This window comes from Rhizobium sp. CF080, from assembly GCF_000282095.2.
GTDB lineage: Bacteria > Pseudomonadota > Alphaproteobacteria > Rhizobiales > Rhizobiaceae > Neorhizobium.
This window is the reverse complement of record NZ_AKKC02000015.1, coordinates 503,026-559,986: the sequence shown is the minus strand read 5'-3', so window position 1 is coordinate 559,986 and position 56,961 is coordinate 503,026. Positions and strand designations below refer to the sequence as shown.

Annotated in this window: 52 protein-coding genes and 3 tRNA genes (2 of these 55 cut by a window edge); 41 read left to right on the top strand and 14 right to left on the bottom strand. The window is 62.0% G+C overall.

Annotated elements, in window-relative coordinates; all coding sequences use genetic code 11:
* Positions 1-133 carry the final stretch of a DUF983 domain-containing protein gene (locus PMI07_RS29800; protein WP_245277250.1) on the top strand. The gene continues 254 nt to the left of window position 1, outside the view, so 133 of the gene's 387 nt are visible here — the last part of the coding sequence; its start codon lies beyond the left edge, outside the window; it ends in the stop codon at positions 131-133.
* Positions 134-139: 6 nt separating this feature from the next.
* Here the strand turns inward: PMI07_RS29800 and PMI07_RS29795 are convergent, their stop codons facing one another.
* Entirely contained in the window at positions 140-1,285 is a 1,146-nt protein-coding gene (locus PMI07_RS29795) for an NAD(P)-binding domain-containing protein (RefSeq protein WP_007759094.1), read from the bottom strand.
* A 219-nt stretch (positions 1,286-1,504) separates the two neighbouring features.
* Between PMI07_RS29795 and recQ the strand changes: the two genes are divergently transcribed.
* From recQ to PMI07_RS29765, 6 genes are all read left to right on the top strand, one after another.
* Positions 1,505-3,364, top strand: a complete 1,860-nt coding sequence (recQ, locus tag PMI07_RS29790) for a DNA helicase RecQ (protein ID WP_007759093.1) — start codon at positions 1,505-1,507, stop codon at positions 3,362-3,364.
* Positions 3,365-3,806: 442 nt separating this feature from the next.
* A complete protein-coding gene (locus PMI07_RS29785) occupies positions 3,807-4,838 on the top strand; it encodes an ABC transporter ATP-binding protein (RefSeq protein ID WP_007759092.1) in 1,032 nt (343 codons plus the stop codon).
* Positions 4,835-5,902 carry an oligopeptide/dipeptide ABC transporter ATP-binding protein gene (locus tag PMI07_RS29780; RefSeq protein WP_007759091.1) on the top strand — a complete coding sequence of 356 codons (1,068 nt, stop codon included), beginning with the start codon at positions 4,835-4,837 and terminating at the stop codon, positions 5,900-5,902. The genes PMI07_RS29785 and PMI07_RS29780 overlap by 4 nt, the downstream gene beginning before the upstream one ends.
* A 39-nt stretch (positions 5,903-5,941) precedes the next feature.
* Positions 5,942-7,507 carry an ABC transporter substrate-binding protein gene (locus PMI07_RS29775; RefSeq protein ID WP_007759090.1) on the top strand — a complete coding sequence of 522 codons (1,566 nt, stop codon included), beginning with the start codon at positions 5,942-5,944 and terminating at the stop codon, positions 7,505-7,507.
* Positions 7,508-7,681: 174 nt separating this feature from the next.
* The gene (locus tag PMI07_RS29770) at positions 7,682-8,641 is read left to right on the top strand and encodes an ABC transporter permease (RefSeq protein ID WP_007759089.1); all 960 of its coding nucleotides are present in this window, start codon (positions 7,682-7,684) and stop codon (positions 8,639-8,641) included.
* Positions 8,638-9,549: an ABC transporter permease gene (locus PMI07_RS29765; RefSeq protein WP_007759088.1), complete on the top strand. Its 912-nt coding sequence runs from the start codon at positions 8,638-8,640 to the stop codon at positions 9,547-9,549. Before PMI07_RS29770 ends, PMI07_RS29765 begins: the two co-directional genes overlap by 4 nt.
* 75 nt (positions 9,550-9,624) lie before the next feature.
* On the opposite strand, the gene PMI07_RS29760 is transcribed toward PMI07_RS29765, so the two are convergent.
* Positions 9,625-11,214 (bottom strand): ABC transporter substrate-binding protein, encoded by a 1,590-nt coding sequence (locus tag PMI07_RS29760; RefSeq protein ID WP_007759084.1) that lies wholly within the window; start codon positions 11,212-11,214, stop codon positions 9,625-9,627.
* A gap of 328 nt (positions 11,215-11,542) precedes the next feature.
* Here PMI07_RS29760 and PMI07_RS29755 point away from each other — a divergent pair, with 328 nt between their 5' ends.
* From PMI07_RS29755 to PMI07_RS29740, 4 genes are read left to right on the top strand one after another with little or no spacing between them, the layout of a single operon-like run.
* Positions 11,543-13,171 carry a GMC family oxidoreductase N-terminal domain-containing protein gene (locus PMI07_RS29755; RefSeq protein WP_007759080.1) on the top strand — a complete coding sequence of 543 codons (1,629 nt, stop codon included), beginning with the start codon at positions 11,543-11,545 and terminating at the stop codon, positions 13,169-13,171.
* Between the two features lie 54 nt (positions 13,172-13,225).
* Positions 13,226-14,278, top strand: a complete 1,053-nt coding sequence (locus tag PMI07_RS29750) for an amidohydrolase family protein (protein ID WP_024164277.1) — start codon at positions 13,226-13,228, stop codon at positions 14,276-14,278.
* Between the two features lie 3 nt (positions 14,279-14,281).
* Positions 14,282-15,385 (top strand): amidohydrolase family protein, encoded by a 1,104-nt coding sequence (locus tag PMI07_RS29745; protein WP_007759077.1) that lies wholly within the window; start codon positions 14,282-14,284, stop codon positions 15,383-15,385.
* Positions 15,382-15,834 carry a Rieske (2Fe-2S) protein gene (locus PMI07_RS29740; protein ID WP_007759074.1) on the top strand — a complete coding sequence of 151 codons (453 nt, stop codon included), beginning with the start codon at positions 15,382-15,384 and terminating at the stop codon, positions 15,832-15,834. The genes PMI07_RS29745 and PMI07_RS29740 overlap by 4 nt, the downstream gene beginning before the upstream one ends.
* 199 nt (positions 15,835-16,033) lie before the next feature.
* On the opposite strand, the gene PMI07_RS29735 is transcribed toward PMI07_RS29740, so the two are convergent.
* Positions 16,034-16,108: transfer RNA gene (locus PMI07_RS29735), tRNA-Asn, on the bottom strand.
* A gap of 192 nt (positions 16,109-16,300) precedes the next feature.
* Here PMI07_RS29735 and PMI07_RS29730 point away from each other — a divergent pair.
* Positions 16,301-16,555, top strand: a complete 255-nt coding sequence (locus PMI07_RS29730) for a hypothetical protein (RefSeq protein ID WP_244448022.1) — start codon at positions 16,301-16,303, stop codon at positions 16,553-16,555.
* Between the two features lie 12 nt (positions 16,556-16,567).
* On the opposite strand, the gene PMI07_RS29725 is transcribed toward PMI07_RS29730, so the two are convergent.
* Positions 16,568-17,209, bottom strand: coding sequence for an exopolysaccharide biosynthesis protein (locus PMI07_RS29725; protein ID WP_007759070.1), 642 nt, complete (start codon positions 17,207-17,209; stop codon positions 16,568-16,570).
* Between the two features lie 411 nt (positions 17,210-17,620).
* Here PMI07_RS29725 and PMI07_RS29720 point away from each other — a divergent pair, with 411 nt between their 5' ends.
* Positions 17,621-17,905: a hypothetical protein gene (locus PMI07_RS29720; RefSeq protein WP_007759068.1), complete on the top strand. Its 285-nt coding sequence runs from the start codon at positions 17,621-17,623 to the stop codon at positions 17,903-17,905.
* 320 nt (positions 17,906-18,225) lie between these two features.
* Here the strand turns inward: PMI07_RS29720 and PMI07_RS29710 are convergent, their stop codons facing one another.
* Positions 18,226-18,612 (bottom strand): DUF982 domain-containing protein, encoded by a 387-nt coding sequence (locus PMI07_RS29710; RefSeq protein ID WP_081761002.1) that lies wholly within the window; start codon positions 18,610-18,612, stop codon positions 18,226-18,228.
* A gap of 172 nt (positions 18,613-18,784) precedes the next feature.
* Here PMI07_RS29710 and PMI07_RS29705 point away from each other — a divergent pair.
* From PMI07_RS29705 to exoR, 7 genes are all read left to right on the top strand, one after another.
* Positions 18,785-18,858: transfer RNA gene (locus PMI07_RS29705), tRNA-Cys, on the top strand.
* Positions 18,859-19,031: 173 nt separating this feature from the next.
* Complete coding sequence (locus PMI07_RS29700; RefSeq protein WP_007759066.1) at positions 19,032-19,229, top strand: hypothetical protein; 198 nt, start codon at positions 19,032-19,034, stop codon at positions 19,227-19,229.
* A 165-nt stretch (positions 19,230-19,394) separates the two neighbouring features.
* Positions 19,395-20,048 carry a protein-L-isoaspartate O-methyltransferase gene (locus PMI07_RS29695; protein WP_007759063.1) on the top strand — a complete coding sequence of 218 codons (654 nt, stop codon included), beginning with the start codon at positions 19,395-19,397 and terminating at the stop codon, positions 20,046-20,048.
* 313 nt (positions 20,049-20,361) lie between these two features.
* Positions 20,362-21,225, top strand: a complete 864-nt coding sequence (locus PMI07_RS29690; RefSeq protein WP_280949782.1) for a DUF2497 domain-containing protein — start codon at positions 20,362-20,364, stop codon at positions 21,223-21,225.
* Positions 21,226-21,345: 120 nt separating this feature from the next.
* Positions 21,346-24,177: a valine--tRNA ligase gene (locus tag PMI07_RS29685; RefSeq protein WP_007759059.1), complete on the top strand. Its 2,832-nt coding sequence runs from the start codon at positions 21,346-21,348 to the stop codon at positions 24,175-24,177.
* A gap of 364 nt (positions 24,178-24,541) precedes the next feature.
* Positions 24,542-25,783, top strand: coding sequence for an OmpP1/FadL family transporter (locus PMI07_RS29680; RefSeq protein ID WP_007759058.1), 1,242 nt, complete (start codon positions 24,542-24,544; stop codon positions 25,781-25,783).
* Positions 25,784-26,260: 477 nt separating this feature from the next.
* On the top strand, positions 26,261-27,055 hold the full coding sequence (gene exoR, locus PMI07_RS29675) for an exopolysaccharide production regulator ExoR (RefSeq protein ID WP_037088706.1): 795 nt from the start codon (positions 26,261-26,263) through the stop codon (positions 27,053-27,055).
* Positions 27,056-27,082: 27 nt separating this feature from the next.
* Here exoR and xth read toward each other — a convergent pair whose 3' ends face one another.
* Positions 27,083-27,871, bottom strand: a complete 789-nt coding sequence (xth, locus tag PMI07_RS29670; RefSeq protein WP_007757431.1) for an exodeoxyribonuclease III — start codon at positions 27,869-27,871, stop codon at positions 27,083-27,085.
* Positions 27,872-27,954: 83 nt separating this feature from the next.
* Positions 27,955-28,287: an iron-sulfur cluster insertion protein ErpA gene (gene erpA, locus PMI07_RS29665; protein WP_037088615.1), complete on the bottom strand. Its 333-nt coding sequence runs from the start codon at positions 28,285-28,287 to the stop codon at positions 27,955-27,957.
* Positions 28,288-28,420: 133 nt separating this feature from the next.
* On the opposite strand from erpA, the gene PMI07_RS29660 reads away from it, so the two are divergent.
* The 13 genes from PMI07_RS29660 (at position 28,421) to PMI07_RS29600 (ending at position 44,166) form a co-directional block, all read left to right on the top strand.
* On the top strand, positions 28,421-29,638 hold the full coding sequence (locus PMI07_RS29660; protein ID WP_007757433.1) for a deoxyguanosinetriphosphate triphosphohydrolase: 1,218 nt from the start codon (positions 28,421-28,423) through the stop codon (positions 29,636-29,638).
* 62 nt (positions 29,639-29,700) lie between these two features.
* A complete protein-coding gene (gene argS / locus PMI07_RS29655) occupies positions 29,701-31,458 on the top strand; it encodes an arginine--tRNA ligase (RefSeq protein WP_007757442.1) in 1,758 nt (585 codons plus the stop codon).
* 66 nt (positions 31,459-31,524) lie between these two features.
* A complete protein-coding gene (locus PMI07_RS29650; RefSeq protein WP_024164276.1) occupies positions 31,525-34,794 on the top strand; it encodes an SPOR domain-containing protein in 3,270 nt (1,089 codons plus the stop codon).
* 79 nt (positions 34,795-34,873) lie between these two features.
* Positions 34,874-35,890, top strand: a complete 1,017-nt coding sequence (gene nagZ / locus PMI07_RS29645; protein WP_007760443.1) for a beta-N-acetylhexosaminidase — start codon at positions 34,874-34,876, stop codon at positions 35,888-35,890.
* 27 nt (positions 35,891-35,917) lie between these two features.
* A complete protein-coding gene (locus PMI07_RS29640) occupies positions 35,918-36,769 on the top strand; it encodes a ScpA family protein (RefSeq protein WP_007760441.1) in 852 nt (283 codons plus the stop codon).
* Between the two features lie 20 nt (positions 36,770-36,789).
* Positions 36,790-37,482, top strand: coding sequence for an SMC-Scp complex subunit ScpB (scpB, locus tag PMI07_RS29635; protein ID WP_245277256.1), 693 nt, complete (start codon positions 36,790-36,792; stop codon positions 37,480-37,482).
* A 336-nt stretch (positions 37,483-37,818) separates the two neighbouring features.
* Entirely contained in the window at positions 37,819-38,043 is a 225-nt protein-coding gene (locus PMI07_RS29630) for a twin-arginine translocase TatA/TatE family subunit (protein ID WP_007760436.1), read from the top strand.
* Between the two features lie 33 nt (positions 38,044-38,076).
* Positions 38,077-38,817 (top strand): Sec-independent protein translocase protein TatB, encoded by a 741-nt coding sequence (gene tatB, locus PMI07_RS29625; RefSeq protein ID WP_024164275.1) that lies wholly within the window; start codon positions 38,077-38,079, stop codon positions 38,815-38,817.
* Complete coding sequence (tatC, locus tag PMI07_RS29620) at positions 38,814-39,638, top strand: twin-arginine translocase subunit TatC (RefSeq protein WP_007763493.1); 825 nt, start codon at positions 38,814-38,816, stop codon at positions 39,636-39,638. Before tatB ends, tatC begins: the two co-directional genes overlap by 4 nt.
* 55 nt (positions 39,639-39,693) lie before the next feature.
* On the top strand, positions 39,694-40,977 hold the full coding sequence (gene serS / locus PMI07_RS29615; protein WP_007763490.1) for a serine--tRNA ligase: 1,284 nt from the start codon (positions 39,694-39,696) through the stop codon (positions 40,975-40,977).
* Positions 40,977-41,747 carry a 5'/3'-nucleotidase SurE gene (gene surE / locus PMI07_RS29610; protein ID WP_007763487.1) on the top strand — a complete coding sequence of 257 codons (771 nt, stop codon included), beginning with the start codon at positions 40,977-40,979 and terminating at the stop codon, positions 41,745-41,747. The genes serS and surE overlap by 1 nt, the downstream gene beginning before the upstream one ends.
* Positions 41,744-42,394 (top strand): protein-L-isoaspartate(D-aspartate) O-methyltransferase, encoded by a 651-nt coding sequence (locus PMI07_RS29605; protein ID WP_024164274.1) that lies wholly within the window; start codon positions 41,744-41,746, stop codon positions 42,392-42,394. The genes surE and PMI07_RS29605 overlap by 4 nt, the downstream gene beginning before the upstream one ends.
* Before the next feature lie 149 nt (positions 42,395-42,543).
* A complete protein-coding gene (locus PMI07_RS29600; protein WP_007754672.1) occupies positions 42,544-44,166 on the top strand; it encodes a peptidoglycan DD-metalloendopeptidase family protein in 1,623 nt (540 codons plus the stop codon).
* Positions 44,167-44,221: 55 nt separating this feature from the next.
* Here the strand turns inward: PMI07_RS29600 and PMI07_RS29595 are convergent, their stop codons facing one another.
* Positions 44,222-45,094 carry an ATP-binding protein gene (locus PMI07_RS29595; protein WP_007754669.1) on the bottom strand — a complete coding sequence of 291 codons (873 nt, stop codon included), beginning with the start codon at positions 45,092-45,094 and terminating at the stop codon, positions 44,222-44,224.
* Positions 45,095-45,291: 197 nt separating this feature from the next.
* Between PMI07_RS29595 and yajC the strand changes: the two genes are divergently transcribed.
* The 4 genes from yajC to PMI07_RS29575 all read left to right on the top strand — a co-directional run bounded on the left by yajC (position 45,292) and on the right by PMI07_RS29575 (position 47,577).
* Positions 45,292-45,660 (top strand): preprotein translocase subunit YajC, encoded by a 369-nt coding sequence (gene yajC, locus PMI07_RS29590; protein ID WP_007754668.1) that lies wholly within the window; start codon positions 45,292-45,294, stop codon positions 45,658-45,660.
* 100 nt (positions 45,661-45,760) lie between these two features.
* Positions 45,761-46,147, top strand: a complete 387-nt coding sequence (locus PMI07_RS29585) for an Mth938-like domain-containing protein (RefSeq protein ID WP_037088613.1) — start codon at positions 45,761-45,763, stop codon at positions 46,145-46,147.
* A 3-nt stretch (positions 46,148-46,150) separates the two neighbouring features.
* Positions 46,151-47,005 (top strand): phytoene/squalene synthase family protein, encoded by an 855-nt coding sequence (locus PMI07_RS29580; RefSeq protein WP_037088612.1) that lies wholly within the window; start codon positions 46,151-46,153, stop codon positions 47,003-47,005.
* A gap of 119 nt (positions 47,006-47,124) precedes the next feature.
* Entirely contained in the window at positions 47,125-47,577 is a 453-nt protein-coding gene (locus tag PMI07_RS29575) for a hypothetical protein (protein ID WP_051484293.1), read from the top strand.
* Here the strand turns inward: PMI07_RS29575 and trmFO are convergent.
* The 3 genes from trmFO to PMI07_RS34595 all read right to left on the bottom strand — a co-directional run bounded on the left by trmFO (position 47,555) and on the right by PMI07_RS34595 (position 49,667).
* Entirely contained in the window at positions 47,555-48,979 is a 1,425-nt protein-coding gene (gene trmFO / locus PMI07_RS29570) for a methylenetetrahydrofolate--tRNA-(uracil(54)-C(5))-methyltransferase (FADH(2)-oxidizing) TrmFO (protein WP_007762198.1), read from the bottom strand. The two genes, PMI07_RS29575 and trmFO, sit on opposite strands and share 23 nt — an antisense overlap.
* 146 nt (positions 48,980-49,125) lie before the next feature.
* Entirely contained in the window at positions 49,126-49,269 is a 144-nt protein-coding gene (locus tag PMI07_RS34600) for a DUF1127 domain-containing protein (RefSeq protein WP_007762204.1), read from the bottom strand.
* A gap of 251 nt (positions 49,270-49,520) precedes the next feature.
* The gene (locus PMI07_RS34595; RefSeq protein WP_081761000.1) at positions 49,521-49,667 is read right to left on the bottom strand and encodes a DUF1127 domain-containing protein; all 147 of its coding nucleotides are present in this window, start codon (positions 49,665-49,667) and stop codon (positions 49,521-49,523) included.
* Between the two features lie 729 nt (positions 49,668-50,396).
* On the opposite strand from PMI07_RS34595, the gene PMI07_RS29565 reads away from it, so the two are divergent.
* From PMI07_RS29565 to PMI07_RS33855, 4 genes are all read left to right on the top strand, one after another.
* Positions 50,397-50,481 (top strand) — tRNA-Leu (locus PMI07_RS29565).
* A gap of 162 nt (positions 50,482-50,643) precedes the next feature.
* Positions 50,644-52,140, top strand: a complete 1,497-nt coding sequence (tig, locus tag PMI07_RS29560; protein WP_007762213.1) for a trigger factor — start codon at positions 50,644-50,646, stop codon at positions 52,138-52,140.
* 82 nt (positions 52,141-52,222) lie between these two features.
* The gene (locus tag PMI07_RS29555) at positions 52,223-53,845 is read left to right on the top strand and encodes an ABC-F family ATP-binding cassette domain-containing protein (RefSeq protein WP_024164272.1); all 1,623 of its coding nucleotides are present in this window, start codon (positions 52,223-52,225) and stop codon (positions 53,843-53,845) included.
* Positions 53,846-54,107: 262 nt separating this feature from the next.
* Positions 54,108-55,013 carry a cell wall hydrolase gene (locus tag PMI07_RS33855; protein WP_007773371.1) on the top strand — a complete coding sequence of 302 codons (906 nt, stop codon included), beginning with the start codon at positions 54,108-54,110 and terminating at the stop codon, positions 55,011-55,013.
* Positions 55,014-55,016: 3 nt separating this feature from the next.
* Here the strand turns inward: PMI07_RS33855 and PMI07_RS29545 are convergent, their stop codons facing one another.
* The 3 genes from PMI07_RS29545 to PMI07_RS29535 all read right to left on the bottom strand — a co-directional run.
* Positions 55,017-55,646 carry a glutathione S-transferase N-terminal domain-containing protein gene (locus tag PMI07_RS29545; RefSeq protein WP_007773369.1) on the bottom strand — a complete coding sequence of 210 codons (630 nt, stop codon included), beginning with the start codon at positions 55,644-55,646 and terminating at the stop codon, positions 55,017-55,019.
* A gap of 69 nt (positions 55,647-55,715) precedes the next feature.
* Positions 55,716-56,177 carry a GNAT family N-acetyltransferase gene (locus tag PMI07_RS29540; protein WP_024164271.1) on the bottom strand — a complete coding sequence of 154 codons (462 nt, stop codon included), beginning with the start codon at positions 56,175-56,177 and terminating at the stop codon, positions 55,716-55,718.
* Between the two features lie 73 nt (positions 56,178-56,250).
* A protein-coding gene (locus tag PMI07_RS29535; RefSeq protein ID WP_007769812.1) for an NADP-dependent isocitrate dehydrogenase crosses the window boundary here: on the bottom strand, positions 56,251-56,961 show its 3' portion. Its footprint extends 504 nt past the window's final position; the window shows 711 of its 1,215 coding nt (coding positions 505-1,215); the start codon falls outside the window, past its right edge; its stop codon occupies positions 56,251-56,253.

Genomic DNA, 56,961 nt, shown 5'->3' with positions numbered 1-56,961 from the left:
CCACCTGCTGGTGACGCTGCCGTTCATGTTCCTGACCTGTATCCCGCCGCTTCGGCCGCTCAAAGGCTGGCTGGTGGCGAGTCAGTATTTCTACAAGGCGGAAGAGGGCAAGCTGGTGAGGCGCGCCAGCTAGACCCCGTCATTTGTCGTGATTGACAGGAGCGCCGAGGAAGGTCGTCAATTCCCGCGCTGCAGCGCCACCTGCCCGGTTTGCCCCGATGGTCGAAGCGGACGGGCCGTAACCGACCAGGTGAACGCGCGGGTCCTGGGCGACCTGCGTCGCCAGTCGGCCGGTCATCAGGATGCCGCCGCTTGGCTCGCGCAGTTGCAGCGGGGCGAGATGATCGAGCGAGCTGCGAAAACCCGTACACCATAGGATCACGTCGGCCCGCTGCTCGGAACCGTCAGCCCAGCGTATCCCGTGTTCGGTGATCTCAGAAAACATCGGCAGCCTGTTCAGCGCGCCCCGTTCCCGCGCCGCCTCGATCGCAGGCGTGACGGGCAGGCCGGTGACCGAAACCACCGAACCCGGTGGAAGGCCCTGGCGGACACGGTCTTCGACCAGGGAGACGGCGGCATGTCCCGCCTCCGGCGTAAACGGCTCGTCGCGGAATTTCGGTTCCCGCCGCGTTACCCAGGTGGTCGAGGTGACGCGGGAGATCTCATCGAGCAGCTGGATCGCCGAAATCCCGCCGCCGACCACGACGACATGCTGGCCGAGAAATTCCTCGGCGGCGCGATGATCCCGCGTGTGGAGCTGCCGCCCATGGAAACGGTCGGCGCCGGGATAGTCGGGAATGTACGGCGATTCCCATGTGCCGGTGGCATTGATCAATCCCCGCGCCGAGAAGGCGCCGCGGTCGGTTTCCACCCTCAGCCGCTCTCCCCGGTTGCAGACGACCGTCACCTTGACGGGGCGATGGACGCGCAGATCGAACGCCCGCTCGTAGGCTGCGAAATATTGCGGTACGGCGACCGATGCCTTCACCAGGTCGGCTGAAGTATCGACCACCTCGCCGAAGCGCATTCCGGGAAGGTCATGGACGCGGTTGGCGGTTGCGAGCGTCAGCGACGGCCAGCGAAACTGCCAGGCGCCACCGGGCTCCGGCGAATGGTCGAAAACCAGGAAGTCTCTGTCCGGTAAGAGGCCAAGTTTCCGCAGATGATAGGCCGAAGACAAGCCAGCCTGGCCAGCCCCGATCACGACGATATCGACCTTGATCGCCACGCGGGCATGATCAGGTTTGTCGTCAGTGCGTTGATCCGGTTCGAAGTCTTCGGCCATGCTGGATATCGATATGAGTGAGGTGGCCAGGAGCGGCTAGACGAGGCTTATACGTCGGCGAAAGGCGCTTCAAGCTGTATGGCTTGCAAGCAGAAGTGGCAGCGGTATAGTTGCATCAGGTTTCATCCATACCATGCTTATCTAAGCTCAATGTCGCATACACTCGCGACGGGCGCTGCACCTGTGCCATAGTCCAGGCTCTTTCATGAAAGCGATTCCATGCAGCCGACCCCAAACCGCCTCGCTCCCCTGTTCGACAACGATGGCACGAAAAACCCGCTCGATGTGCTGAAGCGCGTCTACGGTTATTCGTCGTTCCGGGGCAAGCAGGCCGCGGTCGTCGAACAGGTCGTGTCGGGCGGCGACGCCGTGGTGCTGTTTCCGACCGGCGCCGGCAAGTCGCTCTGCTTCCAGATCCCCGCCCTCTGCCGCGATGGCGTCGGCATCGTCGTTTCGCCGCTGATCGCGCTGATGCGCGACCAGGTGGAGGCGCTGAAGCAGCTCGGCGTACGCGCCGCCGCCCTCAATTCCTCGCTGACGCGCGAAGAATTCGTCGATGTCCGCCGGGCGATCGCCAATGGCGATCTCGATCTTCTCTATGTGACGCCCGAGCGCATCGTCACGCCGGCCTTCAAGGAGATGATCGGCAATGCGAAGATCGCGCTGTTTGCGATCGACGAGGCACACTGCGTTTCGCAATGGGGCCATGACTTCCGCCCGGAATACCGCGAGCTCGGCCATCTCGCCGAGCATTATCCGGGCGTGCCGCGCATGGCGCTGACGGCGACGGCCGATCCACATACCCGCGAAGACATCATCGACAAGCTTGAGCTGCGTTCCGCCGAGGTCTTCACCACCTCTTTCGACCGGCCCAACATCGCCTACGAGATCGTCGAACGAGACCAGCCGCGCCAGCAGCTCCTGCGCTTCCTGTCCCGCCACAAGGGGTCGAGCGGTATCGTCTATTGCCTGTCCCGCGCCAAGGTCGAGGATACGGCAGACTGGCTGAACGGGCAGGGTATTCGCGCCCTTGCCTATCATGCCGGCATGGACCGCGGCATGCGCGACGCCAACCAGGACGCCTTCCTCAAGGAAGAGGACCTTTGCCTCGTCGCCACCGTCGCCTTCGGCATGGGCATCGACAAGCCAAACGTGCGCTATGTTGCCCATCTCGATCTGCCCGGTTCCGTCGAGGCCTATTATCAGGAGACCGGCCGCGCCGGGCGCGATGGCCTGCCCTCCGACGTCTGGATGGCCTATGGCATGGCCGATGTCATCCAGCGCGGTCGCATGATCGACGAAGGTACTTCGGGCAACGATATCAAGCGCGTCGAGCGCGCCAAGCTGAATGCGCTGCTCGGCATCTGCGAAACTCCCGGCTGCCGAAGACAGGCGATCCTGGCGCATTTCGGCGAGGCGCATGGCGGCCAATGCGGCAATTGCGACACCTGCCTTAAACCCGTCGAAACCTGGGATGGGACGGAGGCCGCCATCAAGGCGCTGGCGGCGATCTACCGGACCGGCGAACGGTTCGGGACGGGCCACCTGATCGACGTGCTGCTCGGAAACCGCAATGAAAAGACCACCCGCTTTGGCCATGCCGACATGCCGGTCTTCGGTGTCGGCAAGGACATCGCGTCAAAGACCTGGCAGTCCGTCTATCGTCAATTGCTGGCCGCCGGCCTTGTCAGCGTCGATCATGCTGCCTTCGGCGCTCTGAAGCTGGAGCCGGAGGCCCGCGCCGTCTTCAAGCGTGAACGCGAGGTGCGCTTCCGCAAGGATCGTCCGACGACGGGCAAGGCGTCGAGAAGCGCTTCACCGAGCGCGGCAAGCGCCCGGTCCGCGCTGGAGGGGGCCGATGCCGAACTCTTCGAGGCACTGCGCGTCGCCCGCCTGGCGATCGCCAAGGAGCTGGCGGTGCCGCCCTATGTCGTCTTTCCGGACACGACGCTGGTCGCCTTCGCGACCGACCGCCCGACGAGCCGCGACGCGCTGCTCGGCATTTCCGGCGTCGGACAATCGAAGCTCGAGCGTTACGGGGATGCCTTCTTGAAGGTGATCCGAGCGCACGGGGGATAGCCCGCCCGCCCGCGTAGCGCGGTCGATCATAGATGCGGGTTCGATCGACGATCATCTGCGTCAGGTTCGAGCGAAGGTTAGCACGCTCGATCAGCCGGCAGCGGCCAATGGACGGACAGTGCTAGCGGCCTTCTGAGCGGCGAGCCCTATCGGCCAGCGATGACGCAGGGGCTGCTGCTACTGGCGCCCGATGCGGCCAGTTGGGAGGCGATTCGCGAAAGCCTAGGCTGACGGCCGGGCTTCCGGAGGACGGCAATTTTCATTCTGGCTTTCGCCATCGTGACGTGTAATGTATACACGAATAGGCTCTCGGGAGGAGTCTGCATCGCGTATCAGGATCCCTGATGGGGTTTTCTGCGCGGTGAGGAGAATGCATGATAGCCGCCTGCATGTTACTTGTTGATCATGCAGGCAGCGGGCCGATAGGGAGGATCAGGGCCGGATGCAGCAGCTTGCCGAGACCACGACGGCCGGCCAGGACACGCTTCTGGATATCCAGAACCTGACATTGTCACTGCGTGACCAATCGGGTTGGGTCGAAGTCCTCAACAATGTTTCGCTTTCGGTAAAGCCGAAGGAAATCCTCGGCGTCGTGGGCGAGAGCGGCTGCGGCAAGTCGATGACCGCACTCTCTGTCCTCCGGTTGCTGCCGCCGCGCGATTCACGCCTTGGCGGCAAGATCATGTTCGGCGGCCAGAACCTGGTCTCCTGTTCGGAATCGCAGATGAATGGCATTCGCGGCCGGCACATCAGCATGATTTTCCAGGAGCCGATGAGCGCCCTCGACCCGGTATTCACCGTGGGTTATCAGATCGAGGAGACCCTTCGGCGGCATTTCAAGCTCGACCGCCGGGAGGCGGCGGAGCGCGCCGTCGCGGCGCTGGATTCGGTCGGCATCGCATCGCCGCGCCGCGTCGCCACCCTTTACCCGATGAACCTTTCGGGCGGCATGCGCCAGCGTGTGATGATCGCCATGGCGCTGGTCTGCGAACCGCGCCTGCTGATCGCCGACGAGCCGACCACCGCTCTCGACGTGACGATCCAGGCGCAGATCATGGACCTGCTCTTAGGCCTTGCCGACCGCACCGGCACCGCCATCATGTTCATCACCCACAATCTCGGCTTGGTCGCGCAGAGCTGCCATCGGATGGTGACGATGTATGCAGGGCAGGTCGTCGAGGGCGGTCCGGTGAAGGACGTCATCGCCGGTCCCCGCCACCCTTATACGGCCGGACTTCTGCATTCCATCCCCGACAGCAACCGCGCGCGCGGCACCCTGCCGTCGATCGCCGGCCGCGTTCCGTCACTGCGTCACATGCCGAAGGGCTGTCGCTTCGGGCCGCGCTGTTCCTATTCCATGCAGCCCTGCGAACTGCCCCAAAACATCGAGAACGAGGGCGTCGCGGATATCGATCGCCGGGAAGTGCGCTGCAATCGTTGGGAAGAACTCGAATTGAGAGGGGTCGGAGCATGAGTGTAGGCGCTCCTTCCGAAGAGACGGCGCTTGACGTCAACGATCTGCATGTCAGCTTTGGCAATCCGCGGCGCGGCTCGCTGATCCGTGCCGTCGACGGCGTCAGCTTCAGCGTTCGCAAGGGCGAGATCTTCGGCGTGATCGGCGAATCCGGTTCCGGCAAGTCGACGCTCGGACGCTGTCTCGTCGGCCTCCTCAGCCCAAGCGGTGGCGGTGTTCTGCACGACGGCGTTGATCCGTTCAGGTTTTCCCGCCGCGAACTCAACCGTCACCGGCGCAAGTATCAGATCGTCTCGCAGGACCCGAATGCGGCCTTCGATCCGCGCATGACCATCCTTCAGAGCATCTGCGAGCCCTTGAACATCGCAGGCGAGGGGACGAGGGCTGAGCGGCGCGAAAAGGCGTTCGCGATGCTGGACCGGGTGTCGCTGTCGGCCGAAATGGCCAACCGCTACCCGCATGAGATTTCCGGCGGCCAGAAGCAGCGCGCCAATATCGCGCGTGCGCTGATGCTGGATCCGAACGTGATCGTCTGCGACGAGGTGGTGGCGGCGCTCGACGTCTCGATCCAGGCCGACATGCTCAACCTCTTCGCCCGGCTGCAGGAGCAGTTCGGCCTGACCTACGTCTTCATCAGCCACGACCTCAGGGTCGTCAGCCACATCAGCGACCGCGTGGCGGTGATGTATTTCGGCAAGATCGTCGAGTTCGGCCCGGCCCATGCCGTGATCGAAACGCCGCTGCATCCCTATACGGAAGCGCTGCGCTCGGCCGAACCGGAGATCAACCCGGCAGCAGCCGAGGCCCGGCAGAGGATCATCCTGCAGGGCGAGATACCGAGCGCGATCGCGCCGCCGAGCGGTTGCCGCTTCCATACGCGCTGTCCGCGGGTGCGCGACATCTGTCGCACGCAGGAACCCCAGCAGCGCCAATTGCTGCCCGGGCGGCATGTCGCATGCCATTTCGCCGAGGAGATGCTCGGCGATAGGGAGAAGAGTGGTCTTGGTCATGCCGGGGGGAACGGCGCCGACCATGCCGCATCTGCCACGAATGCACTGACATAGAGGCCGAATACGGCCGGTCATGATCAAGGAGGAGAAGACGTGACCACAGATTTATTTGGAAAGATCCCTGATATTACCCGTCGTTCGCTGCTGGCCGGAACGGCTGCTGCGGGCGGCTTGGCCCTGTTGCCGGCAATGGCGCGCGCTCAGGCCCCGCAGCCGAGATCCGGCGGGACCTTGAGGGCCGTCATGCCGTTCAACCCGGCGGCATTAGACCCGCTGACGGGCCGCAACAATCCTGACTTCAATGCCCTTCTCCTGATGTTCGACGCGCTGATCGGCTTTGATCCGCAGACGCTCGAACTGCAGCCGATGCTGGCGACGTCGTGGAAATTCACCGACCCCACCACGCTGGTTCTCGAACTGCGCCAGGGTGTCGAGTTCCATGACGGTACGCCGTTCAATGCCGAAGCGGTGGTCTTCCACCTGCAGCGCTGCAGCACCTACGATCGCTCGAACGTGAAATCGGACCTTGCAGTCGTCGACAAGGTCGAGGCCACCGGCCCGTATCAGGTTTCGCTGAAGCTGAAATATCCGGACGCTACCCTGCCTGCGATCCTGACCGACCGCGCCGGCCTCATCGTGTCGCCCGCTTCGGTCAAGGCTGCCGCCGGCGGCAATGTCGACCGTGCCCCTGTCGGCACAGGGCCGTTCAAGTTCGTCGAATGGCAGGACAACACCCTGATCAAGGTCGTGAAAAACGCCAACTATTGGGGTGACAAGCCCTATCTCGACGGCGTCGACATGCGCATCGTCAACGAGTTCAACACGGCTGTCCGCACGGTGACCGCCGGGGAATCGGATATCGTCCTCAACATGAGCGCGCAGCAGATGGCCGTGGCCAAGCGCGACCCGAAGCTGGTCGCCGAGGCGACGCCGTCGATGATCTACTACACGGCCTTCCTGAACTACGGCGAGGGGCCGTTGAAAGACGTTCGTGTCCGGCAGGCCATGAACTGGGCGCTCGACCGGCCGGTGCTCAACCAGGTCCTGTGGGGCGGTCTCGGCGGCGGTCATTGCAGCATGTTCCCGTCGGGTTTCTGGGCCAACGATCCCGCGACCGAGAATTTTTACAAGCTGGACCTCGACCGCGCCAAGTCGCTGCTGAAGGCAGCAGGTTTCGCAAACGGCATCGAGATCGCCACCTTCACCTGGGCCGACCAGGCGGCGGTGCAGCGTCAGGAAGTCCTCGGCGCCCAGCTTGCCGAAGCCGGCATCCGGCTGAAGGTCACTCCGGCGCAGCCGGCGCAGACGATGCAGTACTTCCTCACCGAGAAGAAGGGTCAGATGCTGATGACCCCGACCGGCGGTCTTCCAGATCCGGCAACGGCCTACGACCGTCAGTTCTCCGCGACAGCCTATCGCAACGCCGCCAAGATCGAACTGCCGGGTTATCGCGAGCTGATGGATGCGTCGATGAACACGTTCGACAACGCCAAGCGCAAGGACGTGCTCTTCAAGATGCAGCGTTTCGTGCTGGAAAACGCGCTGCATCTGCCGCAGTTCTCGTCCGCCGGCATCATCATCCGTACGCCGAAGGTGCACGGCTTCAATTTCAGCCTGCTGCAGCGCCCGCGCTTCCACAAGGTGTGGATGGAGGCCTGAGGCTGTCGACCGATATCCCGATGCGACCGTCGCGTCGGGATCGCTTGAAGACCGGAGCGGGGCGGGTTCGCCCGTGCCGCTCCCCGCATCGGACGCCAGGGGCTCTGCGCATCCGATGTTCCTTTCGCGGGCCGTTGAAACGGCCGGCGTCAATTGCGGATTGACGGAGTATCAATGATGTACGGCGTCCCCGGGATGGTTGCGCAAAGGCTATTGCAACTCGTGCCCGTGATGATCGTGGCCACGTTCGTGGTGTTTTCGCTCGTCTACATGATGCCCGGCGACCCGGCCATGATGATCGCGGGCGACTATGCGACGGCGGAACGCATCGCGGAAATCCGCCATATCTACGGATTCGACCGGCCGATGCTGGTGCAATATTTCTTCTGGCTGGGCAATGCCGTGCAGGGTGATCTCGGTCATTCGCTGTTCTCGAACGAATCCGTTCTGCGGCTGATCCTCTCGCGCCTGCCGCATACGGTTCTGCTGGTTCTTTATGCGCTGGTTCTCGGGGCTGCACTCGGCGTTCCGCTCGGTATTCTTGCGGCGACGCGCCAGGGCACGACGCTCGACAAGGTCATCACCAGCGTCGCTTCGCTCGGTGTCGCGGTGCCCAATTTCTGGCTCGGCATCATTCTGGTGACGCTCTTTTCGCTCGGCTATCGCTGGTTCCCGGCAACCGGTGCCGTATCCCTCTTCGAAAAACCGCTGGAGGCGCTCTATTACGCGACCCTTCCGGCGGTAGCGCTCTCGACCGGGGTGGTCGCCGTTTTGGCAAGGCAGGTCCGCAGCGCGCTGCTTGAGGTGCTGGGCTCCCAATATATCCGCACGCTGCGCGCCAAGGGGCTGGGTTCCGGCGCCATCCTGTGGAAGCACGGGCTTCGCAACGTGGCGGCGACCATGCTGACGATCGCCGGCCTGCAGGTGAACCGGCTGTTTTCCAGCGCGGTCATCATCGAGGCGGTCTTTGCCATCCCCGGCGTCGGCAACCTCATCAGCTATTCGGCGCTCAACAAGGATTTCCCGGTGGTGCAGGGCGTGGCGCTCGTGCTGGTGCTGGTGGTGATCCTCACCAATCTCCTGGTCGACGTGCTCAACGCGACTTTCGATCCCAGAGTGGCGGCCTCCACATGACCGATACGAACATGACCGCGATGACCCAAACCGCTGCCGCGCCGTCAGCCAAGGCGACCCTGCCGCCTGCCGTCCGCTTCCGCTTCTGGGCCTGGCTGTGGGGCGACAAGCGCGCGCTGATCAGCCTTGCCTACCTCTCCGTTCTGGTCCTGGCGGCGATCTTCGCGCCGCTGATCGTGCCCTATGCCCCGAACAAGCAGAACCTGATGGATCTTCTGGCGCCGCCGAGCGGCGCACACTGGCTCGGCACCGATGACCTTGGCCGCGACACGCTGAGCCGGCTGATATACGGCTCCTATAACGCGCTCTATGCCGCAAGCCTCGCTGTCGGCATCGGCGTGGCGATCGGCGTGCCGCTCGGCGTCTTCATCGGGTTTGTCGGCGGCTGGGTCGATCAGGTGGGCAGCCGCATCATCGATGGTGTCCTCGCCTTTCCGCCGCTCGTGCTGGCCGTCGCCGTGACCGGCGCGCTCGGCATCGGTCTCACCAACGCGATGATCGCCGTCGGCTTCGCCTTCGCGCCGGTGCTTGCCCGCACGATGCGGGCGCAGACGCTGGTGGTGAAGAACGCGCTCTATGTCGAGGCGGCCGTCGGCTTCGGCGCGTCACGCCTGCATCTGATCCTGCGCCATATCCTGCCCAATGCGATCCAGCCGGTGATCGTCGAGGTGACGCTGATGCTGGCCGTGGCGCTTCTGGCGGAAGCCGGACTGAGCTTCCTGTCGCTCGGCGTCCAGCCCCCTGAATCGAGTTGGGGCGGCATGCTGGCGCGCGCCTACCACTATGTCGAGGTGGCGCCCGAGCAGATGTATGCGCCGGGTTTCGCAATCCTGTTCACGGCGCTCGCCTTCAACACGCTCGGCGAGTCGATCCGTGTGCTTCTCGATCCGACCATCAAGCGCCGGTAATCCCGATTTTGGAGCGAAACAGCCCGGCTTCACGGCCGGGCTGTTTCGTTGCATCTAACATGTCCTGGCTACGGATCACGCGGTCTGGTCGAGCCAGACGCGATGGAACCGCGGTGAGTGCAGCCGGTCGTACCTGAAATCCTTGACCTTCTTGTTGCGGATCGACATGGCAGCCGAGGTCACCAGCGGCAGGTGCAGCGCCTGTTCCACGACGAAGCGCTGGAGTGCGGCAAAGGCTTCCTTGCGTTTGCCGGCATCGGCAGAGGTGCCCGTCGCGTCCAGCAGCTTGCGGAACTGCGGGTCTTCCATTTTGCCGGCGTTGAACTGGCCGGTCGCGCCGAACAGCCGCTCGTAGGTTTGGCTAGGATCAAGCCAGCCGCCCTGCGGATTGAGGATCATCGCGCCCTTGCCTTCGATATAGAAGGCCTGGTTCACCACCTGAGGAGGCGAGGGCGTGACCTTGAGGCGAATGCCGACCTGCTCGAGCTGGTTGCCGACCACTTCGAGGCGCTGAACCGACGTCTGGTCCGGCCAGCTCCAGGTTTCGACGTCCAGCCCCTTCGGATACCCGGCGTCGGCCAGCAGTTTGCGCGCCTTTTCCGGATCGTGCTGGTAGAACTGCGCCGTTCCGGCATCCACCGCCCAGAAATCCTTGGGGAACATGGTCGAGGTTGGCTCACCCAGGCCAAGCATCAGAACCTGGTTCAGTTCGGTGCGATTGATGGCGTAGTTCATTGCCTGCCGAACCCGGATATCATTGAGCGGCGGCTTGGCGAAATTCATCATCAGGGTGAAGAAGATCATCGAAGGATTGGCTTCGGCGGTGAGGTCCTGCACTCGGCGGGCGGTCGCGATCTGCTGCGCGGCCATGTTGAGCGCAAGATCGGTTTCGCCGGCGGTGACCGTGCGGGCGGCGGTGTTCAGCTCGTTGATGATGCGGAAGTTGATGCCGTCGAGGTAGGGCAGGCCAGCCTGCCAGTAGTTCGGGTTCTTCTCGACGCGGATCAGGTCGTTGTCGCGCCATTCGGCGAACTTGAACGGCCCGGTGCCGACGGGTTTGCGGTCGATATTGCCGTCTGCCGCCGCCTTTATGGAAGTGGGCGAGACGATGCAGCCGACGCGGCCCGTCAGGATGGTCGGCAGCGAATAGTTCGGCTGCTTCAGCTTGATCGTCACCTGGCTCGGGCCGGTGACCGCCACCGACGCGACCGAAACCAGGTCCGACTTCACGTTGGAGCGCGGATCGCTCATGAAGCGGTCGAGGTTGAACTTGACGGCCTCGGCGTTGAACGGTGTGCCGTCATGGAATTTCACGCCGTCGATGAGGTTGAGCACCAGCGTCGTGGGATCGGTGAAGGTCCAGTCCTTGGCCAGCATCGGCTTCAGCTCGAGCGTCGCCGGGTCGAAGGCGATCAGTGCGTCGAACAGTGCGTAGAGCGCGTTGAAATCCGGCACGTTGCGACCGGTCATCGGGTCGAGTGCGGCCGGATTGAACGGCATGGCGATGCGCAGCGTGCCGCCCGGCTTGGGCGCAGACGCCTGGGCGAATACCTGCCCGGGCAGAAGCATCGCGCCTCCCAGCGCCGCGCCCGACGCCAGAAGCGTTCTGCGGTTGATCCTGCTGCTATTGATGATGGACGGCACGCCGCCCTGCGTCTTGCTCATCTTTGGGCTCCTCCCAATGAAACAAACTGATGAAACAAACTCATGCCGACAAGGCTGATGATGCATACATCACGCCCGCGATTCGGCTTCCTCTTTCCGAATTGCGGCAACCTGTCGTGGGTGAAACCTACAGCAGGAGGATATTGATGTATACTTTCCCATTCGGTTTTTGCAGCAAATGACTTCCTTCCAACCGGGCCATGTGCCATGGTTATCTGGGAGGCTGCGATGGCGTGGCCGCTATGTCCTTTGCTCTTTCGGTGCCTGGTCCGGCGCTGCAACCGCGAGGTACGTGGCGGTGCCGGTTGCGGAAAGTGGAGGAGAGACCATGGGTGCGTTCGAGCATTCCCGTACCTACGATTACGTCATCGTGGGCGGCGGCACGGCGGGCTGCGTTCTGGCCAATCGGCTGTCGGCTGATCCGACGGTCGAGGTGCTGATGATCGAGGGTGGCGGTGAGGGGCGCGGCTTCTACGTCGACATGCCTCTCGGTCTCGCCTATCTCATCGGCAGGCCGCAATATGACTGGCTCTACAAGGGCGAGCCCGAACCCTATCTTGACGGACGCCAGCTTTCACTGCCGCGGGGAAAAATGCTCGGGGGCAGTTCCGCCATCAATGGCCTGATCTATGTGCGCGGCCATGCCTACGACTACGACCAATGGGCGCAGCTCGGCAATCGCGGCTGGTCGTGGGAAAGCGTGCTGCCCTATTTCAAGCGCTCCGAAGCCTTCCATCGTCCGGATGAGGAGGCTCATGGCACGGAGGGCGAATGGGCGGTTTCCGATCCCAATGTGCGGTGGGAGGCCCTGGAAGCCTATCGCCGGGCGGCGATCGAACAGGGCATCCCTGCTGCGAGCGACTATAATTCCGGCGACAATGAAGGCGTCGCCTTCTTCGTCGCCACCATCAAGAACGGCGTGCGCCACTCGACTGCCCGCGCATTTCTCGAACCGGTCCGTAAGCGCCGCAACCTGACCGTCGTCACCGGCGGTCTCGTCGATCGGGTCACCTTCGAGGGCGGCCGAGCGAGTGGCGTCGTGTTCAGCCTCGATGGCCAGCATCAAGAGGCGAAGGCAGGGCGGGAAGTCATCCTGTCGGCCGGAGCCTATAGCTCGCCGGCCATCCTCGAACGCTCCGGCGTCGGTGCACCGGACGTGCTTGCAGGCGCTGGAATAGTAGTGTTGCACGCGTTGCCAGGCGTCGGCGAAAACCTGCAGGACCACTGGCATATCCGGGTGCAGCACCGTCTTCACAATACCCATACGCTGAATACCCGCGCCGGCACGCGGCTTGGCCGGATGCTGCTCGGCATGCAGTATCTTGCGACCAAACGCGGGCCGCTCGGCGGTTCGCCGACGCTGCTCGGCGCCTTTCTCAAGACCACGCCGGATGCCCCGGCGCCTGAGATCCAGATCCACGTCTCCGGCTCCACCTCGCCGAGTTTCGGCGGCGCCATGCACCCGTTCCCGGGCATCACCTCGTCGGCCTGTATCCTGCGGCCGGAAAGCCGCGGCCATTGCCATGTCGCGGTGAGCGATCCTTCGGCCCAGCCGCGCATCCTGCACAATTTCCTGAAAGAGGAGGCGGACCGGGAGATCCTGATACGATCGATCGAGGCTGTCCGGCGCATTGCTGAGAGCCCGGCCATGGCGCGTTTCGAGCCCGAAGAAATCGCGCCGACCGCAGCCGTGCAGTCGCCCGACGACATGCTCGATTACGCGCGCCGCACCCTTAATACCACCTTCCATCCCGTCGGCACCTGCAAGATGGGCCGCGACCGCATGGCGGTGGTGGATGATCGGTTACGGGTTCACGGCCTCGCCGGCCTTCGCGTCGTCGATGCCTCGATCATGCCCACCATCGTCTCCGGCAATACCCAGGCCCCGACCGTGATGATCGCGGAAAAGGCGGCAGACTTCATCCGCGAGGAAAGGTTGGGGGCGCAGGCCGCATGAGACGGATGCCCGAAGGTAATTCATCGATCAACAATGAGCGAGACGTTTACGAAAATGGCTAGATTCGAAACCGCCGGGGCGATCGACTGCGACGTCCATCCGCCGACACCGCGTCGTGCCGACCTGCTTCCTTATCTCGACGACTACTGGCAGGAGATCGTCACCTCGCGCGAAGTCGACGTGCTGGAACTGATGGGCTACCCCGAGCGCACCCGTCCCTATATGCGGCCTGACTGGACGTGGAGCGGCGATCCGCTCACGCAGATGCAGAAGAACCTGCTCGACCCGCTCGGTCTTGAAGGCGCCATCCTCAACGTGGTTTCGGGCGCGCACGCCCTGTTCGATCCCTATCTGGCGGCCGCCATATGCCGCGCCACCAACGACTGGCTTGCCGACAAGTGGCTGAGCCGCGATAGCCGCCTCAGGGCGTCGATGCTGGTGCCGTTCCAGAATGTCGAGGCCGCGGTCGAGGAGATCGAGCGCCGCGCCGATGACAAGCGTTTCGTGCAGATCCTGACGCTTGCGATGACCGAGCTGCCGCTCGGCCGCCGCACCTACTGGCCGATCTACGAGGCGGCCGAGAAACACGATCTGCCGATCGGCATCCATGCAGGATCGAATTTCCGCCACGCGCCGAGCCATAGCGGCTTCCATTCTTTCCTGATCGAGGACCATGTGGTTCAGCCGCAGGGTTTCTCCACCCAGGTCGCCAGCCTGATTTCCGAAGGCGTCTTCGTCAAATACCCGAAGCTGAAGGCGGTGATGATCGAATCCGGCGTCACCTGGATGCCGGCGCTGATGTGGCGCATGAGCAAGGACTGGCGCGGCACCCGCATCGAGGTGCCGTGGGTCAAGGACGCACCGGCCGACATCATCAGGAGGCATATCCGCATGACGTCGCAGCCCTTCGACGGCCCGGACGATGTCGAGGACGTCGCCAAGACTCTCGACCATTTGCTCAGCGATGATATGCTGCTGTTCTCCTCGGACTATCCCCATTGGCATTTCGAGGGGCTGGACGTGCTGCCCGAGGGCCTGCCGGAAGCCAGGGTGAACAAGATCCTTCGCGACAACGTTCTCGCCACCTATCCGAGATTTGGAGGCTGACCCATGGAAACCCCAGTACTCGAACGCAGCCAGGAAAAAGCCCAGACACAGGGCGTGGTGGACTGCGATGTGCACCCGGCTTTCTCTCGACCGGACCAGTTGCTCGACTATCTCCCCGAACGCTGGAAAACGCATGTGCGGGATTATGCCGTACGCACCGCAAACCCCTTGTTCGGCACGTTGCCCTATCCGCGCATGACGCCCGGCAACGGCATGCGCCGCGATTCCTGGCCGCCGAACGGCGGCCCACCGGCGTCGGACCTTACTTTCCTGCGGGAACAATTGCTGGACCAGTGCAATATCGACTACGGCATCCTGCAGCCGCTCGCGGCCGGCAGCATGGCTTTCAACCAGGAACTCGGCGCGGCGCTCTGCGCGGCCCTGAACGACTGGCAGATCGACAAGTTTGCGGGGCCGGAGCCGCGGCTGAAAGCCTCCATCTGCATCTCGCAGGAGGATGCGAAGGAATCGGTCGCCGAGATCGACCGGCGCGTCACGGACCGCCGCTTCGTGCAGATCGCCATGCCGCCGCGCACGCTGGAGCCCTGCGGCCGCCGCCGCTACTGGCCGATCTACGAGGCGGCCGAGCACTACGGCCTGCCGATCGGGCTTCATACCAGCGCCTTCGGCTACCGCCCGAATACGCCGTCCGGCTGGAGTTCGTTTTATCTGGAAGAGCACTACGCAGCCTCCAATAGCCTCCAGACCGTGCTCTCCAGCATGATCCTCGAAGGCGTTTTCGAGCAGTTCCCGAAACTGAAGATCGTGCTCGTCGAAGGCGGCTTCTCCTGGCTGCCGTCGCTCGTCTGGCGCCTTGACCGCGAATGGAAGCGCATGCGCGACGAGGTTCCGCATGTGAAGCGAAAGCCGTCCGAATATGTGCGCGAGAACTTCTGGTACACGACGCAGCCGATCGAGGAGCCGGAGAACAACCGGCATCTCCTCGATATCCTGCGCTGGATCGGCACCGACCGGCTGATGTTCTCGACCGACTATCCGCACTGGGACTTTGACGATCCGCGCTTCGCCTTCAAGGTGCCGCTGACGCCCGCCGAGCGTTCCGCCATCTTCCGTGACAATGCGGTGGAACTGTTTGGTCTGAAATGAGCACCGCACCGACGCCAACCCGGGAAAAGCGTCCACCCGCCCGCCACGTCGTCGCTCGTGTCGACGAGATCGCGCCGGGCGCTTCCAAGCTGGTCCATGTGGAAGGCCGCGACATCGCGGTTTTCAACGTCGCCGGCGAGTTCATGGCCATCGCCAATCGCTGTCCGCATGAAGGGGCAGACCTCTGCAAGGGCAAGCTCGTCTCGCTCTTCGAGTCCGACGAGCCGGGCGTCGTCAAGCAGAGCCGTCACGGCGAACTGGTGCGCTGCCCCTGGCACGGCTGGGAATTCGACCTTCGCTCCGGCAAATCCTGGTGCGACCCGGCGCGCACAAGGGTCAAGAGCTACGACGTCGCCGTAGAACATGGCGCCAGGCTCGTCGAGGGGACGTATCGCGCCGAGATCTTCAAGATCTCCGTCGATGACGAGTATGTCGTGCTCGAACTCTGAGCCACCCGGCAGGCTCCGACCTGATCAGCATCCGGATTGCGTTTTGACCCTCCACGGGGCGCTGAGCAATCACGACCTCCCGTCGAGCTCCGGACTACCGAACCACGCTGGCCCACTATGGCGACGACCGGGATTGGAAGCCGTAATTCATCGGCCTGAAACGACAAAAGCGCGCCGTAAGACGCGCTTTTGTTGAAATTGGCTCCCCGGGCCGGATTCGAACCGGCGACCTGTCGATTAACAGTCGAATGCTCTACCGCTGAGCTACCAGGGATCATCCGCGAAGGGTCGCGGCGTGTGCGGCGGGTAATACAAATGCTTTGTCGTTTTGCCAAGCGGTTTTTGCAAAAAAATCAAACTTGGTTGTTTTATCCCCGGTAAAGCCCCATTTCCCGGGCAAAGCTAGGCATTTAACCGATGAGGATAATCGAGAGTGGCAGGCGAACGGAACCCGAAGCGATTTGGAATGGACCCGCAGAGCGGCAAGCTGGCGCTCGGCAGCGTACAGATTCCCATGCCGCGCTCGCGGATCGGCCGAGTCGTCGTCGGTGTCGGCCTGATTTTCGGGGGTGTGCTCGGCTTCCTGCCGATTCTCGGCTTCTGGATGGTGCCGCTCGGCTTCCTGGTGCTTTCGCACGATCTGCCCTTCGTGCGGCGTCAGCGGCGCCGTATCGGGCTCTGGTGGGCAAGGCGGCGGGCGCGCAAGGCCGAGCAGCGATAAGGCTGCCCCAACTCAGGCGAACATCGAAGCGATTCCCTGGCCGGCGCTGAATGCCACATAGGCGAGCACGCCAAAATAGATCACCGTGACGATGTTGAAGAGGTAGCCGCCGAGCACGATCAGCCCGTCGCGCTGGATCATGCCGGTCGACAGAAGCAGGATTGCGATCCCCGGCAGTGTATTGGAGAAGGGCACCAGACCCAGCGGAAACATCAGGAGCACGCCGCCAGCTGCGATCGCCAAGCCGTTGACCCGGTTGACGAGCCGCCCGGTGGTCAATGCCGATATGCGCGGCTTCAGGAACCGGTCGAGGCGCGAAACGATGCTGACGCCTTTTTCCAGCGCCGGCAGCAGTTTCTTCGTGTCGAGCTCGCGATCGAGGATTTTCTTCGGCAACCATGGCAGCCGGTTGGCGGTGATCGCCAGGCTGATCAGGATGATCGCCGCGCCGAACACGGTACTGACGCCGGGGATAGACACGGGGAGGAGGAAGGGGAGGGAGGCGACGGCGCAAATGAGCAGCAGGCCCTGTTCACCGACCGCATCCATCAATTGGCGCAGCGTCACCGACTGACCCTTGATGCCGTCGATAAGCTGGCGCAGCGTGCCGCTCAGCGAAGTTGAGGTATCGTCGAATTCGATGCTTGCGCTCACTCTTCGTCTCTCCATTCCGCTTCAGACCGGCGGTATGGATAGCAACAAACAATGTCCTCGCAAAGGCGCGAGCCCCAACCTGCCGGAAACGTGAACGTCCGGCGTCTCATGAAAAATCAAAAAGGGCAGGCCGTCCGTTACCTGGACCGCGCCCAGTAGTCATACGCTCCGCAGGCCAGCACGATCGCGAGGATCGCCAGCACGACCGGATTGAGCGTGGTGATGAATTCCAGATATTCCATAACGGTCTCCTCCTACCGCATGTTCGCCACCCGGTGCTCCCCCACCCGGCAACGACCTCATTCTAGCACGGTCGCTGCGCCGCGGCTACTTTAGCATTTTCGCAGCGACTCTGGCGCATGCCGCCCCGAATCACTAGGATTGCTCCTGGGATTGAAGACGAGGGTGAACATGGGTTTGAGAGTGATCGAGGGTGGGCTTGCGGCCTGCGTGGCGAAGCCTGCCGATCTGGCCGACGGCCATATGCCGAGCCGCGACGACGTGCTTCGCGAGGCCGAGCGGCGGATCAGGTCGACGGGGTACGAGACCTGGCGCAATCGCGAAACGTTGACCGGCATGCCGGTGCCGCGCGAGATTCGTTATCGGGCCATGCAGATCGGTTACGCCGCCGAGGCCATGGGCAGATTGGCCGACATTCCAGCCGATTTTCGGTCTGATTTCTATTGGCCAGCGTGAGCGTCGCCGTTCGATCGGCAAGGCGTCTAAAACAGGGCCATGAATAGATGCCCTACATACAGAATGCTGGAAAGCGAACCAACGGTTGCGCACGCCGCTACGGCGTCAGATACACTGAGCTTCATACTGATCATCGCCGTCATGGCGATCCTTCTCATAAGGATAAAAGACGACAACATCGCCGTCGTCGACTGTCCTAAGGGGAATCTTTTAACAAACGCCCCGATGAGAAGGCTTAACAAGTTCTTACCGGAAGGCGGTGATTTGTCTTCCGGCGTCGCTTCATGGGCGGAATTCTGCCCGACCCTTCAAGGGCCGGGTCAGTTCAGCATCTTTGCTTCGATGCTGGCGAGAACGAAGGTTTCCCGCACATTTTCCAGGGGGAGCTTGCGCTGCAGGCAAGCGGCGCATTCCTTCAACGCCTTGATGTAATAGGTTCCTTCGCGCACCGGCCAGCGCCAGTTCAGGTATTCCAGGGCCTCTCTCGGCCCGCGGATCGTTTCCGGAAAACCGTATCCAACGCGTACTCTGACCGGGGAACTCCACACCGCGTCATTTGCTTCAGTTACGTCACTCGTCATGTCTACACCTTGCATTGCGGCGTAGAGAACTCTTCCGAAAGGGTTTGGTTCCGGAGTTTTGGTGAATTTTTTATGAAGCCAACCCGGTGCGCCAGCGGCATCCAATCTGGTCGGTCTTTCGGGCATCCGACCGGCTCTTTACGAACGGAGGCCGCCAGCAAAGATGGGATACCGACCTGTCGGCCATCGTGTTCTTCCTCTTGTGCAGGAAAAAAATGACAATCGGCCCAAACCCGCTTGCGCGGTTATTCGATTCGTTCTAAACGCCCGACACCACTCGCTCTTTATGCGTTCGGACGGCCTCGTGGCGGAGTGGTGACGCAGAGGACTGCAAATCCTTGCACCCGAGTTCGATTCTCGGCGAGGCCTCCAATTCCCCCTTCTTCCGGACCCTGTTCCTCAAATCCAAACATGCTTTGATACCAAGCATTTACCACGCATTTTTGTGTGCACTGCAACATGGTTAATTTTTTAACCTTCTCCTCCTAGGCTCGGAACAGAAAGGCCCGCTCAGCGATTGTGGGGTGGAACGGAGGGAAGGCGTCATGATCACCAGGATAATCAACGTACATCGCCAGGCGACCAACGAGGTCGAAGGCACCGGCACATTCGCCGACGGCATTTTTCCGCTGACCTCCGCCGAACAGTCCGCCTTCGACAAGGACCACAGCCTTCGCTCTTCCTATGGCCGGGATTATCTGACCATCCGTAAGCTGGAAGAAGCGCCGCCGGCTTACGCCTGAGCCTGGCTCCCACAGTTGAGCGTGAGGAGAGGAAAACGGTCTCCTCCGCTTTTTTGCTTCGAAACCGGCCAGTGTCTTGAAAGCATGTCTCACCGTCAGTAAGACGGACGTGCGTGAGCCGGCGCATCGCCGGATGATTTGGCCGGGTGATTTGGGACGATTGAGATGATGGATTTCGAAGCAGCACGGACGAAGATGGTCGAAAATCAGATCCGCACCACCGATGTCACGTCGCATTCGGTTCTGCGGGCCTTTTACAATGTTCCTCGCGAAGCCTTCGTGCCGGCCAAGGCAAAGTCGCTCGCCTATATCGATACGGATATCGAAGTGGCCCCCGGCCGCTACCTGATGGAGGCTTCGCCGCTGGCCAAGCTGCTGCAGCTTGCGGCAATCACCAAGGATGACGTCGTGCTCGAAATCGGCACCGGCAGCGGTTACACGACCGCCGTCCTGTCGCTGATTGCCGGTTCCGTGGTCTCGCTCGAAGCGGATGAGGCGTTGGCGGCGCAGGCGACCGAAACGCTTTCCTCGCTCGGCTACGACAATGTCGCAGTCGTTGCCGGCGAACTCGAAAAGGGCTACGCCGCCGAGGCCCCCTATGATCTGGTCTTCATCAACGGCGCTGTCGAGGAAGTGCCTTCCGCTCTTCTGGAACAGTTGCGCGACGGCGGCCGGCTGGTCGCGGTCGTCGGTTATGGCAATGCCGCCCAGGCGAAGGTGCTGGTGAAGGAGCAGGGCGCGATCTCCGAGAGCGCCTCTTTCAACGCCTCGGTGAAGCCGCTGCCGGGCTTCCGCAAGGCGAAGGAATTCGTGTTCTGATCGATCGGCGTGGTCGAATGCCGTGAACGGGAAGGGGCCTTGCGGCCCCTTTTGTCGTTTCTGTCGATGCCTTCCGGTTTTTCACGCCAGTGTCATCTGTTTCCCGCAAGTGTGACTTACGGGATTCACAACGCCAACAAAACTGTGTATCGGTAGGAAGCCTGGGGCACTTGTCATTGTTTCCAGCCCCCCCAACACCTTAGAGTAACGTCGATTCGGTTCACCCTCCACCGGGCCGAGTCGAGTGCCGGTAACAGCGGGGATGAAAATGGCTCAGCCAAATGTAGCGCGTGAACCCTCCATGGAAGAAATCTTGGCGTCCATTCGCCGGATCATTGAAAGCAATGAGCCGAATGCCGAGAACGTGCTCAACGGCCAGCTCCCTCCGGTTTATGCCGAGGATGAAATCGAAGACGGCGAAGAGCCGAGCTTTGTTCCCGACATGGTCGCCAATGACCGCGGCGCGCCTTCGCGCAACGAGCCGATGAACTACGCGTCCGGATCGTCGAGCCAGCCGGCGCAGCAGGATCGCACCCTGTCGCTCGCCGATGTCGCCGCAAGGGTCCGCGCCGCATCGGCCCGCCAGCAGGAAACCGGCACGGTGCGCCTTGCCACGGCTTCGACAGCACCGGCACCGGCCTCTTCCGCCCAAATGGCGTCTTCGCCCGCACCTGTGGCGCGCCAGGAAGAGTCGCCTCCGCTTCGCCCCCAGATGCCGCGCATGCCGGAATTCCGCGAACCGGTCCCCCAGGCTGCCCCGATGACGCAGGCCGCTCCGGTTTCGCAGCCTGTCGCACCGCAGCCGGAACCGGTTCAGCGCGTGATGATGCCGGTCTTCGACCCGCCGCTGTCGGCTCCGATCAGAGCCGAAGCGCCGGTTCGCCCGGAGCCGAAAATGGAACCGAAATTCGCCGCGGAACCGGCCCCGCGCAGCCTGCCGGCGAAGATCGAGGAGACCGCGAACCTTCTGTCGGCCGAAGCCGGCGCTCAGGTCGCGAAATCCTTCAGCGAGCTTGCCTCCGTGTTCAACGGCATGGAGCGCCGTTCGCTCGAAGACATGGCCGGCGACATGCTGCGCCCGATGCTGCAGGAATGGCTGGACGACAACCTGCCGACTCTGGTCGAGCGCCTAGTGCGCGAGGAAATCGAGCGCGTGTCCCGCGGCACGCGCCGCTAAACCGTTCTTGAGGTGGACCAAGACGGCCGCTCCGGTGACGGGGCGGCTTTTTTATTGACTTGGAACACCCCATCCTATTTACACCCCGATAGCTCTCAAAGAACAAAAACGGGTCAGGAAATGCTCGAAAAGACCTATGATTCCGCAGAAGTAGAACCGAGGATCGCCAAGGCCTGGGACGAGGCCGACGCTTTTCGCGCCGGCGCCAACGCCAAGCCGGGCGCGGAAGCCTTCACGATCGTGATCCCGCCGCCGAACGTGACCGGTTCGCTGCACATGGGCCACGCGCTCAACAACACGCTGCAGGACGTCATGATCCGCTTCGAGCGGATGCGCGGCAAGGACGTGCTGTGGCAACCGGGCATGGACCATGCGGGCATCGCCACGCAGATGGTCGTCGAGCGTCAGTTGATGGAGCGCCAGCTTCCGGGCCGTCGCGAAATGGGCCGTGAGGCCTTCGTCGACAAGGTCTGGGAGTGGAAGGCCGAATCCGGTGGCCTGATCTTCAACCAGCTGAAGCGCCTCGGCGCCTCTTGCGACTGGTCGCGCGAGCGTTTCACCATGGACGAGGGGCTTTCGGCCGCGGTTCTGGAAGTTTTTGTCACCCTCTACAAGCAGGGACTGATCTACAAGGACAAGCGCCTCGTCAACTGGGACCCGAAGCTGCTGACGGCGATCTCCGACCTGGAAGTCGAACAGCACGAGGTCAACGGCAATCTCTGGCATTTCCGCTATCCGCTCGAAGAAGGCGCCACCTACCAGTATCCGGTCGCCTTCGACGAGGACGGCAACCCGACCGAATTCGAGACGCGCGACTACATCGTCGTCGCGACGACGCGTCCTGAAACCATGCTCGGCGATACCGGCATTGCCGTGAACCCCGAGGATGAGCGCTACAAGGCCATTGTCGGCAAGCATGTCATCCTGCCGATCGTCGGCCGCAGAATCCCGGTCGTCGCTGACCACTATGCCGATCCGACGGCCGGTACCGGTGCGGTCAAGATCACCCCCGCGCACGACTTCAACGACTTCGAAGTCGGCAAGCGGGCACGGCTGCGCGCCATCAACGTCATGAACGTCGACGGTACGATCACCATCAGGGACAACGAGGATTTCCTTGAAGGACTCGACCATCCGGCCGCGCTTCACGGCGCCTGGGACCGTATCGAGGGCCAGGATCGTTTCACGGCCCGCAAGATCGTCGTCGAGATCTTCGAGGAAGCAGGCCTGCTCGATAAGGTCGAGCCGCACAAGCACATGGTTCCGCATGGCGACCGTGGCGGCGTACCGATCGAACCGAGGCTGACCGAACAGTGGTATGTCGATGCCCACACCCTGGCGCAGCCGGCAATCGCCTCCGTCAAGGAGGGGCGCACCAAGTTCGTGCCGAAGAACTGGGACAAGACCTATTTCGAATGGATGGAGAACATCCAGCCCTGGTGCATATCGCGTCAGCTCTGGTGGGGGCACCAGATCCCCGCCTGGTACGGCCCGGACGGCCAAGTCTTTGTCGAAAAGACCGAGGAAGAGGCGCTGCAGGCGGCCATCCAGCACTACCTTTCGCATGAAGGTCCGATGAAGGCCCTCGTTGAAGATCTCCTGGAGAATTTCAAGCCGGGCGAGATCCTGACCCGCGACGAGGACGTGCTCGACACCTGGTTCTCGTCGGCGCTCTGGCCATTCTCGACGCTCGGCTGGCCCGACCAGACGAAGGAGCTCGAAAAGTATTATCCGACCAGCGTGCTGGTCACCGGGTTCGACATCATCTTCTTCTGGGTCGCCCGCATGATGATGATGGGCCTTCATTTCATGAAGGACGAAGATGGTAACCCGCTCGAGCCGTTCCACACCGTCTATGTCCACGCCCTGGTGCGCGACAAGAACGGTCAGAAGATGTCGAAGTCGAAGGGCAATGTCATCGATCCGCTCGATCTGATCGACGAATACGGCGCCGACGCCCTGCGTTTTACCCTGGCGATCATGGCCGCCCAGGGCCGCGACGTGAAGCTCGATCCGGCCCGCATCGCAGGTTACCGCAATTTCGGCACCAAACTCTGGAACGCTACCCGCTTTGCCGAGATGAACGGCGTCAAGCGCGATCCGGCCTTCCTGCCGGAGGCGACGACGCTGACCGTCAACCGCTGGATCCTGACGGAGCTTTCCGCAACCATCCGCGACGTCACCGAGGCGATCGAGACCCAGCGGTTCAACGAGGCGTCAGCTTCGCTCTACCGTTTCGTCTGGAACCAGGTCTGCGACTGGTATCTGGAACTCTTGAAGCCGATCTTCGCGAGCGAGGACGAGAATGCCAAGGCCGAGGCCCAGGCCTGTGCGGCCTACGTGCTGGAAGAGACCTACAAGCTCCTGCATCCGTTCATGCCGTTCATGACAGAAGAACTCTGGGCCCATACCGAAACGCGCGATAGCCTGCTTTGCCACGCCGACTGGCCGGCGCCGGAATTCGCCGATCAGGCGGCCGCGGAAGAGATCAACTGGCTGGTCGATCTCGTCTCGGGTCTGCGTTCGGCCCGCGCCGAGATGAACGTGCCGCCATCGGCCGTCGCTCCGCTGATCGTCGTCGGCGCCAATGAACTGACCCAGGCGCGGCTACGCCGCCACGAGGCCGCCATCCGCCGGCTTGCGCGTGTGGAGACCATCGAACTTGCCGACACGGCACCGAAGGGCTCCGCCCAGATCGTCATCGGTGAGGCGACCGCCTGCCTGCCGCTCGGCAACCTGATCGATCTGGTGGCCGAAAAGGCGAGGATCGAGAAGGCGGTCGGCAAGACCGAGGCCGAGATGGACCGCATCGGCAAGAAGCTGGCGAACGAGAGGTTCGTCGCCAATGCCGATCCCGAAGTGGTTGCTGCCGAGCGCGAACGCTTCGCCGAACTGGAAGTTCAGATGGCGAACCTGAAGACCGCTCTTCTGCGCATCAGCGAAGCCGGCTGACCGTCTTCATCGTGAATCAGTGGAATAAGGGATGCCGCGCCGGAAACGGGCGCGGCATTTCATTTTCAGCAACCTTTTGTTGGTGGAATCCGGCGCTTGTGCAACTGCTCACATGCAGAAAGCCGCATTGTTGCCACAATGACACAGATAGCCGGCTTAAAATAATAAAATTCCAATTTTAACAATGCTGTTAGGGAGGAAAGAGTAATTTTGTGCCGAAATCGGCATCAGAACCCGGGTTCCTGGTTTGCTTACGTAAATATGCAAGGCGTTTGCGCCGCGAAGCGCCAGACAGCCGAAAGTTGTCAATCGGAGCGAACCATCTAGAGTGATTTCGGTCACTTACCAGGGAGTGGGAGATTTTATGGTAAGCAAAACAATTTCAAGGGGCGTCTTTGCTCTCGTAGCCGGATGCACTCTTCAGTCGCCTGCGTTTGCAGGTGGCATCGAACGGGGCGGATACAATATCGACTTGCTCTTTGATCCGTCTTCGGTCGCGATCGAGTCCACGGCTACCTTCGTGATGCCCCAGAGAAAGCTCAAGAACGTCACCGACACAAACGCGGCGGATGGTCCACTCAACGCCTTGGGTTATTCCAACTCGGCTGATGAGACGGAAGACTACTGGTCGCCGCGTGTCGGCGCCAAGGCGGGGTTCGAAGGTTTCGACTGCCTGGTCGATTACTCGCAGCCCTATGGCGCTCATACCAGCCCCGGAGCCCGTTGGGCCGGTGCAAACCAGAACATCGAAACAAAGATCAACAGCGACAACTACGCGCTGACCTGCTCCTACAAATTCGATGCAGGCCCGGGCGACTTGCGTATCATCGGCGGCGGCAGCTATTTGCAGATGGACGGCTTCAAGGAGCGGCTGGTCGTCGCGCCGGAAGTGATCAGCGGTCTGGGCCTGTCGGGCTCTGGTGTCGGTCGCCTTGATCTTGAAGGTGACGGCTGGGGCTGGCGGGCAGGTGTTGCCTACGAAATTCCGGAATACGCACTTCGCGCCAGCCTGATGTATTATAGTCAGGTCAAGCTGAATAGCGTCACCGGCGAGGTCGATCTCACGAACCTTCCCGCTGCTCTCGCAGGTCTGGTTCCAGGCGCCGGTACGGTCATTCCGGTTGAGGGTTCGACCGCCATGCCGGAGGCAATCGAGCTTAAGCTGCAGTCCGGTATCGCCCCCGATTGGCTCGCGTTCGGATCGGTCAAGTGGACCAATTGGAGCGTGCTGCAGCGGATCCCGTTTTACAATAGCGGTGTGGAAGTCACGGCCCTTGAACTCGGATACCGAGACGGTTGGACGGTTACCGGCGGCGTAGGCCACAAGTTCAACGAACAGTGGAGCGGTGCGGTCAGCCTCACCTGGGATCGTGGGACTTCGCAGGGCTTTGGCACCCTCACGGATACCTGGACCGTCGGTGCAGGTGTCGCTTATTCGCCGAACAAAAACGTCGAGATTCGCTTGGCCGGCGTGCTCGGTATCCTGACCAGCGGTAGCTCCGGCGCCGTGACCATCAACGGCATTCCTGCTGGAGACGAAGCAAGCTACCGGTTCGGCGACGATCTCGTCGCCGCACTCTCCACGTCTCTGAAGGTCAAGTTCTGACTTCACGCCATGGAAGCTTGAAAGCCCGGTCGCGACCGGGCTTTTTTGTGGCGAGTTTTAATTCAAAGGAGGAACAGTTCGTCGGTTCTATTGTGACGATTTAGCAACACTTTTTCGAGACTATTGTCAGGTGCCTTGAGAGAGGCGGTTCTGTCCACTTCCCGCCACAAACGGGGAGCAGCGAAGAGGAAGAACAGGCGCGGAACGCGGGGGCGGGGCGCGTATTTTGGAGTATCATGGGCGGGTTTCTTTATGAAAAGCCGGGCTTTTTGCGCTCAGGCGGACGGATTTTGACACCGTCCTGTCCTGCCGCAATTGCTGCGGTTACGGGTCCTAGTGTTGCCGGAAACGGCGGCTACAGTTTCATTCGTCTCTCGGGAGGAGCAGGCACGGGATATCCCCGGACGAACCTTTTTCCGGCAGCGGGCAATGCTCGGGCTGCGGCGGGAAACCGCGCGCGGAGTGAAAGAAACTGAAATGCCGAAGTTTGACATCGGATCCATGAGAGTATTGCTTCTTGGAGCGTCGCTCGCCTCGATTTTGGCGGGATCGGCGGCGGCCTTCGATATCAAGTCCGGCGTGACGAAGGAATCGGGACCCTTCGATCTCTTCAAGTTCGGCTTCAAGGCCTATAAGAACGGCCAGAAGGAAGACGCGGTCGAAGCCTATCGCTACGCCGCCGAAAAAGGCCATACCGGTTCGCGCTGGGCGCTTGCCAATATGTATGCCTATGGCGACGGTGTCGCCAAGGACGATTTCGAGGCCTTCAAGATCTACAACGAGATCGCATCGCAAGGCGTCGAGCCCGGTTCTGAAGACACCGGCTTCTTCATCAACGCGCTTCTGTCGCTGGCGAACTATTATCGCCGCGGCATTCCCGGCAGCCCGGTCAAGCCCGATCTTTCGCAGGCCCGCCAGCTCTATTTCCAGGCGGCATCCACATTCGGCGTGGCGGAAGCCCAGTTTCAGCTCGCCCGGATGATTCTGGCAGGCGAGGGCGGTACCGCCAATATCCAGCAGGCGAAGAAATGGCTGAACCAGGCCCGCAAGAGCGGTCATGCGGGCGCCATGTCGGTTTTCGGCAACGTCCTCTTCCAGGAAGGTCAGACGGTGCGGGGACTCGCGTTCATGACGGCAGCGCTGGACAAGTGCACCGCCAAGGAATGCATCTGGATGCAGCAATTGCAGGAACAGGCATTCTCCGTTGTAGGCGAAGAGGATCGCCGCGGTGCGGTCGCCCTGTCGCAGGAGTTTGCCCGAGGCGTCGAATAACCGACGCCTCGCCGATCTGTCGGGCAATCAGCCGAAATCGAACATGCCGATGACGGGCACGTGGTCCGACGGCTTTTCCCAGGCCCGTACATGTTTCTCGATCGCCGTGGATTTCAGCCTGTCGGCGGCTTCCGCCGACAGCAGAAGATGGTCGATGCGGATGCCGTTATTCTTCTGCCAGGCGCCGGCCTGATAATCCCAGAACGAATAGAGCTTGGTCGCGTCGGTCGTGGCGCGTACCGCATCGACAAGGCCGAGATTTTCCAGGCGCCGGAAGGCTGCGCGGGTCTGCGGCAGGAACAGCGCATCCGTTGCCCACACCGCCGGATCGAAGCAGTCATGCGGCTCGGGAATGACGTTGTAGTCGCCGGCAAGGATCAGCGGCTCTTCGAGAAGAAGGCAGTTCTGCGCATGCAGGTGCAGCCGTTCCATCCAGGCCAGCTTATAGGGATATTTGACCGGATCATCGGCCGGGTTGCCGTTCGGCAGATAGATGGAGGCAACGCGGATCGCGCCGCCCGGAAGCGAAAACACACCTTCAATGTACCGGGACTGCTCGTCGCCCTCATCGCCCGGCAGGCCGCGCATCACTTCGTCCGGCTTGCTCTTCGACAGCAATGCGACGCCGTTGAACCCCTTCTGGCCATGCGTCTCGACGTGATAGCCGAGCGCCTCGATCTCAAGCCGCGGGAAGGTTTCGTCGACGGATTTGATTTCCTGCAGGCAGACGATGTCCGGGGAAGAATCGGTCAGCCACTGGCGCAGGTTGTCGATACGCGCCTTGACGCCGTTGATGTTCCAGGTGGCGATCTTCATCGGCCCTTGCCTCCACTGTTCGCTTCCTCTTTTAACGAAAGAGGAAGCGTTGGGAAGGGCGAAGCACGCAGGAGAGAATGTTATCAGATCGAGAAACTGGTGCCGCAGCCGCAGCTTGCCACTGCGTTCGGGTTCTTGATCTGGAAGGACTGGCCGAGCAGGTTGTCGACGAAGTCGATTTCCGAACCCGCCATGTAGACGAGCGAGAGGCTGTCGATCAGCACCTTGGCATCGCCATTGGCGATCACCACGTCATCGTCCTGCGGCGCTTCGGCCAGATCGAACTTGTAGGAGAAGCCCGAACAGCCGCCGCCTTCGACCGAGACGCGCAATGCCTGCTTGCCGGCTTCGTTGCCGACGATTTCGGCGATGCGCTTGGCCGCCGCATTCGAAAGAGTTACATTCGTTTCCATAATATCCGCCTCCTGCCGGGTTCAAGGCCCGGAGAGATTCCTGTCACCGGCATTGCGCACGGCTTTACTATAGGTATGAAGACGTGAAGGGCACGTCAATGGGCGGCAGGCTGCGGATGAACAAACAGGTGACGGCATGACGATCGATACCAGGGCGCTGGGTTTCGGCAGTGGCGAGCGGGCGGTCTATGCCGCCAATCCCTGGGCGTCCCGAGGTCGGCTCTTCCCGGAGGAGGGCAGCCTGACGCGCTCTGAATTCCAGCGCGACCGCGACCGTATCGTCCACACGACCGCATTCCGGCGGCTGAAGCACAAGACGCAGGTGTTCATCAGCCCCGATGGCGACCATTACCGCACCCGGCTCACCCACACGGTCGAGGTGGCGCAGATCGCCCGGGCTCTCGCCCGTGCCCTGAAACTCGACGAGGATCTCGCCGAAGGCGTCGCGCTGGTCCACGACTTTGGCCACACGCCGTTCGGCCATACCGGAGAGGATGCGCTCGACGAGATGCTGAAGCCTTATGGCGGCTTCGACCACAATGCCCAGTCGCTGCGCATCGTCACCAAGCTCGAACGCCGGTATGCGGATTTCGACGGGCTCAATCTCACCTGGGAAAGCCTGGAAGGCCTCGTCAAGCACAACGGTCCGCTGCTGACCAAGACCGGTGAGGGGACGCGCGGACCGGTGCCGCAGCCGATCCGGGACTATTGCGAACTGCATGACCTGGAGTTGGCCAGCTATGCCAGCCTCGAGGCGCAGGTGGCGGCGATCGCCGACGACATCGCCTATAACACCCATGACATCGACGACGGACTGCGCTCCGGCCTGCTGACCTTCGAGATGCTGGATGAGGTCCCGTTTCTCGCCAGGCTGATGGCGGAGGTGAGGGGGCGTTATCCGAATCTGGAACCGAGCCGGTTCGCCCATGAGATCATGCGCCGTCAGATCACCCATATGGTCGAGGACGTCATCGACGTCGCGCAGCACAATCTCGGTAAGGTGGATCCGCAGAGCGCCGAGGACGTTCGTGCCGCGGGGCACGTCATCGCCACCTTCTCCGAGGAGATGGCCCAGACCGATCGCTGCATCAAGAAGCTGCTGTTCTCGCGCATCTACCGGCATCCGGACATCATGCGCATCCGCGCAGGTGCCTCCCAGATCGTGTCGGATCTCTTCCAGGCCTATATGAATGACCCGTCGTTGATGCGCAGCCATTATTGGGTCAACCACATCTCCGGTCTCGGTGAAACGGCGCGGGCCCGCCATGTCGGCGATTATCTTGCCGGAATGACCGATACGTTCGCGATCAAGGCGCATGCCGAGCTGTTTGACCAGACTCCGGATTTGCGCTAGGCACCGCCACCAATGACACTGGCCAGCAAGGGTCCTCGGGCATGTCTCGGGGATGATTGAACATGAATCTTTTTGCCGACTTCGAAACAAGAATTAAGAATGCTTTGGAGACCCTTGATATCATCAGGGAAAAGCGAAGCGAGCTTGATTTCGGCCGTATCGCAGTCGAACCGCCGCGCGACCAGAGCCACGGCGATGTCGCGACCAATGCCGCCATGGTACTGGCCAAGCCGCTCGGCACCAATCCGCGCGCGCTCGCCGATATCATCGCCGAAGCGCTGCGTTCGGATGCCGATGTCAGCGAAGTGTCGGTGGCCGGCCCTGGATTCATCAATATCCGTCTCGGCGCCGGCTACTGGCAGCGCGTGCTCGCCTCGATGATTGCCGAGGGCACGGATTACGGCCGTTCGACGGTCGGCGCCGACAAGAAGGCGAATGTCGAATACGTCTCGGCCAACCCGACCGGCCCGATGCATGTCGGCCATTGCCGCGGCGCGGTGGTGGGCGATGCGCTGGCGAACCTGATGGCGTTTGCCGGCTACGACGTGACCAAGGAATACTACATCAACGATGCCGGCAGCCAGATCGACGTCCTAGCCCGCTCGGTCTTCCTGCGTTACCGCGAGGCGCTGGGCGAGACGATCGGCGAGATTCCCTCGGGTCTTTATCCGGGCGATTACCTCGTGCCGGTCGGAAAGGCCTTGGCGGATGAATACGGTCCCCGCCTGCAAAACATGCCGGAAGACGCCTGGATGCCGATCGTCAAGGACAAGGCGATCGATGCGATGATGGCACTGATCCGCGATGACCTCGATGCGCTCAACGTTCATCACGACGTGTTCTTTTCAGAGAGAACGCTGCATGCCAATGGCGCGCAGCGCATCCGCCAGGCAATCAACGACCTCACCTTCAAGGGACACGTCTACAAGGGTACGCTGCCGCCGCCGAAGGGCCAGTTGCCTGAAGACTGGGAGGACCGCGAGCAGACGCTGTTCCGCTCCACCGAAGTGGGCGATGACATGGACCGGCCGCTGATCAAGTCGGACGGCAGCTATACTTACTTCGCGGCCGACGTTGCCTATTTCAAGGACAAGTTCGACCGCGGTTACGACGAGATGATCTATGTGCTCGGCGCCGACCATGGTGGCTACGTCAAGCGCCTGGAAGCCGTGGCGCGCGCCGTCTCCGGCGGCAAGGTCAAGCTCACCGTGCTCCTCTGCCAGCTCGTCAAGCTGTACCGTGACGGCGAGCCGGTGAAGATGTCGAAGCGTTCCGGCAACTTCGTGACCCTTCGCGACGTCGTCGACGAGGTCGGCCGCGATGCGGTGCGCTTCATGATGCTCTACAGGAAGAGTTCGGAGCCGCTCGATTTCGATTTCGCCAAGGTGACCGAACAGTCGAAGGACAACCCGGTCTTCTACGTCCAGTATGCGCATGCGCGCTGCTCTTCGGTTTTCCGGCAGGCGAAGGAAGCGTTTCCGGATCTCGACATCGATTCGCTCGACCTCAAGGGCTCAAGCGGCCTGATCAACGATCCGAACGAAATGCAACTCGTTGCAAAGCTTGCGGAATATCCCCGGGTTATCGAAGCTGCAGCCCAGGCGCAGGAGCCGCATCGGCTTGCTTTTTACCTCTATGATCTGGCAAGTTTCTTCCATGCGCATTGGAATAAAGGTAAAGAACAACCGGAATTACGCTTTGTTAACGATAAAAACCGAGAATTGAGCGTTGCCAGGCTTGGGCTGGTGCATGCTGTCGCCTCTGTTTTGAAGTCAGGACTTGGAATCACAGGCACTGCGGCACCGGAAGAAATGCGGTAAATATCGCCACCATTTCCCCACATTGCACTGGCATATGCGTTGTAATGTAGGTGAGTGGACGAGGTAATGGCCGATAACAACCTTGCGCGTAGCCGGAATGATTTACCGGACTTCTTTGCAGATGATGATCCGCTGGCAGAACTCGCCCGCATCGTAGGCTACGACGATCTTCCCGTCGCGGCCAGGCCCGGATCATCTTCCACCGATACTTCATCGCCTGTGCGGCACGAGCCGGCATTCAATCTTGAAGACGAGCTTCTTCAGGAGTTTGAACGCTATGACGCGCCGCGCCTCGATCCCATTCACGATATCGCGCTCGACGATGGGCCGCAGCCTTTCGCCGAGCCCGCGCCGGATGTCAGGGCGACTGCGCTGCCGCTAGAGCCGGAGGAGCTGGAATTCGTTCCTGAGGCAGCTGCGGTCGAGCCTTCGCCGGCTTTCCTGCCGGCCGACGACGAAATCCGCGAGCGCGACGACCTCCAGTTCGGCGACGAAGAGGCGCCGTTGGCGGTTGATACCGTCTACGAGAGCGTCGCTGTAGAACCGGCATTTGAGCCGGCTCCCGAAGCTGCGCGTGTGGAACCTGTTTTCGATCTGCCCGATTTCCCGGCTGCAGGCGCGATGTCATCCGTCGCACCGGTAGAAGAAGAGCCGGCAGAGGAATTCGATCTCGCGGCCGAGCTGGAAAGCTCGATCGCGGCTGAACCCGTTGCCGCAAGCCAACCCGAAGTGACGTTCGAGCCCGAGGCGAAATTCGAGCCAGAGGCCCAGATCGAGCCCGAGGTGAAATTCGAACCGCAGGTCGAGTTCGAGACGCAGCCAGTGTTCGAACCCGAAGCAGCGTTCGAGCCTGAGGCGAAATCTGAACCCGAAGCGAAGTTTGAGCTGGAGGCAAAGGCCGAGAGGGGCAAGGGGGCCTATATTCCAGGCTTCCGCATGCCGCTCACCAATTTCAGCGTCGCACGGGATTTGGCTGCGGCTTCTGCACCGGCGCCTGAACTCGCTGCGCAGCCAGTCGCATCTGCGCCGACCGAATATGCTTTCGAGCTTCCGGTTGTGGACGATATCCCGACCCCGAAGCCCGATCCTGCGCCCGCTGCCGAGCTGCAGGTTTCCGTGACGTCTTCAGAAGCTCAGGCCCCTGAGCAGCAACGAGATGCGCCGGTCGCGGCAACGCCCGCCATGCCAGTTGCCTCGACCGCTCCGAGTGCCGCTGCGCCGCAAAAGGATCGGTTCTCGGCGCTTGACGAGCTGATCTACGACGTCCAGCGCTATTCGCTGCCGACATCGGTCGGGCAGCCGCTTGCAACCCCTGTGGCAAAGGCGCCCGAGCCACCAATAGCGCCCGCCGCCGCACCCGTCGCTCCTGCTGCCTCCATTATTGCCAAGGCGCCGGTTGCCGCGCCTCCGGCTGCCGCCCTGGACGAGAAGGATCCTTTCTCGGACGAGGAATTCGAGTTGGCGCTCGATGGCCTTGAGCTCGACCTTGCCGACATCATCGTCGAAGAGGCGCAGAAACATCCGGTTCAGGCAACGCTTCCGGCGGTAGCCGCTGTGAAAACAGAAGCTGCGCCGGCTGTCGCCTCTGCGCTGGCGCCGACGGTTCATGTCGCGTCCATCGCCGCCGCTGCCGCGGCACCGGTTGTCGAGGCACAGGGTGTAGGAGAACCTGAATCGATTGCCGACCTGCCGTTCGATCCGGCCCAGATTGCCGATTCCGAAGACCAGGTGGAGGCGATCGCCGAACTCGACGTACCGTCGCTGCCGGCAGAAGAGCCGGAACAGCCGCCGGCCTATCGTCCCGACTACGAACTCGACATCGATGCGGAGCTCGCGACGCTGCTGGCGACGCCGAACAAGCCAGCTTCAGCGCCAGCCCGCAAGCCGGAGATCGATATCGCACCGAGGGGCCAGCAGGCTGCAGCCGAAGCCGGCCGCTCACCGAACTACACCGACCTCGACGATTTCGAGCGTGCGCTGGAAGAGGATTTTCGCCGCAGCCTGACCACGCCGTTGCCGGCGGCGGAGCATGAGGAACTGCATTATTCCGACGCAGACTATGTCGCGACCGTCGAGAACGCCCGTCGTTCCGTCCGCAGCTGGGCTGTGCCGCTGGCCCTTGCCGGCGTGGTGATCCTCGGCGGTGTCGGCGCCTATGCGTTCTTCGGCAGCAGCGTTTCGAATGTCGTGTCGGGCGGTGAACCGGTCATCATTGCCGCCGATAATGACCCGATCAAGATTGCGCCGCAAAATCCGGGCGGCAAGACCGTCCCGAACCAGGACAAGGCGGTCTACGACCGCGTCGCCGGTGTTTCGCCAAAAGATCCGAAGCAGCGCACCTTGATCTCCTCCAACGAGGAGCCGATCGATGTCGTGCAGAAGACCCTGATGCCCGATACGCTGCCGCTCGAAGGCGAGAATGATATCGACCCGACCGATGTCGGCGAGACCCAGGATCCGCGCCTTCTGCCGCAGGACCGGGCTGCACCGGGCAATGCCTCCGCAGAACAGCAGCCGGTGACGGTCATGCCGCGCAAGGTCAAGACGATGATCGTCCGCCCGGATGGCAAGCTGGTCGAGCAGGAAATCGCGGCACCGGCGCTCGCCGCACCGGAAACGGCAAAGCTGCCAGCCGCCGGCGCAAAGCCGGTCGAGACGGCCGCTGCCTTCCCTGACAAGGCTCCGGCTTCCGTGCCCGCCACGCCGACCCGTACGCAACCGCTGGCAGCTCCCTCGAATGCTGGCTCTGCCGGAGTCCTTCCGGTCTCGGCACCTGCCAACCCGGCCGCTCCGGCAGAACACGTCAACGTGGTGAGGGCGAACCCGGTCACGCCGCCCGTCGCAGCCGCTCCCGCCCAGCCGACTCCGGCTGCAGCGGCTCCTGCTCCGGCGGCCGTACAGGCTCCGGCGCCTGTCGCTCCGGTTCAGGCCTCTGCACCTGCGGCAAAGGCTCCGGTCCCGATCGCACGTCCGTCCGAACAGCCGGTCAACGTTGTCGCTGCCGTCACCGATCAGGGCAATGTCCGCGCTCCGGGCCAGCAGACGGCCGGCGTTCCGGCGTCCGCACCAAACCAGGTCGCTTCGCTGGGTTCCGGTGACTACGTGATCCAGATCGCCTCGCTGCCGTCCCAGGCGGAAGCCCAGAAATCCTACCAGAGCCTGTCGGCCAAATTCGGCAGCGTCATCGGCGGCCGCGGCGTCGATATCAAATCGGCCGAGATCGCCGGCAAGGGCACCTTCTACCGCGTCCGCATCCCGGCCGGCAGCAAGAACGATGCTGTGGCGCTCTGCGAACGGTATCGCGCCGCCGGCGGTACCTGCCTCGTCGGCCGGTAAGGACCGAAAAACGAAGAATTCGACGGGGCGCCTGGGCGCCCCGTTTTTCGTTGGACCGCCAATGATCTAAGATCGAGCCATGAGCGAATCAAAAGCAATGATCCTGGGCTCCAGCGGCCCGACCCTCACCGCGGACGAAGTGGCGCTTTACAAGGACGAACGGCCCTGGGGCTTCATCCTGTTTGCCCGCAATTGCATCGAGCCGGCGCAGATCAGCGATCTCGTCGCTTCCATGCGTGATGCCATCGGCCGGCCGGATGCGCCGGTGCTGATCGACCAGGAGGGTGGCCGCGTCCAGCGCATCCGTCCGCCGATGATCGAGCGTTATCCCTCGGCCGCAGTGCTAGGCGAACTTTACAGGCAGGATCGCGACAAGGGGCTCAGGGCAACCTGGCTGATGTCGCGCCTGCATGCGTTCGATCTCATGAAGTTCGGCATCAATGTCGATTGCCTGCCTGTCATCGACGTGCCGATCGAAGGGGCAAGCAACGTCATCGGCGATCGTGCCTATGGATTCGATCCGAAGACGGTTGCCGAAATGGGCCAGGCGGCCGCCGATGGCCTCAAGGCCGGTGGCATGCTGCCGGTCATTAAGCATATGCCGGGCCACGGCCGCGGCATGGCCGACAGCCATCACGAATTGCCGGTGGTCACCGTCTCGCGCGCCGAGCTGGAAGCGCATGATTTCCTGCCTTTCGTCGCCATGAAGGACGAGCTGATGGCGATGAGCGCCCATATCGTCTTCACAGCCATCGATCCGGACGAGCCGGCGACCATTTCCCGCAAGGTGATCGACGAGATCATCCGCGGCCATATCGGCTTTGACGGGCTGCTGATGTCCGACGACACGTCGATGAATGCGCTGAAGGGCACGATCGGCGAGCGTGCGGCGAGAATCGTTGGGGGCGGATGCGATATTGTCTTGCATTGCAACGGCGTCATGGACGAAATGAAGGCTGTCGTGAAGGAAACGGTCCCGCTTACCGGGGATGCGCTGCGGCGTGCAAGGGCGGTGGAAGCGGCCTTTGGCGCGGGCGACGGCTTGAACGAAGAAGCGATCCGCGCGGAATTCCACGGTCTTCTCGCCGTCTCCTGACGGCTGTCGACAGGACAAGGTTTGGGAATGGCTATAAATACATCGCCGAACGCCATTCCGATGGACAAGCTCTGGCAGGATGCCGGCGCCGACCGCGCGACCGACGATCCGACGCTGGTGATCGACGTCAGTGGTTTCGAAGGTCCGCTTGACCTGCTCCTCCATCTTGCCCGCATCCAGAAGGTGGATCTCGCCCGCATCTCGGTGCTGGCGCTCGCCGAGCAATATCTGCAGTTCATCGATAGCGTCCGCCAGGTCCGCATCGAGCTGGCCGCCGACTATCTGGTCATGGCGGCCTGGCTCGCCTATCTCAAGTCCAAGCTTCTGATCCCGCAGCAGGCCAAGGGCGATGACGGCCCGAGCGGCGAGGAACTGGCTGCGACGCTCGCCTTCCGCCTGAAGCGCCTGGAGGCGATGCGCGAGGCGGCGACCCGGCTGGTCAACCGCAACCGGCTCGGCCGCGACGTGTTTGCCCGCGGCGCGCCGGAACATATCCCGCACAATGTCGAATCCGCCTATGATGCGACGCTTTATGACCTGCTTGCGGCCTATGCCAACCTGCGCCAGCGCACCGCCGTCACTCAGGTGACGATCGAGAGGCGCAAGGTGTGGTCGCTGGTCGATGCCCGCGAACTGCTCACCCGTATGCTCGGCGAGATCGTCGACTGGACGACGCTGCAGCACTATCTCTTGCCCTATCTCCCACCGGAGGATCGCGTCACGGCGACCGCCAGCGCCTTTGCCGCGTCGCTGGAGCTAGTGCGCGAAGGCACGCTGGAAATCCGCCAGGACGGCGCCTTCCAGCCGATCTACTTGCGCAAGGGGCCTGGGCCGCACCAGCCAGCCTCGCCGCAACCCGTTACGGGAGGCGTTGATTGACGCCGCAGGATGACGACGATCTGCCGATCGCCGACGAAGAGGACGCGGAGTCTGCCCCTTTCTCGTTGGCTGAGGTCGAGCGGATCGCCGAGGCGCTGGTCTTCGCCTCTGCCGAGCCTGTTTCCGAAACATTCCTGGCCGAACACCTGCCGCGCGGAACCAATGTGAACGCCGTCATGCACCGCCTTGTGGAGGTCTACGCTCCACGGGGAGTCAACCTGATCCGGACCGGTGACCGCTGGGCCTTCCGCACCGCCGCTGATCTCTCCTTTGTTATTCACAAGGAGGATAACGAGACGAAGAAGCTGTCGCGTGCGGCGCTCGAAGTGCTTGCCATCATCGCCTATCACCAGCCGGTCACCCGCGCCGAGATCGAGGAGATCCGCGGCGTGCAGACGTCCAAGGGCACGCTCGACGTGCTGATGGAGGCGGGCTGGGTCCGCTTCCGGGGCCGCCGCCGTACACCGGGACGGCCGGTGACGCTCGGCACGACGCCTGATTTCCTCGACCATTTCGGACTGGAGGAGCTGCGCGATCTCCCCGGTCTCGAAGAATTGAAGGGCGCGGGCCTGCTCTCCGGCCGCATCCCGCCGGGCTTTGCGATCCCTGTCCCGATCAATGTCGACGAGCTTTCCGAGGACGAGGACCCGATCACCCAGCTCGACCTTGAGGAGCTCGGTCTGTTGACGCCGGGCGGTGACGCGGAGGAATAAAAAAGCTTGGCTGTTGCGGCCTTGAAGCGCGTCGGTCTGTCGCACCATGGGCGAAAAGCCCGCATGCGCCCTTCGGCGAGCAGCGGCGGCGTGTCATATTCAGCGGTGCGAGGGCCCCACAGTTTGGGCTCTGTCGCAACGGTTACCGGCGGTGCGGAGTGCCTGACGCTCGTGGTTCCCTCGAGCCAGTCAACCGGTACGTGCCGCATCTGCGGCGATCAACTGGCGCCTGGATTTAGGACGTCCCGATAACGGTCGCCTCTGGGGCATTTTGGTGTTTGAAAAAGCATCACAAAGAGCTTACATCGATGAAACGGTACTAATGGAGTTGGACTTATGGGTTCTTTCAGTGTGTGGCATTGGCTGATCGTTCTGGTCATCGTGCTTGTCCTCTTTGGGCGCGGCAAGATTCCGGAACTGATGGGCGATTTCGCCAAGGGCATCAAGAGCTTCAAGAAGGGCATGAGCGACGAGGACGCCCCCGAGGCGAACGGCGCGACGAACACGGCGAAGACCGTCGATCTTAAGCCTGAAGAGGTCAAGGATACCACCCGGTCCTAATGTCCGAGTGGCGGGTTCCAGGAGCCTCATTGAATGTTTGATATCGGCTGGACCGAGCTTCTTGTCATCGCGATCGTATTGATCGTCGTGGTTGGTCCAAAGGATTTGCCGCCCATGCTCAGGGCCTTCGGCAAGATGACGACCAATCTGCGCAAGATGGCCGGCGAATTCCGCGCGCAATTCGATGAAGCGCTGAAGGAGTCGGAACTCGACGACGTGCGCAAGACGATTTCGGATGCGCAGCGGCTGAACCCGACCAATGCGCTGAGGGATGCGATCAACCCGCTCCGCCAGATGGGGCAGGAAATCCGCGCCGACCTGCAGAAGGCGACGCAGATGCCCACGGCGGCGGTTAGCCAGACCGATATCGAGGCCCAGCAGGCAGTCGAGGGCACGTCCCCCGTCGACGCGGCTCCCGAGATCCCGGCGAACTTCCCGTCGGCTGCGCCTGCCGCTGCGACACCGGTGTCGGCTCCGGCCCAGTCCGTGCCTGCCTCGCCTGAGGCTGCTGCGGCTGCAACCGTCGCGGAAAAGCCGAAGCCGGTCCGCAAGACTGCTGCCAGGGCAAAACCCGTCATCGAGACCACCGCGGCTCCCGCCGCCCCGGTCGCTATTGTCGAAAAACCAAAGCGCAGCCGCGCGGCAGCGAAGCCCGCACCCGTCGCCCAGACTGTGGATGCACCCGTCGCCCAGACTGTGGATGAAGCGACCGTCAAGGCTCCGGCCCGCAAGCGAGCACCGAAGACGACCGATACCCCGAAGGACGACGCATGAGCGGTGACATCGAAGACAAGCCGCAGCCGCTCATCGAGCATCTGATGGAGCTGCGCACCCGGCTGATCTGGTCGATCGGAGCGTTCTTCGTTGCGTTCGTCGTCTGCTTCTTCTTCGCCAAGCAGCTCTTCAACCTGCTTGTCGTGCCCTACAAATGGGCCGTCCTCTGGGCTCATCTCGATCTTGCCAAGTCCGAGCTGATCTATACGGCGCCGCAAGAGTTCTTCTTCACCCAGGTGAAGGTGGCGATGTTCGGGGCGTTGGTGATCGCCTTCCCGGTGATCGCTTCGCAGATCTACAAGTTCGTGGCACCAGGCCTCTACAAGAACGAACGGGCGGCCTTCCTGCCGTTCCTGGTCGCTTCCCCGATACTCTTCCTGATGGGCGGCGCGCTGGTCTATTTTTTCTTCACCCCCATGGTCATGTGGTTTTTCCTCGCCATGCAGCAGGCGCCGACCGAGGGTGAAGTCGGCATTTCGCTTCTGCCGCGGGTCTCGGAATATCTGAGCCTGATCATGACGCTGGTCCTGTCCTTCGGCCTGGTGTTCCAGCTTCCGGTCATCACCACGCTGCTGGCGCGCGTCGGCATCCTGTCCAGCGACTGGCTGCGGCAGAAGCGCAAATACGCGATCGTGCTGGCCTTCGTGGTCGCTGCCGTGCTGACCCCGCCCGATCCGATGTCCCAGATCGGTCTTGCACTGCCGACCATCCTTCTCTACGAGATTTCCATCTACGCCGCACGACTCGTCGAGCGCAAACGTGCCGAGGAAAAGCTTTCGGAGCAGGAACCTTCGGATGTTGCGGAGACGGACAAGGCCTGAAGCCTTCCGGCCTGCCTCGCGAGTTCGCGGCGTTCCGCTCTAAAGGCAAGGCAAGATGCTCGATATCAAGTGGATCCGTGAAAACGAAGGGGCTTTGGATGCGGCGCTGAGCAAGCGCGGTGCAGAGCCCATGGCGGCAACCCTCCTGGCGCTGGACGACAAGCGCCGTTCCGTCATCCAGAAGCTTCAGGACATGCAGTCCCGCCGCAACGCCGCCTCCAAGGAGATTGGCATCGCGCTCGGACAGAAGAATTCCGAGCTTGCGGAAAAGCTGAAGGCCGAAGTCGCCACCATCAAGGAGACGATGCCGGTTGCCGAGCAGGAAGAGCGCGACGCTGTCGCGGCGCTCGACGATGCTCTCTCGCGCATCCCGAACATCCCGCTCGACGACGTGCCGGTCGGCAAGGACGAGCACGACAACGTGGTCAAGCACGTGGTCGGCGAAAAGCCGCGCTGGAACCATGCGGCAAAGGAGCATTACGAGATTGGCGAAGCCCTCGGGATGATGGATTTCGAGCGCGCCACCAAGCTCTCCGGCTCGCGTTTCACGGTCCTTACCGGCCAGCTTGCCAGGCTCGAGCGGGCGCTCGGCCAGTTCATGATCGACATGCACACGACCGAGCATGGCTATACCGAAGTCTCTTCGCCGCTGATGGTGAAGGGCGAGACGATGTATGGCACCGGCCAGCTGCCGAAGTTCGAGGAAGACCTCTTCAAGACGACCGATGGCCGTTACCTGATCCCGACGGCGGAAGTGACGCTCACCAACCTCGTTTCCGGGGAAATGCTGGAGCAGGAAAAGCTGCCGCTCCGCTTCACGGCGCTGACGCCGTCCTTCCGTTCGGAAGCCGGTTCCGCTGGCCGCGATACCCGCGGCATGCTGCGCCAGCACCAGTTCTGGAAGTGCGAACTCGTATCGATCACCGACCAGGAAAGCTCGATCGCCGAGCACGAGCGGATGACCGAATGCGCCGAGAACATGCTGAAACGCCTCGGCCTGCATTTCCGCACCATGACGCTCTGCACCGGCGACATGGGATTTGGCGCGCGCAAGACCTATGACATCGAGGTCTGGCTGCCCGGCCAGGACACCTATCGCGAAATCTCGTCCTGCTCCGTCTGCGGCGATTTCCAGGGGCGTCGCATGAACGCGCGTTATCGAGCCAAGGACGACAAGGCGCTGAAGTTCGTTCACACGTTGAACGGCTCGGGCGTCGCAGTCGGCCGCTGCCTGATCGCCGTCATGGAAAATTACCTGAACGAGGATGGTTCGGTCACAATTCCGGACGCGCTTTTGCCGTATATGGGTGGCCTGACCAAGATCGAGCGGGCGGCCTGATGCGGATACTTCTGACCAATGATGACGGCATTCACGCCGAAGGCCTCGCCGTTCTCGAGCGAATCGCCCGAAAACTGTCGGACGATGTCTGGATCGTCGCGCCGGAAACCGATCAGAGCGGTCTGGCACATTCGCTGACGCTCTCCGAACCGCTCCGTCTGCGTAAGGTGGGCGACAAGCATTTCGCCCTGCGCGGCACGCCGACCGATTGTGTCATCATGGGTATTCGTGAGGTCCTGCCGGGAAAACCGGACCTAGTGCTCTCGGGCGTCAACGATGGCGCCAACATGGCCGATGACGTCACCTATTCCGGCACGATCGCCGGCGCGATCGAAGGCACGCTGCAGGGCGTGCGCTCCTTTGCGCTGAGCCAGGCGGTGCGGCGCGAAGACGGTCGGGTCGTGCCTTGGGAAGTCGTTGAATCCTATGCGGCAGATCTCATTGGCAAACTGATCGACGTGGACCTGCCGGACGGCACTTTCCTCAATCTGAACTTCCCGAATTGCGAACCGGACGATGTGCAGGGCGTCGAAGTGACCTCGCAGGGCAAGCTTGATTTCGGCCTGACGATCGATGCCCGCGAGGATGGTCGCGGCAAACCCTATTACTGGCTCCGCTTCGGTGAGCGGAAGGGCAATTTCCGTGACGGCACCGATATCCAGGCGTTGAAGGAGAACAAGATCTCCGTGACGCCGCTGAAGCTGGACCTGACCGACTATTCGGTTCAGGATCGTGTCGCCAAGGCATTGGGATTTGGAGCCGCCGATTGAAATCTGGCATGGTCGAAAAAGAGGGTTTTGCGGCGCTCGTGCTGCGCCTCAGGTCGGAAGGCATTTCCGACCTCGATCTGCTGACCGCCGTTGAGCAGACACAGCGCTCGCAGTTCGTGCCGCCGCCGCTTGCCGAAGACGCCTATTCCAGCCGGACCGTGCCGATCGATTGCGGGTCCTTCATGGAAGGCGCCGATCTCGCCGTGCGCCTGCTGCATCGCCTGCAGGTCAAGCCCGGGCATCGGGTGCTCGAAATCGGCACCGGCAGCGGCTTCACTGCCGCCGTCATCGCGCGAATCGCTGAGCGGGTGTTGAGCGTCGAGCGCTACCGCACGCTGGTCACCGCCGCTCAGAGCCGGATGGATGCGCTGGGGCTGCGCAATGTCGTTGTGCGCCAGGCGGACGGCGGCAACGGCATGCCGGGCGAGGGCACGTTCGACCGAATTTTCGTCACGGCAGCCTTCCCGTCACTTCCGCGATTCTATGCCGAGCAGCTCACCCATGGCGGGTCGATGCTTGCCCCGCTAATAGAGGGCGAGGCCTGCATGATGGTGCGCCTGACCAAGACCGGCAGCCGATTCGAGCGCGAGGATCTGTTCCCGGTTCCCTTCCTGCCGATCGTTCCGCATATCGCGGCGGCGCTATAGGCTGTTTTGTTCCGTGCCGCGGCGGCCTTTCAGCCGTCATGGTTATCAATTTCCCAAAAATTTTAGGACAATGTCTGCCCTTTAACGGTGCAGTAAGACTAACGCGTTTTAATGACTCTCACGATGGTTGCGTATCTGTAGGTCGAGTCATGCGTATGAAGAGTTCTCCGAAATTCGGAAAATCTGTAATCAAATTTGCCGTCGCGGCGCTGCTCGCCAGTGCTGCGACCGGGTGCAGTTCGGACGCAACGCGTTTCTCGGGGCTCTTTTCGAAATCCGACAACATCACGACGGCGTCCATACCGCAGCGACAGGGTGGTGGGGCCTATGGCCGCGCGCCAACGCCGCAAGCGGATCTCGGCTCGGGACAGGCTCAGGCTCTGCCGCCGATACCGCGGAACGACTACGGGTCGCGCAATACCGCCATGGCTCAGCCCTATCCCGGCAACTCCGGCGGTTATACCTCACCGGCACGCACGGCATCCGCTCCGGTCGCCGTACAACGCTCGGAATTGGCGGCGCCGACCGGTGCCACGCCACAGCGTAGTGCCGCCCCGATGGGCCGCGATCCGGCGACCCGCCAGGAAGCTCTCGCCCAGCCGTTCCCAGGCCGTCAACCGGCTGCCAACACGCTGGTCGCTCCGTCTGTCTCAACGCTGAAGGCCGACAATGTCGTCACCGGCACGACCGCAAAGCCGATGTCCGGCTGGTCCACGGTCAATGCGCCCAAGGTGACGCTGCGGCCCGGCGAAACGGTCTCGACCCTTTCCAAGCGTTATGGCGTTCCGGAAAAAGAAATCCTGAAGGCAAACGGCGGCGCCGTTGCCCCGGGCCAGTCCGTTATCATCCCGACCTTCGGCACGGCGCAGAATTCGGCCAAGAATGCGGCGGGTACGATCGATCTCCAGAACAAGGCTCCGGCACCTGCCCGCGAGCCCGACCAGAAACTCGCCGTTCTGCCGACGCCGGCACGCGACAAGGCGATTGCCGAACCCGCCAAGCTGACGCCTCCCGGCGACAAGCCGGTAGGTGGCACCTATGTGGTCAAGCCGGGCGACACGATCACCAAGATCGCTCGCGAGACCGGCACGCCGGTCGATCAGCTGAAGGCCGCCAACAACCTGACCTCCGGTGGCGTCCGGATCGGCCAGACGCTCAAGGTCGCGAACGGCGCTGCGGCTCCTGTCGCCGATCCGGTCAAGACGGCATCCATTCCGCAGAAGCCGGTCGAAAAGGCCGCAGCCGCGGCCCCGAAGCCGGCAGTCGCCGCTGCACCTGCTCAGGTCGCCCAGGTGTCTGTGGCACCGGCCGCAGCCAAGGCTGCTGTCGACAACGCATCGGTCGCCGACGTCGAGAAGAAGTCGGACACCGCCTCTGTAGCACCTCAGTCCACCGGCATCGGCAAGTATCGCTGGCCAGTCAACGGTGCGGTCATCGCCGGTTACGGCCAGAACGTCGACGGCAACCGCAATGACGGTATCGACATCTCGGTTCCGGAAGGCACGCCGATCAAGGCCGCCGAAAACGGTGTGGTCATCTATGCGGGCAACGGCCTGAAGCAGCTCGGCAATACGGTTCTCGTCCGTCACGACGACGGCAAGGTCACCGTGTACGGCCATGCCGGTAGCATCAATGTCACGCGCGGGCAGAAGATCACCCGCGGCCAGACGGTCGCCGCCTCCGGCATGAGTGGCGACGCGAAGCGCCCGCAGGTCCACTTCGAGGTCCGCAAGGACGCAACCCCGGTCAACCCGATTACCTTCCTTGAATAAGTAGTGCGTTTCAGGGGACGGAGAAAAGCCCGGCAGTGCCGGGCTTTTTGCGTTCTCAATCCTTGGAAAGCGGCTTCCTCAGCCGCCCGGCGAGATCCTGGATATATTGCCACGCGACGCGGCCCGAACGCCCGCCACGGGTCGTCGCCCATTCGAGCGCCTCGTGATGCAAGGTTTCCTGATCGAGGCCGAGGTCGAAATGCTCGGCATAACCGTCGATCATCTTCAGATAGTCGTCCTGGCTGCATTTGTGGAAGCCGAGCCACAGGCCGAACCGATCCGAGAGCGACACCTTTTCCTCAACGGCCTCGGACGGATTGATCGCCGTCGACTGCTCGTTCTCCATCATGTGGCGCGGCAGGAGATGGCGGCGGTTGGACGTCGCGTAGAACAGAACGTTGTCCGGCCGCCCCTCGATACCGCCGTCGAGCGCTGCCTTCAGCGATTTGTAGGCGGTATCGTCGTGATCGAAGGAAAGATCGTCACAGAACACGATGACGCGCTGGCCGGAAGCTTTCAGGATATCGAGCAGGGCAGGGAGCGAGGCGATGTCCTCGCGATGCACTTCGACGAGCTTCAGCGAGATGCCGGTTGCGGCGCGCACGTCCTCGTGGACGGCCTTGACCAGCGAGGACTTGCCCATGCCGCGGGCGCCCCAGAGGAGCACGTTGTTGGCCGCAAAGCCTTCCGCGAACCGCAGCGTGTTTTCATGCAGGATATCGCGCACGTGGTCGACCCCGCGGATCAGCGTCAGGGCAACCCGGTTCGGACGTGGCACCGGCTGCAGGCGCTGGTTTGCCGGTACCCAGACGAAGCAGTCGGCGGCGTTCCAGTCGTTGATGGCCGGCGGAGGGCCCGCAAGCCGTTCCAGCGCATCCGCAAGCCTGCGGACCTCGGTCAGGATCAGGGTGTTGAAGTCGTCGCTCATGGTATTTCTCCGGTCGCATCGGCCAGTTTTTGAGCCTTTTTGCTGCGGTAACATGCTCGTTAGCGCATCAAAAGCCTGAGAGCCGTGGATTCGGTACTCCGGCCGGCGTGTTTCTGTTGCATTCCGGCCTATCGCAACTATATTCCGGCGGCTTGAAACGGGGGCCTTGGCGTCTCCGGTAATCTTAGGAGTTTTCGATGTTCATTACCGAAGCATTCGCCCAGGCCCCAGCCGCAGCACCGGGAGCTTCCGCGTTCGGCTCCGGCCTTGAGATGCTCTTCCTCTTCGCGCCCCTGATGGTGGTCTGGTATTTCTTCCTGATCCGTCCGCAGCGCGCCCAGGCCAAGAAGCGCCAGGAAACGCTGTCCAACGTCCGCCGCGGCGACCAGGTCGTTCTCGGCGGCGGCATCACCGGCAAGGTGACCAAGGTTATCGACGACGCCGAAGTGGAAGTCGAAATCGCCGAAGGCGTGAAGATCCGCGCCATGCGCGCCTATATCGCCGAAGTCCGCGTCAAGGGCGAGCCGGTCAAGACCGAACCGGCAAAGACCGGAACGGCTTCCTAAGGCCTATCGCCGAAGCTGGGCCCTGCATGGCTGCAGGGCCTTGAAACTCAAGGAGCCGGATCATCTCCCGGCTCGCAACTTTTTGGAAAGCATGCGACCTATGGCGAAAGGCATCGAAATCCGCGACGCCCATTTTCCCGGTCGCGCTCCGATCGATGCCTATGGCAATGGCGGTTTCCGCTTTGCCGACATGTCGCATCGCGGCTCGCTGCTCTGCCTTCCCTCCGGGATCTATGGTTGGGAGCTGCAGGAAGGTGAGCCGCTGACGGTCGCCTCCCTGATGAAGGTGCTTGCCGAAGCGAGTGAAATTGAAGTGCTGCTTGTCGGCATGGGGGCCAACCTCAAGCCGATACCGGCAGACGTGAAGGCGGCCCTGAAAGCAAAGGGCATCGCCTCCGATCCGATGAGCACCGGTGCGGCCGTGCGCACCTTCAACATCATGCTGGCCGAATCGCGCGCCGTCGCCGCCGCCCTGATCGCTGTCTAGGATATGGCCGATCCAGCCAGACAGAACGGAGATATCTGCCTCGCGATGCTTCGTGAGACCGATCGTGATCGTTATCTCGCCTGCCTTCTCTCGCCACAGGACAAGCGCGGGGCACTTGCGGCGCTCTATGCCTTCAACGCCGAGCTTGCCCGGGTCCGCGACGTGGTGCGTGAACCGCTGCCCGGTGAAATCCGCCTTCAATGGTGGCGCGACCTCCTGGAAGGCAGTGCCCAGGGCGACAGCACCGGCAACCCGATCGCCGCCGGCCTGCTCGAGGCGATCGAGACCTATCGGCTGCCGCGCCAGACGCTCGTTAATATGATCGAGGCGCGCATCTTCGACCTCTACGACGATCCGCTTACCGACCGCAACGCGCTCGAAGGCTATGCCGGCGAGACCGCTTCGGCGCTGATCCAGCTCGCGAGCCTGATTCTTTCGCCCGTCGATGCCGCAAGATCTGCCGAGACGGCAGGCCATGCAGGCGTTGCCCAGGCGATCGCCGGTTTCCTGCTCCTGATGCCGATCCATCGCCGCCGTCACCAACTCTACCTGCCGCTCGATATTCTCTCGGCGACCGGGCTCGAGCGTGATACATTCCTGCGTGGCGACGACAAGCCACGGATTTCCGCTGCGGTCGAAGCTTTTGCCGGGCTCGGGCTGGAACATCTGGCTAAGGCCAGAAACTCGGAAACCGTCCCGGCCGTCGTCTTTCCGGCCTATCTGCCGGTGGCGCTTGCGGAACCGGTTCTGCGCCGTGCCGCACGTGCCGGTGCATCGGTGCTCGACACCACCCTGCAACTGCCGCAATGGCGGCGGCAATTGCGGCTCATGAAGGCCTCCGTCACCAGACGCTTTTGAAGGGCGTCAAATTCGCGCAAGGCTCGCCCGCTAAGGGAAGCAAGCAGAAATCCGTCGCCATCATAAGGAGAAGCGGTGTGAGCCCCGTTGTCGTCTGGTCGATCATCTTCGTGCTTCTTATGGCGCTCGCCTATTACGTCACGCGTATGTCCGGCAAGGATAGGGACAAGGACGGCAATCTGCATGATACGGGCGTGGCCATCCTCGAGTTCGGTCGCGCCTTTCCCAATGAAGCTATCCGCAGCCTGCATGTGACGGCCAATGGCGATGCCATTTTCGTGCGCCTGCACGACAACAAGGCCGGCTTCATGCGCAGCCACCGCAACCACTATGCCTGCTTCCTGATCGAGCCCGGCCGGGTGCGCGTCTCGCCCCTGCCGAATGCCAAGGGTTTCACCGTCGAGTTTCTCGACGCGTCGACGCAGAACGGCACCTACCTCTTCTCGACGGAAAAGGAGGCGGCCGAAGTCGCCCTCTGGCTGCTCGACAACTATGTCAGCGTTGCCGATCGCGATATCGAGGAAAAGCCGGCGTCGCCCGCCGGGGGTATCAGCCCCGACCGAGCCAACTAGCGCAATCCTGAAGCGCTCGGGCGGAGAGCAGCTGCCGCTTCATCACCGTCTTATCCTTGCCGCGGAAACGCTTGACGCCCTCCGGCTTGACGATCGAGCCCGGCTCCAGCTCCGGAAACAGCCCGAAATTGACGTTCATCGGCTGGAACGAGCGCTTGCCCGGCTCGTCGTCCGAAACGAGATGTCCGCCGGTGATATGGCCGAGCAGCGAACCAAAGGCGGTCGTCGCCGGTGGAGCCGAGAGCGTTTCGCCCTTGCGTTCAGCTGCGGCGAATCGCCCGGCGAGCAGCCCGATCGCCGCACTTTCCACATAACCCTCGCAGCCGGTGATCTGACCGGCGAATCGCAGGCCCGGCCGACTTTTCAGCGTCAGCGATTTATCGAGCAAAACGGGCGAGTGGATATAGGTGTTGCGGTGCAGGCCGCCGAGCCTTGCGAATTCGGCATTCTGCAATCCGGGAATCATCCGGAAGATATCCGCCTGGGCACCGTATTTCAGCTTCGTCTGAAAACCGACCATGTTGTAGAGCGTGCCGAGCGCGTTGTCCTGCCGAAGCTGCACGACCGCATAGGCCTTGACCGTCGGATTGTGCGCATTGGTGAGCCCCATCGGTTTCATTGGCCCGTGGCGCAGCGTCTCGCGGCCGCGTTCGGCCATCACTTCGATCGGCAGGCAGCCGTCGAAATAGGGCGTGCCTTCCCATTCCTTGAAACCGACCGTATCGCCGGCGATTAGCGCGTCGACGAAGGCGTTATACTGCGCTTCGTCCATCGGGCAGTTGATATAGTCCTTGCCGGTGCCGCCCGGGCCGACCTTGTCGTAGCGCGACTGATACCAGCAGATGTCCATGTCGATCGAATCACGATGTACGATCGGCGCGATGGCGTCGAAGAAGGCGAGTTGATCCTCGCCCGTTTCCGCCTGGATCGCGGCTGCCAGAGCCGGTGAGGTGAGGGGGCCGGTGGCGATGATCGCCAGATCCCATTCCTTCGGCGGCAGGCCCTGGATTTCTTCGCGCACGATGGTGATCAGCGGGTGTTTTTCGATCGCTTCCGTGACGGCATCGGAAAATCCGTCGCGGTCGACGGCAAGTGCGCCGCCGGCTGGGACCTGGTGCCTGTCGGCAGACGCGATGATCAGCGACCCGGCAAGCCGCATCTCCGCATGGATGACGCCGACGGCGTTCGCCGTCGCATCGTCGGAGCGGAAGGAATTCGAGCAGACGAGCTCGGCAAGTCCGTCCGTCTTGTGCGCATCAGTGCCGCGCACGCCGCGCATTTCGTGGAGAATCACCGGCACACCAGCAGACGCGATCTGCCAGGCGGCCTCGGAACCGGCAAGGCCGCCGCCGACGACATGGATGGGAGCCGGAGAAGGCGAAGAGGGAGAATTATTGCTCATGGCCGGCTCAATATCACGCCAATTGCCGGACCGGAATCAAAAAGGCACCTGATAAGGTGCCTTCGATACGTCCTTGGGTGTCCTCTCGGACCGCATATTCTCGCCGCGACGGCTTACACCGCGCGGGTCCGCCTGCGAGAAGCGGATTAACGGAAAGAGCGGGCCGCGATGTGGCGGATGTCGTAACGGGTCAGACCGATGTCGCTGAGGGCCTGGCTCGAAAGATTTCCAAGCTCGTTCATCGTGCGGCGGTAGCTGATCCAGTTCTTGGCGATACGGATCGGGTTCATGGTTGTTTCCTCAAGATTTTTCCTGATGCTCTGTCGTCATCAGCGATGAGGGTCTTATACATCCGCATAATAAGAATGTGCAGTGCAAAAAATGTGCGACTGCCATGCAAATGTGCAATGGATCGCTGAAAATTGCGGCTCAGTCTGAAAAATGGGCAGATATTTGAAGTATTAAATTTCTATGAACAAAAAGAAAAAGCGCCTCCCGAAGGAGGCGCTTTTTGGACGGTTCAGCGATGTCTGCGCGAGGCTTAGAAGCCGACTGCAGTCCGTGCGACCCGGCGGATGTCGGCGCGGCCGATGCCGAGGTCGTTGAGCTCGCGGTCGCTCATGCGGCCGAGTTCGTTGACGGTTTCGCGGTACTTGCGCCAGGTGGTGATTTTCTGTGCGATGTTCATGATCTTGTCCCTTTCTAGGCCCTTGCCAGCAGCCCGTTTGGCGCTGACTTCAATCTCATGACCGCTAATATATGCTGCGCTGCGAAAAGTAACAGCGCCCATTCGGTATGCCACCTATGCGCCTGACGCATTACGAGATCGTTTACCATGCGGAAGTGATGAAAGAGTGGGCGATTTAAAGGCAGATCGCATGCTGCAGGACAAAAAATAACGCCCACCGGGGGAGGAGGTCCGGTGGGCGTCATTTGTAACGACTGGCGATATGGGAGGAGGAGGACCGCCAGTCCCACGGGCCAACGCTGGGAGGAGGAGTGCGCGGCCCGAATTCCTGTCACGGGAAACTTCCCGAGGGCATCTGCATGTTCAGGGCGGGCGCCAAACCGTCCGAACCAGAGAGATTGAAACCTTCAATCAATCTCTGCATTTACATATTACGAGACCGTAGCGAAATTGTGCAGTGCAATATCAGAATGGATGGCATGCGGTTCTTGCATGGCTCGCATCGCCATTGAATCCAATGTACACATTAGAATTTAATAAAAAGTTAATTATCCCTATGAATCCCCGATCCGATCGCGGGCAAACAGACAACAAAATTGCCTGTCCACGGCGCTTTCTCCGAACTGCCAAAAAAGCGTCATTTTCCCTTTGCGCGCGCCAAAACGGGTGATATAGAGACGCGCGCTCCGGAAGGCCTTGGGCCACGAGGATTTTCGACGCGGCTGGGGCGCGGGTATGGTGAAATTGGTAGACACGCCAGATTTAGGTTCTGGTGCCGCAAGGCGTGGGAGTTCAAGTCTCTCTACCCGCACCAGAACCGCCCCGCATCAAAACCGCCAGGAGTGCGGTCCGAGCCGGTTCTGGCTAAAGGATCGGCGCTCCTTGAAGCCGCGGCCGGTCTCTCAAAGTTCCGGCGATGTGCTCATTGAAACCAACGGCTGTCTGAGCACCGCCGCCACGATATGAAGGTATGAAAATGCAGGTTACCGAAACGCTCGCTGAAGGGCTGAAGCGCGAAATCAAGGTCGTAATCCCCAAGCGGGATATGGAAGCGCAGCTGAACGTGCGCCTCGCCGACGCCAAGGACAAGGTCCGCATCAACGGTTTCCGTCCGGGCAAGGTGCCGATCGCTCATCTGAAGAAGATGTACGGCAAGTCGATCATGGCGGATCTCGTCAACGAGATCGTCCGTGAGCGCCCGACCGAGATCCTCACCGACCGCGGCGAGAAGTCGGCGACACAGCCGTCGGTCGCCATGACCGAGGACGAGAAGGAAGCGGAAAAGATCCTCAACGCCGAGGTCGATTTCGAATTCACGCTCTCCTACGAAGTCATCCCTGAGATCGAACTGCAGCCGACCGACGGCCTTTCCGTCATTCGTGAAGTCGTCGAAGTCACCGAAGACGAAGTCAACGAACAGATCGAGAAGATCGCCGAAAGCGCCCGCACCTTCGAGACCAAGACCGGCAAGGCCGCCAATGGCGACCGCGTCACCATGAACTATCTCGGCAAGGTCGACGGCGTTGCCTTCGATGGCGGCACCGCCGAAGATGCCGAACTGGTTCTCGGCTCCGGCCGCTTCATTCCGGGCTTCGAAGACCAGCTCGTCGGCGTCAAGGCCGGTGATGAAAAGACCATCAACGTAACCTTCCCGACCGAATACCCGGCCGCCAACCTCGCCGGCAAGGAAGCCACCTTCGACGTCACCGTCAAGGAAGTCGCAGCTCCCGCCGCTCTCGAGATCAACGACGAACTTGCCTCCAAGCTCGGCATCGAATCCGTCGATCGCCTGAAGGAGATCGTCCGCGGCCAGATCGAAAGCCAGTACGGCAACGTCACCCGCCAGAAGGTCAAGCGTCAGATCCTCGACCAGCTCGACGGCATGTACCAGTTCGACACCCCGCAGGGCCTCGTTGACGCCGAATTCGACAATATCTGGCGTCAGATCAACACCGACCTGCAGCAATCCGGCAAGACCTTCGCAGACGAAGAGACGACCGAGGAAGATGCACGCGTCGAATACCGCAAGCTTGCCGAACGTCGCGTTCGTCTCGGCCTGGTTCTCTCCGAGATCGGCGAACAGGCCGGCGTCGAAGTGACCGAGGAAGAAATGCAGCGCGCCCTCTATGCGCAGCTCCAGCAGTTCCCGGGTCAGCAGAAGGAAATCCTCGATTTCTTCCGCAACACCCCCGGCGCTTCCGCTTCGCTGCGCGCGCCGATCTTCGAAGAAAAGGTCATCGACAAGCTGCTCACCGAGATCAACGTCACCGACAAGGTCGTGACCAAGGAAGAGCTGATGGCTGAAGACGAAGAGGGCTCTGAAGGCGCCGAGAAGCCGGCCAAGAAGAAGGCTGCTCCTAAGAAGGCTGCGAAGGCCGAGGCTGCTGACGAAGCCGCCGAAGGCGAAGAAGCCGCCGCTCCCAAGAAGAAGGCTGCTCCGAAGAAGAAGGCCGCTGAAGACAGCGCCGAATAAGCTTCGCATTGATTGTGTAGAAAAGCCGGGTCGGCGACGACCCGGCTTTTTGTTGTGATGAAACCTTTCGAGTCCGCCGCCCATGATCCGTATCGAAAACATCAGCAAATCGAACAGCCACCGCATTCTCTTCATCGAGGCGGCCGCGGCGCTGAACCGTGGCGAGAAGATCGGCCTCGTCGGCCCGAACGGCGCCGGCAAGACGACGCTCTTCCGCATGATCACCGGCTCTGAAATGCCGGACGAGGGGCAGGTCTCCGTCGAGAAGAACGTCACGGTTGGCTATTTCAACCAGGATGTCGGCGAGATGGCCGGCCGCAGTGCCGTCACCGAGGTGATGGATGGTGCAGGTCCGGTGAGCACCGTCGCCGCCGAACTGCACGAACTCGAATCGGCGATGGTCGATCCGGACCGCCTGGACGAGATGGACCAGATCATCGAGCGTTATGGCGAGGTACAGGCGCGCTACGAGGAACTTGACGGCTATGGCCTCGAAGGCCGCGCCCGCGAAGTGCTCGCCGGCCTGAGCTTCACCCAGGAGATGATGGATGGCGATGTCGGCAAGCTGTCCGGCGGCTGGAAGATGCGCGTGGCGCTCGCCCGCATCCTGCTGATGCGCCCGGATGTCATGCTGCTCGACGAACCGAGCAACCACTTGGACCTCGAAAGCCTGATATGGCTGGAGCAGTTCCTCAAAGGGTATGACGGCGCGCTGCTGATGACCTCGCACGACCGCGAGTTCATGAACCGCATCGTCACCAAGATCATCGAGATCGATGGTGGGGCGCTCACCACCTATTCCGGCGACTACGGCTTCTACGAGCAGCAGCGGGCGCAGAACGAAAAGCAGCAGCAGGCGCAGTTCGAGCGCCAGCAGGCGATGCTCGCCAAGGAGATCAAGTTCATCGAGCGCTTCAAGGCCCGCGCCAGCCATGCGGCGCAGGTGCAGAGCCGGGTCAAGAAGCTCGACAAGATCGAGCGCGTCGAGCCGCCGAAGCGCCGCCAGGCGGTCGCCTTTGAATTCCAGCCGGCCCCGCGTTCCGGTGAAGACGTGGTCAACATCAAGAATGTCGTCAAGCGATACGGCAGCCGCTCGATCTACGAAGGTCTCGACTTCATGGTGAAGCGGCGCGAGCGCTGGTGCATCATGGGCGTCAACGGCGCCGGCAAATCGACGCTGCTGAAACTGGTGACGGGCTCGACAGAGCCGGACGAAGGCAGCGTCGCGATCGGCGCCAGCGTCAAGATGGGCTATTTCGCCCAGCACGCCATGGATCTGCTCGACGGCGACCTGACCGTCTTCGAATGGCTGGAGGAACAGTTTCCGCGCGCAGGGCAGGGATCGCTCCGCGCGCTTTCCGGCTGCTTCGGCTTTTCAGGCGATGACGTCGAGAAGAAATGCCGGGTGCTGTCCGGTGGCGAGAAGGCGCGGCTGGTGATGGCCGCCATGCTGTTCGACCCGCCGAATTTCCTCGTTCTCGACGAGCCGACCAACCACCTCGACCTCGACACCAAGGAGATGTTGATCAAGGCCCTGTCGGAATATGAGGGCACCATGCTGTTCGTCAGCCACGACCGGCATTTCCTGGCCGAACTGTCGAATCGCGTGCTCGAACTGACCCCCGACGGTATCCAGCGTTATGACGGTGGATATACGGAATATGTGGAACGGACCGGTTACGAAGCGCCGGGGCTGAGGAGCTAAAGGCCGACGCAAGAGCGGAGGCAGGCACCGCGGCCATTGAACGGGAAATCAACTTTCCGTTAGGACGACCGTCGTATGACGTCTTTTCCGGCCTGCGCGGGAAGCGTCGATCGAAGACATTCGCCGCCAAGTCGGGCTGCAACCGGAACACTTTTCCACCTAGTTTTGATTGTCTCATATGGCGTTTGATCTGAATCGGTTTTTGAGGTATCCCTTTTCCCGCCGTGGCGATTTCTGGAATTATACCGCAGGGGGATTATTCATGACGGCGAGCGATAAGGCCCTTCTCCGACCGGCAATCGGTCTGGTTGGAATGATGTTCCTGTCGGCGTGCACGTCGGCGCAAACGACGTCGTCCATCTCGCCCGCCACCGCAACGGTGAAGGCGACGCCGGTCCCCAAGAAACAGGTCTACCACTATACGCCCGCCGATCGCGACTGCATGAAGCGTGCGATGTATTTCGAGTCCCAGCGGTCGAGCCGCGACGGGCTGATGGCGGTCGGCACCGTGATCATGAACAGGCTGACCTCGGAGGCCTATCCGCCCACCATTTGCGGCATCGTCGCTCAGGAAAGGCAATTCGCCCCGGGCGTGATGACCCGGGCGATGAATGAGGAAACGGTGCCTGAACTCGATGCGGCCGTCGATGCGATCATTCGCGGCGAGCGGAACCCGGAAGTCAAGGACGCCATGTTCTTCCATACGGCCGGCCTGCGCTTCCCCTATCAGAACATGCACTATGTGACGGTTGCCGGCGGCAATGCGTTTTACGAGAAGCGCGACAGGGACGGCGAGCTGCAGACGCCGCCGCCGAAGCCGGTCGATGAATATGTACTCGCGCTGGTCAAGAGCAATCCCGACCCGTTTAGCCTGATCCAGGCCAAGGAATTCGACGTTGCCTCCATCCCGACGACGACGGCCCCCGGCCCGGATCCGATGGTGGCGATGAACGTGCCGGTTCCGATCGAACGGCCGGATCCGCTGGCGATCCGCCCGACAGGTGCACAGCCGGCAACGGTCCCTGTCGCGCAGGTGGTCCTCGCCAGCTCCATGACCAACGAATGGATGCTGCGTTTCGACGCCGGCAACGCGAGCAGCCCGGCACGGACCCCGACGCCAACGCCGTCGCCCAAGCGGTTGCCGGCCGGAACGACCGCTGACCGCTAAAGCTCATCCAGCCTTCTGCAGCTCGGCCGCGGCGGCATTGTCCTTGTCGTTGGCCCGCTGATAGGCCTCCCGCAGAGCGAGCCGGCCGAAATACTGTTCGAATGCGGCGCGTTTTTCGATCGTGCCGAACTGCAGGCCGTAACCGAGCTGCGAGCCGACATAGATGTCCGCGGCGCTGAACGTGTCGCCGGCGATATAGGCGTTCGCCCGGACGGCAGCTTCCAGCGTATCCATCACGTCCTGATAGGTGCCGTAACCGACCATCCGCTCGCGTTCCTTCGGCACTTCGAAGCCGAGCACGCGGTTGCTGACGGCTGCTTCCAGCGGACCGGCCGCAAAGAACATCCAGCGGTAATAATCGGCTCGCTTGGCGGGGGCAGGCGCAAGACCCGCTTGCGGAAAGGCATCCGCCAGATAGGCGCAGATCGCCGCACATTCGGTAACGACGGTCTTGCCGTGCACGATGCTCGGCACCTTGCCCATCGGGTTGACGCATTTATAAGTGTCGCCCTTCATCGTCGTGCCGAAATGCAGGATTTCGGTACGATAGGGGACGCCGACCTCTTCCAGCATCCAACGGGCAATCCGGCCGCGCGACATCGGATTCGTATAGAGTAGCAGTTCATCTGCCATGCAATCCTCCCGGAAGTTATGTCCTATGTTTTGGCGCACCTTCATTCCCAATCAAGGCGCCGAGGCGAATTAGAGGGCCTTTCGGTATTGGATGAAGCCGGAATTTTGGGCGATGCGGTCGTAAAGCCGCCTTGCGGCGGCATTGCTTTCCTGCGTCAGCCAGTAGAGCCGACCGGCGCCTTTTGCCCGTGCGAGGTCCGCCACTGCCTCGATCAGGGCTGCGCCGGTTCCCCGGCCGCGCAAGGTATTCTTGACATAGAGGTCCTGCAGATAGCAGGTCCATTCGGGCAGCCAACAGGACCGGTGGAAGACGACATGCGCGATGGCGATCATCTTGCCGGTCTCGTCGAATGCGCCGAGCGCGTGCATCGGCTCGGCGGGATCATGAAACCGGCTCCAGGTGACATCGTACATCTCCTTTGGCAGCACGGTCTCGTAGAAGCGCAGATAGGCTTCCCAGAGCGGCTCCCAGGCGGCGCGGTCGGCTGGCTTGAGCGGACGGATGATCGCAGGTGTCGTCGTGGCGGTCATGGCGAAACTCCCTCACAAAAGAAAACGGCGGAGATTGCTCCCCGCCGTCGAATGATTAGCCGATTTTTCGGGCTTAGGCAGCCATGGCCACCTTGAGATTCTCGTCCACCTTGTCGAGGAAGGCGGTGGTCGAGAGCCACGGCTGGTCCGGACCGATGAGGAGCGCCAGGTCCTTGGTCATGAAGCCGGCTTCGACGGTATCGACGCAGACTTTTTCGAGCGTCGAGGCGAACTTTGCAAGGGCTGCGTTGTCGTCGAGCTTGGCGCGATGTGCCAGGCCACGGGTCCAGGCGAAGATCGAGGCGATCGAGTTCGTCGAGGTCTCCTGGCCCTTCTGGTGCTGGCGGTAGTGGCGGGTGACGGTACCGTGGGCGGCTTCGGCTTCGACCGTGCGGCCGTCCGGCGAAAGCAGAACCGAGGTCATCAGGCCGAGCGAGCCGAAGCCCTGGGCGACGATGTCGGACTGGACGTCGCCGTCATAGTTCTTGCAGGCCCAGACGTAGCCGCCGGACCACTTCAGCGCAGCGGCGACCATGTCGTCGATCAGGCGGTGTTCGTAGGTGATCTTCAGTGCGTCGAACTGTTCCTTGAATTCGGCATTGAAGATCTCCTCGAAGATATCCTTGAAGCGGCCGTCATAGGCCTTGAGGATGGTGTTCTTGGTCGACAGATAGACCGGCCACTTGCGCATCAGGCCGTAGTTGAGCGAAGCGCGGGCGAAATCGCGGATCGATTCGTCGAGGTTGTACATGGCCATCGCCACGCCTGCGTCCGGCGCCTTGAA

Bases quoted from the DNA above. Each gene is read 5' to 3' on its own strand.
- PMI07_RS29795 (WP_007759094.1), bottom strand. From the start codon at position 1,285: ATGGCCGAAGACTTCGAACCGGATCAACGCACTGACGACAAACCTGAT.
- yajC (WP_007754668.1), top strand. From the start codon at position 45,292: ATGTTCATTACCGAAGCATTCGCCCAGGCCCCAGCCGCAGCACCGGGA.
- trmFO (WP_007762198.1), bottom strand. From the start codon at position 48,979: ATGAGCAATAATTCTCCCTCTTCGCCTTCTCCGGCTCCCATCCATGTC.
- surE (WP_007763487.1), top strand. From the start codon at position 40,977: ATGCGGATACTTCTGACCAATGATGACGGCATTCACGCCGAAGGCCTC.
- PMI07_RS29740 (WP_007759074.1), top strand. From the start codon at position 15,382: ATGAGCACCGCACCGACGCCAACCCGGGAAAAGCGTCCACCCGCCCGC.
- PMI07_RS29700 (WP_007759066.1), top strand. From the start codon at position 19,032: ATGATCACCAGGATAATCAACGTACATCGCCAGGCGACCAACGAGGTC.
- tig (WP_007762213.1), top strand. From the start codon at position 50,644: ATGCAGGTTACCGAAACGCTCGCTGAAGGGCTGAAGCGCGAAATCAAG.
- PMI07_RS29595 (WP_007754669.1), bottom strand. From the start codon at position 45,094: ATGAGCGACGACTTCAACACCCTGATCCTGACCGAGGTCCGCAGGCTT.
- PMI07_RS29730 (WP_244448022.1), top strand. From the start codon at position 16,301: ATGGACCCGCAGAGCGGCAAGCTGGCGCTCGGCAGCGTACAGATTCCC.
- PMI07_RS33855 (WP_007773371.1), top strand. From the start codon at position 54,108: ATGACGGCGAGCGATAAGGCCCTTCTCCGACCGGCAATCGGTCTGGTT.
- PMI07_RS29575 (WP_051484293.1), top strand. From the start codon at position 47,125: ATGGCGCTCGCCTATTACGTCACGCGTATGTCCGGCAAGGATAGGGAC.
- PMI07_RS29680 (WP_007759058.1), top strand. From the start codon at position 24,542: ATGGTAAGCAAAACAATTTCAAGGGGCGTCTTTGCTCTCGTAGCCGGA.
- PMI07_RS29685 (WP_007759059.1), top strand. From the start codon at position 21,346: ATGCTCGAAAAGACCTATGATTCCGCAGAAGTAGAACCGAGGATCGCC.
- PMI07_RS29720 (WP_007759068.1), top strand. From the start codon at position 17,621: ATGGGTTTGAGAGTGATCGAGGGTGGGCTTGCGGCCTGCGTGGCGAAG.
- PMI07_RS29755 (WP_007759080.1), top strand. From the start codon at position 11,543: ATGGGTGCGTTCGAGCATTCCCGTACCTACGATTACGTCATCGTGGGC.
- PMI07_RS29695 (WP_007759063.1), top strand. From the start codon at position 19,395: ATGATGGATTTCGAAGCAGCACGGACGAAGATGGTCGAAAATCAGATC.
- PMI07_RS29750 (WP_024164277.1), top strand. From the start codon at position 13,226: ATGGCTAGATTCGAAACCGCCGGGGCGATCGACTGCGACGTCCATCCG.
- PMI07_RS29780 (WP_007759091.1), top strand. From the start codon at position 4,835: ATGAGTGTAGGCGCTCCTTCCGAAGAGACGGCGCTTGACGTCAACGAT.
- PMI07_RS29710 (WP_081761002.1), bottom strand. From the start codon at position 18,612: ATGCCCGAAAGACCGACCAGATTGGATGCCGCTGGCGCACCGGGTTGG.
- argS (WP_007757442.1), top strand. From the start codon at position 29,701: ATGAATCTTTTTGCCGACTTCGAAACAAGAATTAAGAATGCTTTGGAG.
- PMI07_RS29760 (WP_007759084.1), bottom strand. From the start codon at position 11,214: ATGAGCAAGACGCAGGGCGGCGTGCCGTCCATCATCAATAGCAGCAGG.
- PMI07_RS29770 (WP_007759089.1), top strand. From the start codon at position 7,682: ATGATGTACGGCGTCCCCGGGATGGTTGCGCAAAGGCTATTGCAACTC.
- PMI07_RS29660 (WP_007757433.1), top strand. From the start codon at position 28,421: ATGACGATCGATACCAGGGCGCTGGGTTTCGGCAGTGGCGAGCGGGCG.
- PMI07_RS29585 (WP_037088613.1), top strand. From the start codon at position 45,761: ATGGCGAAAGGCATCGAAATCCGCGACGCCCATTTTCCCGGTCGCGCT.
- PMI07_RS29785 (WP_007759092.1), top strand. From the start codon at position 3,807: ATGCAGCAGCTTGCCGAGACCACGACGGCCGGCCAGGACACGCTTCTG.
- PMI07_RS34595 (WP_081761000.1), bottom strand. From the start codon at position 49,667: ATGAACATCGCACAGAAAATCACCACCTGGCGCAAGTACCGCGAAACC.
- serS (WP_007763490.1), top strand. From the start codon at position 39,694: ATGCTCGATATCAAGTGGATCCGTGAAAACGAAGGGGCTTTGGATGCG.
- PMI07_RS29580 (WP_037088612.1), top strand. From the start codon at position 46,151: ATGGCCGATCCAGCCAGACAGAACGGAGATATCTGCCTCGCGATGCTT.
- exoR (WP_037088706.1), top strand. From the start codon at position 26,261: ATGCCGAAGTTTGACATCGGATCCATGAGAGTATTGCTTCTTGGAGCG.
- nagZ (WP_007760443.1), top strand. From the start codon at position 34,874: ATGAGCGAATCAAAAGCAATGATCCTGGGCTCCAGCGGCCCGACCCTC.
- PMI07_RS29555 (WP_024164272.1), top strand. From the start codon at position 52,223: ATGATCCGTATCGAAAACATCAGCAAATCGAACAGCCACCGCATTCTC.
- PMI07_RS29630 (WP_007760436.1), top strand. From the start codon at position 37,819: ATGGGTTCTTTCAGTGTGTGGCATTGGCTGATCGTTCTGGTCATCGTG.
- tatB (WP_024164275.1), top strand. From the start codon at position 38,077: ATGTTTGATATCGGCTGGACCGAGCTTCTTGTCATCGCGATCGTATTG.
- PMI07_RS29600 (WP_007754672.1), top strand. From the start codon at position 42,544: ATGCGTATGAAGAGTTCTCCGAAATTCGGAAAATCTGTAATCAAATTT.
- PMI07_RS29650 (WP_024164276.1), top strand. From the start codon at position 31,525: ATGGCCGATAACAACCTTGCGCGTAGCCGGAATGATTTACCGGACTTC.
- PMI07_RS29765 (WP_007759088.1), top strand. From the start codon at position 8,638: ATGACCGATACGAACATGACCGCGATGACCCAAACCGCTGCCGCGCCG.
- PMI07_RS29545 (WP_007773369.1), bottom strand. From the start codon at position 55,646: ATGGCAGATGAACTGCTACTCTATACGAATCCGATGTCGCGCGGCCGG.
- PMI07_RS29640 (WP_007760441.1), top strand. From the start codon at position 35,918: ATGGCTATAAATACATCGCCGAACGCCATTCCGATGGACAAGCTCTGG.
- PMI07_RS29745 (WP_007759077.1), top strand. From the start codon at position 14,282: ATGGAAACCCCAGTACTCGAACGCAGCCAGGAAAAAGCCCAGACACAG.
- recQ (WP_007759093.1), top strand. From the start codon at position 1,505: ATGCAGCCGACCCCAAACCGCCTCGCTCCCCTGTTCGACAACGATGGC.
- PMI07_RS29540 (WP_024164271.1), bottom strand. From the start codon at position 56,177: ATGACCGCCACGACGACACCTGCGATCATCCGTCCGCTCAAGCCAGCC.
- tatC (WP_007763493.1), top strand. From the start codon at position 38,814: ATGAGCGGTGACATCGAAGACAAGCCGCAGCCGCTCATCGAGCATCTG.
- PMI07_RS34600 (WP_007762204.1), bottom strand. From the start codon at position 49,269: ATGAACCCGATCCGTATCGCCAAGAACTGGATCAGCTACCGCCGCACG.
- xth (WP_007757431.1), bottom strand. From the start codon at position 27,871: ATGAAGATCGCCACCTGGAACATCAACGGCGTCAAGGCGCGTATCGAC.